Below are 57409 nucleotides of genomic sequence, written 5' to 3'. Positions count from 1 at the left end.
GCAAGTTCTGGCCGCTCAGCCCGAAAGCCTTGTTCAGTGATTTGCTGGCGGCGCTGCGGGGGAAGCTCGGTCACAGCGATTTGCGCCATTACAACATGGTGCAACGGGTGGCCTACCTGTTTGTGATGGTTGCCGGTGTGGTGATGGTGCTTTCTGGCCTGGTGTTGTGGAAGTCGGTGCAGTTTCCGTTGCTGCGCGAACTGCTCGGCGGTTATGAAGCGGCGCGTTATATCCACTTTTACGCCATGTCGGCGCTGGTGGGGTTTGTGGTGGTACACCTGGTGATGGTGGCGCTGGTGCCACGTACGCTGTTGGCCATGCTGCGTGGACGCTAAGGAGAACCCGATGAAATCAGATAAACACCTTATCAGTCTGAGCGAAGGCCGGGAGATTGTCAGGGAAGCGCAGCAGTTACTGGCACGCCAACTGACGTCCTCTTCACGCCGCCGTTTCCTGCGCAACGGACTGACGCTGGGCGGTATTGCGATGCTCACCGGCTGCGATATCAGCGACAACACCCATGTGGAGCAGGCGCTGAGTCGTATCTCGCGGTTTAACGATCGGGTGCAGGGCTGGCTGTTCAACGCGGATCATTTGGCACCGGTGTATGCCGAGTCGCTGATCACGCGGCCCTTTCCGTTCAACGCGTTTTACGCGGAAGAAGAGGCTCCGGATATCAATGGCGACGACTACCGGCTGGAGGTCAGCGGACTGGTGCTCAATAAGCAACCCTGGACGCTGGCGCAACTGCACAAGATGACGCAAATCAGCCAGGTGACGCGCCATATCTGCGTCGAGGGCTGGAGTGCGATTGGCAAGTGGGGCGGGGTGCCGTTTGCGGAGTTTCTGCAGGCGATTGGCGCGGACCTGAGCGCCAACTATGTCAGCTTTAAATGTGCCGATGACTACTACACCAGCATCGACATGGCCACGGCGTTGCATCCGCAAACCATAATGGCGCTGACCTATGATGGCCAGATTTTGCCACGTAAATATGGCTACCCGATGAAGTTACGTATGCCGACCAAGCTCGGCTACAAGAATCCGAAACATATTCAGGTCATCGAGATCACTAACCGTTTTCCCGGCGGTTACTGGGAAGATCAAGGTTACAACTGGTTTGGCGGCAGCTAACGGCGGCCGCACTGTTCCCGGCACTCAGGTGCTTTTTAAATGAGAGAAGGAAATACCATGAAAAAGTTATTCGCAGTGATGATGTGTAGCGCGTTGATGTTGGGTTCCATTGGTGCCAATGCCGCAGACAGCATGGGCAAAGACGCGATGAAAAAGGACGGCATGAGCCAGATGTCTCATGAGGGCATGGCCAAAGACGGCATGAAAAAAGACTGCATGAGCAAGGACTGCATGAAGAAAGACAGCATGGGTAAGGACGCCATGAAACATGACGGCATGAAGAAAGACAGCATGGCCAAAGACGGCATGAAAAAAGATGAAATGAAGAAAGACTCAATGGGGAAATAAGTGGCGCAGGGCGCTGAGAATTCCCTGACGAGTCCAGGTATAGATTGACACTTTTATGCCTGTAAAACGCCTGATGCACTGCATCGGGCGTTTTGTATTTCAGCGATTGATGGGGTGGCTCACCGTATCGTTTTAACAAATTCGACGATCCGGACATCATGAGCCCGTCGCTTACTGAGCCGTGCATTATGCTGATACTAGGCCTGCCGATTATATCCAAAGAATAGGTGGTTCCGGGTAATGAATTAAATAACAGGTACAACATTTCCTTGTTCATTTACCGTGTATTCAATGCCAGGTTCTATACCATCTTCTCCTGCGTAAACAGTCACGAAACGTTTTCGACTACCATCGTGATAAGCAATTACGGCTGCACCATTCTCTGCCAAAATGAATATTTCCGGACTGACGAAAGCCATCATTATACTATCTTGATAGGTAGTGCTACTGTCTTTCCCCGTTAGCATATCGATATAGCGACTTTTAGCAGTAAGCATGATCAGACTATCATTGCCTGCATTGTTAATCTTAACATCGTCTCCGGTCGAGATTAGTGTGCTATGGCTGCCTTGGCAATTAATTGTAGCCTGATAGCCAGCAGATAAAATGACAGATTCACTGACATAGTTTTCAACATTGATGGTGGTGTTATCCCCGAGACTGCAGGTGACAGGACGATTTAGACCAATTTCTTCTGTGTTTTCTGTGATGATATAACTTATTGTTATTGTTGATTCATAACCAAATGTACAGCTTTTTGATTCGTTACCTGGGAATAAACTTACTGAGTTCCCGAGGCATGATATTATAGCCCCTTGTCCTGGAGGACCGCTTTCATTAGATACTATATTATCGTATATAATCGCATTATCTCCAGTATGGGCGAATTTTATTGGACTTGATGATAAGTAAACGTTCTGACCGTTTTGTGTGCTCGCAATACCTCCATATAATGTTCCAGAAATCAACGTCGTGCCTTCTATTGGGGAGTTTGATATGCTCATCATAGTCTCCATTGGTGATTGTTAATTTAGGTTTTAGGGAGATTTAATTATATCGTAAAGTTATAGTTCAGCAATTAATTGCTTTGTTTTCACCTGACTGACAGGCAGGGTACGGTATCCACATGTTGACCCTAGCAGTGCTAATTAATCATAGATATATGAAAGGATTTTTCTAAAAGGCAGTGCAAAAGTTTCCTGACTGAAAGCTGTAATGTGATTTGAAAACGGATATATCATTGTTATAGCTGCTGCAGATGCAGCAGCTATCTGACTAATATTTCTTTTAATCTTGGTTAGTTACATATCCGGGAAGGTCAGGGTATTACCCGGAGCTTCACGGTGGATGTGCACAAAGTTCAGGTGTTTCTCGTACTGATCGAGGATATCGCCGATCACCTGCTCCTTGCTGTAATCCATCAGGTCATTGCCCTGGGTGCCTTCCATCAGGAAGGTTTCCAACCGGTAGTAGTGCGACTTACCGGAGCGGGCACGGTAGGTAAAGCCCGGCACGGAGTAACGCTGCGGCCAGATCTGGTAGGTAAAGTTCTGCTCTTCACCCAAATGCACCAGCAGCTCCAGATGGCTCAAACGCTCATCTTCGGTCGGCGGTACTTCGCTGAATTCCACTTTGGCGCCGCGCAGTTCCAGCTCACGCGCCACTTCTTGCATCGCCGGTCGGCAACGGGTATCCAGCATTTTCTGCGTGTATTGCGTGCCTGGGTAATTCATCACCCGCGACAGGCGCTGTTTCCAATTGAGCACGTCATTGCTGGATACCGGCATTGGCGCGGTGGTGTTCAGCGCACTGGCTTTGCGGTAATCCTCTACCCGTAGCGATTTATACAATCCGGCCATCACGAAGAAGATCACAAAGCTGAACGGCAGGCCCATGATCACCGTGGTTTTTTGCAGCGCGGGTACACCATCGGTCATCAGCATGCCGATGGTCAACAGACCAATCGCCACCGACCAGAAAATACGCAGCCAGTTGGGCGCATCGTTATTGATGTCGCTCAGGCGTGAGGTGAAGTTGCCCAGCACCAGCGAGCCTGAGTCCGCCGAGGTGACGTAGAACAGCAGGCCGGTGATGGTCGCCACCGAGGCGCTGAAGGTAAAGCCCGGGTACTGCGCCAGCAGGCTGTAGAAGCCGCGTTCCGGATACTGCATCACTTCCTGCGCGAAGGCGGCATTACCGTGAATGATCTGGTACAGCGCGCTGTTACCGAAGATCGACAACCACAGCAGGGTAAACACGAATGGAATAATCAGCGTACCGACCACAAACTGGCGGATGGTGCGGCCACGTGAAATTCGCGCCAGGAACAGGCCGACAAACGGCGCCCAGGCTACCCACCAGGCCCAGAAGAACAGGGTCCAGTTGTTCATCCACTCGACCGGACGGTCGAAGGCGAAGCTGTTAAGCGTCATTCCCATAAAGCGGTTGATGTAATCGCCGACGTTGAGCACCAGCGCGTTGAGCAGGAACTCGGTATCGCCGAAGAACAGCACAAACAGGATCAGACCCAGCGCCAACAGCACGTTGAGCTCGGACAGAATGCGGATGCCCTTGTTGACGCCGGAGGTGACCGAAATGGTGGCCATGATCACCGACAGCAGGATCAGTGCGGCCTGAACCGTCAGGTTTTCCGGGATGTGGAACAGCACTTTCAACCCGTAGTTCAACTGCACCACGCCAATGCCGAGCGTGGTGGCGATGCCGAAGATGGTGCCCAGTACCGCCGCAATGTCTACGCTGTGACCGATCGGGCCGTTGATGCGTTTGCCGAAGATCGGGTAGAGCGCCGAGCGAATGGTCAGCGGCAGGTTATAGCGGTAGCTGAAGTAGCCGAGGGCGATGCCCATCAGCGCATACATCGACCAGCCGGTCAGCCCGTAGTGGAACAGCGTCCACACCATGGCCTGGCGGGCGGCCTCCATCGTCTGGCCCTGACCCTCCGGCGGCATCATATATTGCGTCACCGGTTCGGCGACCGAGAAGAACATCAGATCGATGCCGATACCGGCGGCGAACAGCATTGCTGCCCAGCTCATCAGGCTGAATTCGGGTTTCGACTGTTCCGGCCCGAGCTTGATCGAACCGAAGCGCGAAGCGGCGATAAACACCACAAATACGATGTACAGGGTAGCGGCCAGCAGGTAGTACCAGCCAAAGGTGGTTGAAACCCAATTCAGGGTGCGGGTGATCCATCGCCCGGAGAAATCGGTAAAAAAGATGGTCATCAACGAGAAGGCCAGGATCAGCCCCGCCGAGGTAAAGAAAACCACCGGATTAAGACTATCCTGTTGTGGTTTTGAGGAGGTTTCGCGTGTTGTCATCGTCTTCCTCTGTTTTTTAACAACTGAGTAAAATCGTGCCCACACACCAGCCTGAACGACGCGTCAGCGCCGCCCGGAAAAGTGCGGATAAAAAGCCGCGGCAATCGCTATTCAGCTTGCCCAGGATCGCCGCTTTGCTTGTTAACGAAACGGGAAATCGTTTCGTGGTGGGAACCGCCTACAGACACTGATTTTGGTCAGATTCGTTAAATACCTCACAAAAATCAGCCAGTTCCACAACCGAAAAGTACATATTTGCAACCAAGCGGTAATAAAATATATGCAATTTTTATTGAACGTTCAATCAAAAAAAAGTTTAATAGTTAGCATGAAGACCAAGTTCAGCAGGCGGTAAGGTCGCGAAATTCCGCCGCTGAGACGAGGCCGAAGTCGGTTTTGTGAGAGTCGAATTATGCCAAAGGTAGGAATGCAGCCCATCAGAAGGCAGCAGTTGATTGATGCCACGCTGGCCGCGGTGAACGAAGTTGGAATGCATGACGCCACTATCGCGCAAATAGCGCGGCGGGCCGGGGTTTCCAACGGCATTATCAGCCATTACTTCAAGGATAAGAACGGCCTGCTGGAAGCCACGATGCGCTATTTGATTAGCCATTTGGGCGAGGCGGTGAAGCTGCGGTTGCAGGCATTGAGCGACCACAGCCCGGCATCACGGTTACAGGCGATCGTCGCAGGTAACTTTGACGACAGCCAGATCAACAGCGCGGCGATGAAAACCTGGCTGGCTTTTTGGGCCAGCAGCCTGCACCAACCGCAGCTTAACCGGCTGCAACAGGTGAACGGCCGTCGTCTGTATTCCAACCTGTGTGCTGAATTTAGCCGCGAACTGCCGAAGGTGCAGGCGCGACTGGCAGCCAAAGGGCTGGCGGCGCTGATCGACGGCCTGTGGTTACGCAGTGCGTTGCGAGGCGCAGCGTTCAATCAGGCGCAGGCGATCGCGCTCACGACCGATTACATTACGTTTCAACTCCGGGGGCAGACGCCACCCTGAGGATAACCCAAGGAGAACCTATGTCCCGTTTTGGCTTACAGAAGCTCTATATTAATGGTGCCTATGTAGACAGTACCGATGGAAAAACTTTCAACGCGGTGAACCCGGCGAATGGCGAAGTGCTTGCCGAGATCCAGTCTGCCAGCGCTGAAGACGTCAACCGTGCGGTGGCCAGTGCAGCCAGCGGACAGAAGGTGTGGGCGGCGATGACGGCGATGGAGCGTTCTCGTATTCTGCGTCGTGCGGTGGATATTCTGCGCGAACGCAACGACGAACTGGCCGCACTGGAAACGCTGGATACCGGCAAGGCGATGTCGGAAACCACGGCCGTGGATATCGTGACCGGCGCCGACGTGCTGGAATATTATGCGGGCCTGATCCCGGCGATCGAAGGTCAGCAAATCCCGTTGCGTGACAGCTCCTTTGTCTACACCCGTCGTGAACCGCTGGGCGTGGTGGCCGGTATCGGCGCCTGGAACTACCCGATCCAGATTGCCCTGTGGAAATCTGCTCCGGCGCTGGCGGCAGGTAATGCGATGATCTTCAAACCGAGTGAAGTGACCTCCCTGACGGCGCTGAAGCTGGCGGAGATCTACACCGAAGCCGGTCTGCCGGACGGTGTGTTCAACGTGGTCACCGGCAGCGGTGCAGAAGTCGGCCAGTACCTGACCGATCATCCCGGTATCGCCAAGGTGTCGTTCACCGGCGGGGTGAAAACCGGCAAAAAAGTGATGGCCAACGCCTCAGGGTCGACACTGAAAGAAGTCACCATGGAACTGGGCGGCAAATCACCGCTGATCATTTTCGACGACGCCTGCCTGGATCGCGCTGCCGATATCGCCATGATGGCCAACTTCTACAGCTCCGGCCAGGTGTGCACCAACGGAACCCGGGTATTTGTCCCTGCAGCGCTGCAGGCGCAGTTTGAAGCCAAAATCCTCGAACGCGTAAAACGCATCCGTCTGGGGGATCCTGCCGATCCGCAAACCAACTTTGGCCCGCTGGTCAGCTTCGCGCACATGGAATCGGTGTTGCGTTATATAGAAAGCGGCAAGAACAGCGGTGCACGCCTATTGTGTGGCGGTGAGCGTGTGACCGACGGCGAATACGCCAAGGGCGCTTACGTGGCACCGACGGTCTTTACCGACTGCCGTGACGAGATGGAAATCGTGCGCGAAGAGATCTTCGGGCCGGTCATGAGCATTCTCAGCTATCACAGCGAAGAAGAAGTGGTGCGCCGCGCGAATGACACCACTTTCGGCCTGGCTGCCGGTTTGGTGACCAATGATCTGACCCGCGCCCACCGGGTGATCCACCAGTTAGAGGCCGGCATTTGCTGGATCAATACCTGGGGTGAATCGGCACCGGAAATGCCGGTCGGCGGTTACAAGCAGTCTGGCGTCGGCCGTGAAAATGGCCTGAGCACGCTGGAACACTACACCCAAATTAAGTCGATTCAGGTCGAGCTGGGCGAATATATTTCCATCTTTTAAATATCCCCGTCGTCTTTCAAGCTACAGCGTTGTTGGCTGCGAACGCGGACCCCAGTCACTTACTTGAGTAAGCTCCTGGGGTTCCACGCCCTTGCCGCCTAGCTGTAACTCGAAATCCATAGGGGATAATCCTTTTTTGCATCCAAAACTGCCTTGATATATTCAGCATGCGATATTCAAGCCATTCGCATCATTCAGGCATACGAATATTTAGGAGTTAATCGATGGAATTCGATTACATTATTATCGGTGCCGGCTCAGCCGGTAACGTTTTAGCCACCCGTTTAACCGAAGACGCTGATGTCAGCGTGCTGCTGCTGGAAGCCGGCGGCCCGGATTATCGGATGGATTTTCGCACCCAGATGCCGGCCGCACTGGCCTTCCCGCTACAGGGCCGCCGCTACAACTGGGCGTATGAAACCGATCCTGAACCGCACATGAACAACCGCCGCATGGAGTGTGGCCGCGGTAAAGGGTTGGGCGGTTCGTCACTGATTAACGGCATGTGCTACATCCGTGGCAACGCGATGGACTTCGACAACTGGGCGAAAGCCCCTGGTCTGGAGGACTGGAGTTATCTGGACTGCCTGCCGTATTTCCGCAAGGCGGAAACCCGCGATATCGGGCCGAATGATTTTCACGGCGGCGAGGGACCGGTTAGCGTCACCACGCCGAAAGCCGGTAACAACGAACTGTTCCATGCGATGGTGGAAGCCGGTGTGCAGGCGGGTTACCCGCGTACCGATGACCTGAACGGCTACCAGCAGGAAGGCTTTGGCCCGATGGATCGTACCGTCACGCCGAAAGGCCGCCGCGCCAGCACCGCCCGGGGTTATCTGGATCAGGCGCGTTCCCGTTCAAACCTGAAGATTGTGACTCACGCGCTGACCGACCGCATCCGTTTTGAAGGCAAGCGTGCGGTGGGCGTTGACTACTTGCAGGGTGAAAGTAACCAAATCACCAGCGCCCGTGCGCGTCGGGAAGTGTTGCTGTGCGCCGGTGCGATTGCCTCACCACAGATCCTGCAGCGTTCCGGCGTTGGCCCGGCGTCGTTGCTGAACCGGCTGGATATTGACCTGGTGCACGATCTGCCCGGCGTGGGCGAGAACTTGCAGGACCATCTGGAAATGTACCTGCAATACGCCTGCAAAAAACCGGTATCGCTGTACCCGGCATTGCAATGGTTTAACCAACCGAAGATCGGCGCTGAATGGCTGTTCAACGGCACCGGTGTGGGCGCCAGCAATCAGTTTGAAGCCGGTGGCTTTATCCGCAGCCGCGAGGAGTTCGCCTGGCCGAACATTCAGTACCATTTCCTGCCGGTGGCGATTAACTACAACGGCAGCAACGCGGTGAAAGAACACGGTTTCCAGGCGCACGTCGGTTCGATGCGCTCCCCGAGCCGTGGCCGGGTGCAGGTAAAATCGAAGGATCCGCGTCAGCACCCGAGCATTCTGTTCAACTATATGGCGACCGAACAGGACTGGCAGGAGTTCCGCGATGCTATCCGCATTACGCGTGAAATCATGGCGCAGCCGGCGCTGGACGAGTATCGCGGCCGCGAAATAAGCCCGGGGCCGGAAGTTCAGACCGACGAGCAGTTGGACGCTTTCGTGCGTGAACATGCCGAAACCGCCTTCCATCCTTCTTGCTCATGCAAAATGGGCGAAGACGAGATGGCAGTGGTGGATGGACAAGGCCGGGTGCAGGGTATGGAAGGCCTGCGGGTGGTGGACGCGTCCATTATGCCGCTGATCATTACCGGCAACCTGAACGCCACCACCATTATGATCGCCGAAAAAATTGCCGATCGTATCCGCCAGCGTACACCGCTGCCGCGCAGCAGCGCCGACTATTACGTGGCCGGCGACGCTCCGGCACGTAAGCCGTAACCCATATGTCCTCTCGCCGCTGAGGGGGAGGGCCGCTGTAGCAAGCAACCCCCTCTCCAATGCTCTTCCCCGAGGCGAGGGGGCAATTCATCCCCGTTATATTTCAAGGCATAGGGTATTTAACCTATCGCTTAAGCCGGCAGGGCGATCGCCTGATCGAAACTGTTTGGCGTCGCCATGCGCCACATGCGCGCATAAAAATCGCTTTCGATCTCTTTTTCCAGCAGTGCGCCAGGTTCCAGATAATAGTAGATGTCGGCGTAGACCTTGATTTCGGTTGAGGTGATGCGACGCAGCATATGGTGCGAAGTCAGCTGCTCCGGGCGACTGACCCCCGCCGCCGCCAGCATTTCCGCCAACGCTTTCACCGTATTTTGGTGGAAATGGTAAACGCGCTCGGCCTTGTTTGGCACCACCAGGGCTTTCTGCCGCAGCGGATCCTGAGTCGCGACGCCGGTAGGGCAGTGATTGGTGTGGCAACTCTGCGACTGAATGCAGCCTACGGCGAACATAAAACCACGGGCGGAGTTCACCCAGTCGGCACCCAGCACCAATACGCTGGCGATATCGAAAGCGCTGATGATTTTGCCGCTGGCGCCAATTTTGATTTTGTCACGCAGCCCGCAGCCCACCAGGGTGTTGTGGACGAACAACAACCCCTCGCGCAACGGCATACCCATATAGTTGGACAGCTCAAGCGGTGCCGCACCGGTCCCGCCTTCTTTGCCGTCGACCACGATAAAGTCCGGCAATATCTGGGTTTGCAGCATGGCTTTGGCGATGGCGACAAATTCCCACGGGTGGCCGATGCAGAGTTTGAAGCCGACAGGCTTGCCGCCGGACAGTTCACGCAACTGCTCAATGAAATGCATCATTTCTACCGGGGTGCTGAAGGCGCTGTGCGAGGCTGGAGAAATACAGTCGACTCCCTCCGGCACACCGCGCGTTGCGGCGATTTCCGCATCCACTTTTTTCGCCGGCAGGATACCGCCATGCCCGGGTTTAGCCCCCTGACTGAGTTTGATTTCAATCATTCTTACCTGCGGGCTTTTCGCCTGCTCGGCGAAGCGCCGGGGATCAAAATGGCCGTCGGCGGTGCGGCAGCCGAAGTAGCCGCTGCCCAGTTCCCAGACCAGATCGCCGCCGTTTTCGCGGTGATAACGGCTGATGCTGCCTTCGCCGGTGTCGTGGTAGAAATTGCCCTTTGCCGCCCCTAGGTTGAGCGCGCGAATGGCGTTGGCCGACAGGGCGCCGAAACTCATGGCGGAGATGTTGAAGATTGAGGCGGAGTAGGGCTGGCTGCAGCCCGGGCCGCCAATCGTCACGCGGAAGCTGGTAGGGTCGGATACCTCCACCGGGCGCATGGAGTGCCCAATGCATTCATAGCCGGTTTGATAAACGTCCAACTGGGTGCCGAATGGCTTGTCGCCCATTTCGTTTTTGGCGCGCCGGTATACCAGCGTACGTTGGGTACGGGAAAACGGGATCTGCGCGTTGTCTTCTTCCAATAAATACTGGCGTATTTCCGGGCGGATAAATTCGAAGAAAAAACGCAGGCGACCGATGATTGGGTAGTTACGGCAAATAGCGTGGCGTTGTTGGGTAAGATCGTAAATACCCAAGGCGCTCAGGCCACCAAAAATTATCGTCGGTAGCCAAAACCAGGGCCTATGCGGCAGTAGCGCCAAAGACACCAGCGTCAGCAAAAGACTTAAAACAAGGCAGGTATAACGGCTGAATAATGATGACTTCATAACATCTCCAGATGTTTTTATTCGTCCAGATGACACGGCTCGCGGGAAAATCCCGTGGACAGATGCTAACCAATAGACAGGAGTGTTATGTGGCTGTTACTGCTTTATCGCTCATTGTTACATTAATTTAACGTAACGAGTAAGGTCGGGCCGCCAGAAGGCGGCCCGAAGGGGTTACTTGCCGGCGACGAAGATGCTGCTCATGCTGCGCAGACGCAGTTTTTTCATCGCACTGTATTTCTGAGAAAAGATAGTTTTCGGGTGGGTGCCGCGCTTTTGGGCTATGTGCAGCAAGCTGTCACCCCGTAACAGGTTGAAGATAACGTCACTTTCTGCCGGGCTAAGCTCGCGGGTTTTCTGCATTTTTATTCCGCCGGGCTCTTTGCTTTCCAACAGGTTTTGTATTTTTTCCTGCAGCGAATAAAGTGGAATGCGGGTAGACACCAGTTCAACGGAAATTCCCAGGATCGACAATAGCTTCACTACGCGCTCGTCGTCATAAAACACCAACAGGCGTGTTTTGGAGTTGTATTGCTGATGCAAAGACACCAGGCTTTCAATGACGTTGACGCTTTGTTCCAGATTTTGTGAGGTGAAAATCAGGGCGATGTCATGCTTAATTATTTTCTCCGCCTTGGCGCCACCGTGCATAAAATCTGAAAACAGTCTGATATCGTACTTGCCGTAATGTTTTTTCAGTAACACCGAAAGGCCGACATAGCTGTACTTACACTCACTAATAACAAGGACATTGTTTTTAGACATAATGGCAAACACCCATAATGAGTTAAAAGTATTCAGCTGTAAGAAGCGAGTTCAAATCCTTGATGTCGGATTCCTTCCACAGCTTTCCCTGCAGTGCGTAATATGGCATCTCATCCAGCCATTTTTTATGTTCGGGGGTTTCTACCCCTTCAATAATCACCTTGTAATGATTAAGGTAAAAAAAACGCAATAAAGCGCGCATTAAACCGTCACCGCCAGACTTTTTCATAAAGTCCCATAACAAAAAACGGTCGAGTTTAACGAAGCGGAACTGGCTGTTATACAACGCGGAAAACCCCGCATAACCAGAACCAAAATCATCAAGCCAAAATGAATAACTCTTCAGTGAGGGATCGCCATGAACGCGATCTTTAACCAGACGGGTTGAATTCTCACTGATTTCGAAATGAATACAGCGGGTGGCGCTAATTCTTTCTGCGAAATGGCTACTGGCTAAAGACCGAAGAGAATGATCATCCACATTCAAGGTGGCGATAACCTGATTATCCTGAAACCAGCGGTTATATTTCTCGATCAGACTGACCTGATCCAACAAAATCTCAATTCGGGTTTCGCTATCGGCAGAACGAAAGAACTGTTCAGGAGAGAAATGCGCATATTCACTATTAAAAGTGAATCTCGATAGGCACTCAACGGCCAGCAATTGTCCCGATTTTGCGAACATTGGCTGGAAAACATAATTAATTCCGTTATTTCTCTCTCTAAAAGAACTGCGCATTCCTCAATCCCTTGATTGATATACAACTGTATGTTTTATAACGAAAATAAATTAAATGTCAGGTCTTTTATAGGTAAATATCTTATTTAAGGCGACCGGGTTGTGGAATGTCGCTTGCAGACCATTAATCGCGCATTTAGTCGTGAAGTCCAAAGCGCCTGGAAAGTAACAAAATGTAAATATATGGAATAATGTGCTGTTAATCAGCCCTTAAGGCAAAATGTCCAACTACATGACTTTCCAAAACACAGATTATTCCTATTCGATTGAATCGTCAACATCGATCGATAGGTATTTGTTGATAGTTTATTCCTATCAAGAGGGGGTTATGAATGTTTTAAACGATTTAACAATAAGAATGCGCTTAGTCTATATTTCGTCCGGCAATGGGTTCATCGAGGCAACATTCCTTTTAAGCAAGGAGTGCTATCGCTGAGTGTATGCTCAGTGCCGGGGAACTATATATTCGTCTGTCACTGAATCGATTATTTTATTGTTTTTCTATGGAGCTGGAAATGAAAAAAGTATTATTGCCTTTGGCCGCACTGGTATTGTCTGCAACTGCTTATAACGCTACTGCTGCAAGCGGTAACGTAAAATTCACCGGTGAAATCGTACAGTCCACCTGTAAAGTTGTTGATAAAGACCAGAATAAAGAAGTTTACCTGGGTAAATATCCTACTACCGCATTCCCAACTTCTGGTTCTACCAGCGGTGCTAAAGCTTTCGATATTAGCCTGGAGAAATGTGAAGCCGGTAACTACACCCTGCGTTTCGACGGTAACACTCCTGCTGGCCACCCAGAACTGTTGGCTGTAACTGGCGGCGCTAACGGCGTTGGCGTTGAAATCCTGGATAACAACGGCGCAACTCTGCCAATCTCTCAGGAAGTTGCTACTCCAGCTACCGTTGCTGTTGCTGCTGATGGCGACAACCCAGGTTCTGCGACTTTCAACCTGCGCGCTCGTTATAAATCTTACCAGGATCTGGTAACTGCGGGTCAGGCAAACTCTAACGCTACCTTCACCATCGAATACAAATAAGTTAATTCGCTGGCAGGATAGATAGAGCTATTGGCCACGGACGGCTAAATTCTGAGAGTTGAGATATTCCGATGAAAAAAGTGCTTTCTTGTATTTTATTCGCGTTTTCCATGAATGCTTTTGCTGGCATTCAAGTTGATTCAACGCGTGTAATTTATAACAGCGGAAGTAAATCCGCATCGCTCTCAATCAGCAATGACAGCGACGACACCTATATGGTGCAAACCTGGCTGGATACTGGTGATTCAAGCCAGATGCCGAAGAATTTACCGATCGTGGTCACTCCACCTATTTTAAAACTGGCTGCCAAAAAAGACGCGATTCTGCGCTTTATTTATTCCGGCAGCGGGTTACCGCAGGACAGAGAAAGTCTGCTCTGGGTCAACGTACAGGAAATTCCGCCAACGCCGAAGCAAGACAACGTGCTGCAGGTGGCGATCCGTACCCGTATCAAATTGTTCTACCGTCCTGAAGCCTTGAAGGCCAACCTGCAGCAGCAGGCAGAAGCGCTGAAATGGCAGCGTCAGGGCGGCAATCTGGTGGTCACCAACAACGGCCCGCTGTTTGTGACGCTGGGTGTTTTGACGCTGAAAAGTGGTGGCAAGAGCTGGAAAGTGAATGCCGATATGGTGAAACCGCAAGATAGCCTGCGGATCAGCCTGCCACAGGGTGCGCAGTCGGCCAACAGCATGTCGTTCACATATATCAACGATTACGGCGGCCACACCGAGATTAAGAACGTTGCATTAAATTGATTTAAGCCCTTCAAGGAATGAACAAAAAATGGCACATAAAAGAATAACAACCCTCACGCCAAAACGTTTGGTCAGGCTAATTAATGGTGTAATTTATTTTTCTGCCGTGCCATTTTCATTCTCTCACATGGCCATGGCGGAGGAGCAGTTCAATACCTCCTTCATCCATGGCGATGACAACATTGCCCAGGTGGCCGCGTTGTCCAGCGGCGATGATATTCTGCCAGGTAAATATCCGTTTGATATTTACCTGAACGGACAGCGTATCGATCACCGCGAAATCGAATTCAAAAAAGACGCCAAAGACACACCGGTGATGCCCTGCCTGACCGCGCAGGATTACCAGGATTACGGCGTTAAATTGCCGGGCGATATGAAAACGGAAGGCGCTGCGCAGTGTTATGCCCTGCCACAGCAAATTTCGGGTGCCAAGCTGAGCTATGACGCCGCCGTGCAGCGTATGGATCTGGAAGTGCCGCAGGTGTTCCTGGAGCCGCGTCCGCAAGGGGCCATCTCGCCGAAGGTTTACGATCGCGGCATTAACGCCGGCTTCGTCAACTATAACTTCAGCGGCAACCATAATAATTACAGTAATAACACCAACGACAAAACGTCAGACTATTACTTTCTGAGCCTGAATAACGGCATCAACGTCGGTAATTGGCGTCTGCGCAACAACTCGACGCTGAACCAACAGTCGGGTGCCGGTACGCATTGGAATACCGTTTCGAGCTGGGCAGAAACTGACATCGTTTCCCTGCGCAGCCGCCTGGTGATTGGCCAGACCAACACCAATAACAACGTGTTCGACAGCATCCAGTTCCGCGGCGTGCAGATTTCCAGCGCCAACGATATGCTGCCGGAAAGCCAGCGTGGCTATGCGCCGGTAGTGCGCGGCGTGGCATCGACCAATGCCCGCGTCGAGATCCGTCAGAATGGTTACACCATTTACAGCACCAACGTGCCGCCGGGCCCGTTTGCGCTGACCGATATCTTCCCGAGTACCCTGAGCGGTAACCTGAACGTGACGGTTATTGAAGCCAACGGCTCAAGAACCACTTTCGTGGTGCCTTTTTCCTCCGTGCCGAACATGTTGCGCGAAGGGATCTGGGACTATCAGATGACTGCCGGTAAGTATCACGACGGCACGACCAAATACCAGCCTAAATTTGTGCAAGGCACCTTGTCCCATGGTATGGCGTATGACATTACGCCATACGGTGGCGTACTGGTGGCGGAAAACTACCGTTCGGCGGTGCTGGGTCTGGGTAAAAACATGGGTGTTTGGGGGGCGGTTTCTTTTGATATGTCCTACTCCGACACCAATCTGGTCAACGGTGACGACAAACAGGGGGAGAGCTTCCGCTTCCTGTACTCCAAGTCGCTCAATGACTGGGGCACCGAATTCCAGATCGCCGGCTACCGTTATTCGACTTCCGGTTACTACGACTTCTCTGATGCGGTTGCGGAACGCGATCGCTATGAAAACGGCTACTACCGTAACGATTACTACGATGAAAATGACCGCAATCTGGGCGTGCCGGACTGGGCTGAGTCACGTCGTCGTACCTATTACACCAGCCGCTTCAACAACAAACGCCAGCGCGTAGAGTTGTCGATCAACCAGCGTATCGCCGGTAACTCGACGTTGTACACCAATATCAGCAACCAGTCATATTGGGGCGGCTCTGGTCAGGATCGTACGGTACAAACCGGCTTTAACAGCAGCTATAAAAACATCAGTTACGGCGTGTTCTACCAGGACAGTCGCAGTAACTACGGTTATAAAGATCGCAGCATCAACATGACCGTCTCTATTCCGTTCAGCTTCTTCAGCCGAGATTCGTCTGACATGACGGCCAGCTTCAACGCCGGTCATAGCAAGCAGAGCGGCAATACCTACAGCGCCGGTCTGAGCGGGACCGCGCTGGACGATAACCGTCTGAACTACGCGGTGCAGAGTGGGCACGATCGTTATTCCGGCCAAACCAGCTCGGCTAACCTCGGCTATCAGGGCAGCATGGGTACGGTCAATGCCGGCTACAGCTACAGCAATGATTACCAGCAGTCTTCGCTGGGTGTCTCGGGTGGTATCGTGGCGCACTCCGGTGGCGTGACGTTGACCCAGCCGCTGCAAAATACCTTTGTGCTGGTCGAGGCCAAAGATGCCAAGGGCGTCCGCCTGGAAAACCAGCCGGGTGTGGCTATCGACCGCTTCGGTTATGCGGTGATGACTTCTGCTTCACCTTACCGCCACAACCGCGTGGCGCTGCGCACCGAAGATATCGGTAACGGTCTGGATATTCCGATGGCCGCCCGCGATGTGGTACCGACCTACGGCGCGATTACCCGCGTGAAATTTGAAACGCATACCGGTCAAAGCCTGCTGGTACACAGCAAACTGTTAGACGGCAGCGTACCGCCAATCGGCGCCAACGTGTTCAGCGCCGACGGCAAAAACAACGGTACCGTGGGTACCAATGGGGATATTTATATCTCCGGCGCATCCGCAGGGGATCGCCTGTTGGTTAAATGGGGCAGCGATGCCGGCGACAGCTGTTCGTTGGTGGTGCCGGCACTGAAATCGGCGACCGAACAGCTGATGGGCTATCAGGAACTTTCGCTGACCTGCGGAAAACCGTAAAAGGAATGAATATGTCTTCTTTGTTGTTAAAACCTAAAAACCTCGGGCTGGCCGCAGGGCTGCTGGTCACGCTGGGGACGTTCTCGCAGAGCAGCTATGCGCTGTCTTGCAAGCAGAACGGCAGTATTGTTCAGAACATCGTGCTGGATAAGGCGATTAAGGTATCAACGGCCAATACTGCCCCCGGGGCTTTGTTGTGGCGCTCACAGACCTTCACCTCTTCATTCCAGTGTGTGGATGACTGGAATAACCCTAAAGGGGAAAATGCATTCCTGTATTGGGATCCTCAGGCTCGCATGAGCCAGATCCATAACTCGATTGAAGTCGGCGTGACCTACAACGGCATTGATATCAAGCCAACCAAAGGTGCCAGGCAAGACGTGGGGCCGGGTACCGAGTGTCGTCGTTCTGGTTCACGTTGCCTTTCCCCCGCCAAGTCGTTGACCGTGACGGTGTCCTATGCCATTTACATCAAGGCGACGGGTAAGGCCCCACCGGCAGGCGGCAAGATCAATGACAATAAATCCTATTCTGTCTTCCAGGTGGATGGGGTTGGCGGTCTGAACGGCACGGCAAACAGCAACTTTAACGCCTATATTTCCGGGTTGGGCAATATTCAGTTTATCTCCTGCAACCCGAAAATCACCGTGGTGGCCAACAACGGTTCAACCGTGAATTTCGGCAGCATCCCGCGCCAAAATGCGGTGGTGGGCAAGATTGAAAAACAGATGCCGTTCTCGGTTACCGCCAATATGTCGGACCCGACTACCGGGCAGGATTGCCAGGGGGAAACGCTGCAGGCCAGCTTCAGCTCCACTTATCCGGTGCAGGACAACAGCGTTATTTTGCCTACGACCGACAGCGGCTTTGGCATTTTGATTTCGCAGGCATCGGCGCCAAACACACCGATCATGATGAATTCCCCGGTCGATCTCGGCCTGGTCAACGGCACCATTGTTGAAAAGAACTTTTTGGCCAGCCTGAAATGGCTGAGCACCAACCCGAAAGTGGGGCCGTTCAACGCTTCGGCGAATATTGACGTCACCTTCAAATAAAGTCCTGGCAGTCAAAAAAGGGGTTCAGCGCAGGCTGAACCCCTTTTTTAATGCGTTTATTTCTCAGTGCTGACCCACCCAGTTAGTGCAAACGCCATCCAGACATTTACCCGCATACCAAAGATGCACACCAGGCGACTCGTGGCGATGCCCGTTCAGTGGTGCTATCTGTTGCGGATGCATCTCAGCGACGTCCCAGCGGGTAGTGCGACGATAAACGGCCGGCGTTTTGCCGAACTGTTTCTTAAACGCGCGGGAAAAGGACGGTTGAGAATCAAAATGGAACTGCAGGGCGATATCGAGGATCGGGCGTGGGGTCGAACGCAGCGCTTGTGCGGCCTGCGACAGGCGACGCTCACGGATATAACTGCCCAGAGCATGACCGGTGGTGCTGCGGAACATTCTTTGCAGGTGCCACTTGGAGTAGCCTGACTTCGCGGCTACGTTGTCTAACAGTAACGGCTGATCCAAATGAGTTTCAATCCAGTCCAGCAAATCGTGAATGATATTGACGCGATCCATTGTTTAAGTTCTCCCGCGGGTACGACATTCAGGTCACAGTAGGTAAGAGTAATTATCCAAGTTAGTTCTTTGATAATAGGCGGTGAAATTGGGTTACGCAAGTGTTAACTGGGGGAAGAAAGGTGGCTAAATGTGCTCTTGCCGCCGCAGGGAAATAAAAAGGCCGCTTGGAGCGGCCTCAGATTGCTGACAAAGTCCTCTGTACATAAACGTTATCTGTACTAACAAAAACAAAGGATTATGTCTCAGGTTTACCCCAAACATCCGAAAACCACGTTTTTCGGGTGTTTGTCATCAGAATAAGGCCGCACGGGGCGGCCTTGAGGAAAGGGGGGGAGAATAGGGATCAGTTAGTTTCCGGCTTCACTTCGATATAGTCCAACTGCAAGACGCTGCTGGTGTAGCCGCGGATCTTGTTGGTCATTTCGATATCGCCGTTCAGCTTGTGGCCGTAGGACGGAATGATCTCTTTCAGTTTGCTCTGCCATTCCGGCGTCGCCACTTTATCTTTGAACACTTTTTCCATCAGGTGCAGCATGATCGGTGCCGCAGTAGATGCACCCGGTGATGCGCCCAACAGAGCTGCCAGGCTGCCATCTTCGGAGCTGACCACTTCGGTGCCGAACTGCAGCACGCCGCCTTTATCTGCATCTTTCTTGATGATCTGCACGCGTTGGCCGGCGGTCCACAGTTTCCAGTCGGCCTGTTTGGCTTGCGGGAAGTATTCTTTCAGCGCGGCGAAACGATCGTCGTCGTTCATCATCAGCTGGCCCACCAGGTATTTCACCAGGTCGAAGTTATCCAGCCCGACGTGGGTCATCGGCATCAGGTTGGACGTGCTCAGCGAGTGCAGCAGATCGAACAGTGAACCGTTTTTCAGGAACTTGCTGGAGAAGGTGGCGAACGGCCCAAACAGCACAACGCGCTTGCCGTCCAGCATACGGGTATCCAGGTGCGGAACCGACATCGGTGGCGAACCTACGCTGGCCAGACCGTAAACCTTGGCCAGGTGCTGGTTGGCGACTTCTGGGTTGGTGGTGACCAGGAATTGGCCGCCGACCGGGAAACCGCCGTAGCCGTCAGCTTCAGGAATGCCGGACTTCTGCAGCAGCGTCAGGGACGCACCGCCCGCACCGATAAACACGAACTTGGCGTTAACGGTGGTTTCTTTACCGTCACGGTTCAGATCGGCCACGGTCACGCGCCAGGTGTTGTCGGCGTTGCGCTTGATGTCGCGCACTTCATGGCTCAGGTTCAGCTTGAAGTTCGGGGATTTGGTCAGCGTATCGACCAGTTGGTGGGTGATCACGCCAAAGTTAACGTCGGTGCCCAGCGGCATGCGGGTCGCCGCAATTTTCTGTGCCGGGTCACGGCCGTCCATCACCAGCGGTGCCCACTGTTTAATCTGGTTGGCGTCTTCGGAGTACTCCATACCACGGAACAGGGTGCTGTGCTGCAGCGCCGCGTAGCGTTTGCGCAGGAAGTTGACGTTATCGTCACCCCAGACAAAGCTCATGTGCGGTACGCTGTTAATAAAGGATTTTGGATCTTTCAGGACGTTATTTTTAACCTGATAAGACCAGAATTGACGAGAGATTTCAAAAGACTCGTTAACCACCACGGCTTTACTGATGTCGATGGTGCCGTCTTTTTTTTCTGGAGTGTAGTTCATCTCGGCAAAGGCGGAGTGACCGGTACCGGCGTTATTCCAGCCGTTGGAGCTTTCTTCCGCTACGCCGTTCATGCGTTCATACATGTCGATGGACCAGTTCGGCTCCAGCTCATGCAGGTAAGTTCCCAGCGTGGCGCTCATGATGCCACCCCCGATCAGAACCACATCAACGGACTTAGTCTCTTCCGCTGCCGCCTGTTGCGTGACACCAAACAGGTTCAGACAGAAGATCAGGACGAGTAATTTTCTCATTGAATCAAATCTCTTGTGTGTAAATTCTACTCATTGCAGGTGAAAGAATTTATTGGGAGCTACCCTGAAAATAAGTAAAACTAACCCGCCCGGCAAAGCCGAGTGACAGTGATAATGTCTTTTTGTTAATCGTTTTTCTTAACGAAAAGTGAATTATTACAGGCTGTCTGGGGACAGGTTGTTCAACTCTGGTTACTGCGGGGATATTATTGTTTGCAATATTGTTAAAAACTACTTTTGTAACTAAAAAAAGTCCAATATAAGCAGGAATAATTCATTTTTATTTCTATTTAAATATAACCGCTAAATTAACAGGGTTTAATTGCCGCCGAATTAAACGATATTCCACTATCACACAATATTTATCGAACAATGGCAAATATCAGTCGGTAACAAAAAGAAAATGGCCGTCATACACAGCAGGCGGCCTCTGACCGATTAACGGGGTTGCCAAACGCCACTGGTGGCGGTGTCGGCGATGTAGGCGCTGAAATCGCGCGGTGCTCGTCCCAGGCTGCGCCGAACGCCGTCTGTCAGTGACGCGTTGCGCCCATCCAGCACCGTGCTGAACAGATACTCCAGCAGGGTGATCATTTCCGTCGGCAGTTGCGCCTCGCGCAGATAACCGACGTAATCCGCGACCGGTACCTGATGATAGTGGATCTCTCGTCCACTGGCGGCGGCGATCTCGCTAATGGCCTGTTCGAAGGTCATCAGGCGCGGGCCGGTCAATTCATACAGCGTCTTGCTGTGGCCCGGCTGGGTGAGGGCGGCCACCGCCACTTCGGCAATATCTTCCGCATCAATAAAAGGTTCGGGGATCTCGCCCGGCGGCAGATAGACACTGCCTTTGAGCAGGTCATCAAGAATAAAACTCTCGCTGAAGTTCTGCATAAACCAGCTGGCGCGCAATATCGTCCAGTCCGCGCCGCTGCGTTCAACCACTTGCTCTGCCTGACGGGCTTCGTCCTCACCGCGCCCGCTGAGCAGGACGATCTTTTGCACGCCGCTATTGACCGCCTGCCGACAAAAACGTTCTACGGTCTCAATGGCACCCGGCACCGCCAGATCGGGCTGAAAACTGAGATACAGTTTTGTCACCTGCTGTAAGGCCGGTTGCCAGGTGGTGCTGTCTTGCCAGTCGAAGGGAACGGCGGCGCTGCGATGTCCGGCGCGTACCGAAATACCCTGCTGTTGCAAACGTGCCGCTACACGGCTGCCGGTTTTCCCGGTAGCGCCTAAAACCAGAATGGGTGAGGCTTGTTCGCTGCTGTTCATGATGTTGCTCCTAACGTGAGTGTTACTCATGTTTTGTAAATATGAGAAACCCTCGTATTATTGTCAAGGCTGTTTTTTGTTCAAAGGACGAAGCGCGATGAATGATAAGCAAAAAAATTTATCCCCACTGCGGCGTAAACCCAGTCAAACGCGGAGCCGCGAGAAGGTGGAGCTGATCCTGGCCTGTGCGACCGCGTTGATCGCCCAGCAGGGCAGCGATGCGATGCGCATGAGTGAAGTGGCGCAAAATGCCGGCATTTCGATTGGCGCGCTGTACCAGTACTTTCCGGACAAAACCGCGATAGTGCGTGTTTTGGCGCAGCGCTATAACCAGGAAGCGCGGGAATGTATCGAACAAGGTTTGGCTCAGGTGCAGTCGTTACCTCAGTTGATCGAGGCTTTTAATCGCCTGATCGACGAATATTACGCCCTGTTTATGGCTGAACCCGTGATGCGGGATATTTGGGCGGCGACGCAGGCCAATAAAACGCTGCGTGAGGAAGAAGTCACGGAAAGCCGGCTGAACGGCGCGTTGCTGGCGGCGGCGATAGGTCGGTTGCGCTCGCAGGCGGATCCCGTTGCGGTGGAGAACGCGGCTTTCTTGCTGATGCATTTAGGGGAGGCCACCATGCGGCTGGCGGTCAGCACCGGCCCTGATGAGGGCCGGGAACTGGTGGCGAGTTATAAACAAATGGCGGCCAGGATGCTGGCTGACGCTTAGCGGCGCTCCGGTGCCGAAGCCTGACGATCGCTTTACTTAATCGCCATGGCGTCGCGCATGGTATAGAACAGATCCGTCTGATCGGTTAACCCAACCACGTTGGCGGCATGCGGACCGTAGGCGGCAACGCGCAGTTGGGTACCGGTATGTCCCTGCGAATCCTCTTCCGAATTACCGTAACTGAGGGTCATCGGCGCGCCGTCTTTGGTGGTCAGCGTTTGCGTCAGGCCCGGAGCTTTGGCGTCGGCGGCGATAATCTGGCTCGAATGAGCATGGTCAGCGGTGACAATCACCAGGGTGTTGCCGTCGGCGCGGGCGAATTCCAGCGCTTTCTGCACCGCTTCATCCAGATCGACAGTTTCACCAAACTGGCCGCACGGATTGGCGGCGTGATCCTGTTTGTCGATCGACGCCCCTTCAACCTGCAGGAAGAAACCGTTTTGATGGGTTTTCAGCAGATCGATAGCCTTTTCGGTCATGGCCGCCAGCGTTGGGATATCGGCGGTACGCGCCGGGTTGTTCTCGCAGGTTACCGCCGGCTGGTCGATATTGCCGTGGTAGCTGGCTTTTGGCCCCAGCCAGCGCACCGGCATATTGCCGGCGGCAAACAACCCCAGCAGCGGTTGTTGTTGGTTGGCAACATTGACGGCGTTCAGGGCTGCAAGATTTTCCACCCACTGATAGCCCTGTGCTGCGGCCTGTTCCTTCAACGATTTTCCCTGCCATTCGCCGCTTTTAGCCAACTGATTAAAGGATTTTGCTCCGCCGCCTAAGGTGACGTCGGCACGGGTTTTGAGCAACTGCTCGCTGATGGAACCGCGGCCGCCATTTTCCAGCGCGTTGGTGGCGCATTTTTCGCTGGTTTCTTCCGGGCCGTAACATTTACGCGAAGTGACATGGGAAATTTGTGCCGCCGGGGTGGCATCTTGCAGCTCGGCGCTGGAGACGTTGCCGGTGGCTTTACCCGCCGCTTTGGCGATTTCCAGCAGCGTCGGCTGGTCTTTGCCGTTGACGTCGACACCCAGTGCGCCGTTATAGGTTTTTACGCCGCTTGACCAGGCGGTCGCCGAGGCGGCGGAATCAGTGACGTAATTCGGCTTGTGGGTTTTCTTATCCAGCGAGTAATGGGTGTATTGGCCGGTCAACGGCAGGGCATCGATGCCTTTAAAATAGCCGCCCGCGCCTTCGGCGTAGTTGCGCGCCGAGGTAATTTCCGAATCACCCATGCCATCGCCGATCAGCAAAATTACATTTTTGACCGTTTTGTCAGACAACGAAGCTTTCAGTGCGGCGGTTTGATCGCCACTCAGGCGACGTGCGCCACCCGGTTCAACGATGTTACCGCGTGCCGCGCGCTCGGTAAGGCCAGCGGGGTTGGCCGGCGTATCATCGGCAAGGGCGGTGGAACAAAATAAGGCGGATAACACGGCACCGGCGATCAGGGATAGGGGCTGCAGCATGGGGGAAAGCTCCTTGTCGTAATAAATAAATATAAACAGCATCAATTTGTTACGCAGGGAGAGTAGAGCAGGGGTGTGACACTTTTATGACGATGGCCGTTGCGAAGATGGGATAGCCGGGCGACTATCCCAGGTAATAAATTATTCGCTACGGGCTGGAATGTTGAGGCCGCGTTGTACCGCCGGACGTGCCAGGCCGCGCTCCAACCATTGTCCTACGCGAGGGAAACTGTCGAAATCCACCAGCTCACGCGCTTCGTAGAAGCCGATCAGATTACGTACCCAACCCAACAGTGAAATGTCGGCGATGGTGTAATCCTGGCCCATGATCCAGTCGCGGCCTTCAAGCCGACTTTCCAGTACGCCAAGCAAGCGTTTTGACTCATTTTTATAGCGCTCCAACGGGCGTTTATCTTCGTATTCACGACCGGCGAAACGGTGGAAGAAGCCAAGCTGGCCGAACATCGGGCCAACCGCCGCCATCTGGAAAAACACCCACTGGATGGTTTCATAGCGCAGGGCCGGATCCTGCGGCAGGAACTTGCCGCTTTTCTCTGCCAGATACAGCAGGATGGCGCCGGATTCAAACAGGGGCAAAGGTTTGCCGCCGGGACCGTCGGGATCGATAATGGACGGGATCTTGCCGTTCGGGTTCAGCGACAGAAACTCTGGCGTCCAGGTTTCGTTGTTGCCGATGTCGATCAGGTGCGCCTCATACGGCAGACCGATCTCCTCCAGCATGATGGACACTTTTACCCCGTTAGGTGTGGGCAGTGAGTACAACTGCAGCCGTTCCGGGTGCTGTGCCGGCCACAGTTTGGTGATTGGGAATTGGGTTTGGCTGAGCATGGTGAGTCCTCGGGTTGACGGTTTGTCTATTGAGTATTGCACCAAAACTACCCTGTTGCGGGGTTAAACCGTGAGGTCAAAATGTGCTTTCAGTGCTTTTTTCCCGCTGGCGGTGAGCTGCAGTTCACGACTCTCCAACTGGCGTTTTATCCAGCCACGACGGATAAATGCGGTAAGCATCGCGGCACCTAATGCACCACCCAGATGGGCCTTGCGCTCGCTCCAGTCCAGGCAGCCGCACGCGAAGCGCCTTCGTGAGGGCGCAGGAGAACAGTCGACGCCCAACCGAGTGAGTGCAGCGTGGCCGGCCTCGCTTAACCGATAGTCTTCTTCACCTTCTAACCAGGTTAGCTGATGCAGGCGTTGGTGCAGTTTTACCGCCACTTCACCGGCCAGATGGTCATAACAGGTACGAGCGAACTGCAGTGACGTCGGAGTAGTGCTTTTCACCACGGGCTTTTCGACACCGGCCAGTGCCATTAGCGTTTCCAGCGCGGCGGCGACTTCCGGCCCCGCCAGTCGGAAATAGCGGTAACGCCCTTGCTTGACGCAGGCGATCAGTCGTTGTTCCTGCAGGCGTGCCAGATGGCCGCTGGCGGTAGAGGCGCCAACGTCCACCGCGGCGCTGAGTTCGGTGGCGGTATAAGCGCGGCCGTCCATCAACAGGCACAGCATGCGCGCCCGGGTGCGGTCGGCAATGGCACCGCTCAGTGCCGCCAGACGATCTTCAATATCGATGTTATTCATACTTCGAGATTAGGCGAAGTATGGCTGTGCGTCCACCGTTAGGATGAGTTCACACCGGCCAAGCCTACTGGAGAACTTCATGGCAACCTGCCCTTATTCCCGCGCCATTGCTGCCGTCACGGCCGATGATCCTCGGGCCAGTTATATGCAATTGGAACCCATGCAGTTTCAGCCGCATCTGCACGTCTGGGTCGCCGCTGCACCTTGGGTGGCGCGGGAGGTTTTGCACAATATCGACTTTGGGGTACGTCCCGCTCATGAGCCGATCCCGATAGCCCTACTGAATACGGCGGCGCAGCCTATCTTCGGCGATCTGGTACGTATGCAAGATGGCGAGGGGCATCTCAGGCTCAAAACGGCCATTTTGCAGACGTTAGCCGCTGTTGACCTCAACCTGTTCCAACAAACCGCCAGGGCGACGGCGCTAGCATTGATGCCCTCTTTGCCGGATGCGAACCAGATCACGCGTTTTAACTATGCGCTGCCAGTGTGCGTTATTGCGGCACTCTTGGGTGTCCCGGAGGTGGAATGGGCGGCATTGGTTGATGAAATACTGGATTTTTCCCGTTGCCTTGCCCCTGGTGGCAGTGAGCCGCAGGTGGCCCGGGGGATCCTGGCGGTGGAGCGCATTTCGGCTCATCTGGAAAATTGTGGCGGTCCTTTATGGCTGCAATTGCAGATGGCCTGCGCGAGGCAAGGTATCGAGCCTCAGGCCGTAATGGCTAACGCCATTGGCCTGATGTTTCAAGCCTGTGAGGGTACAGCCGGCTTGATCGGCCAGGCGCTGTTGTTGATGTGTGACGACGCGGGGAGTGAACAGGAACGGCTCGAAAAGGTACTGGCTGATACCCCTTCGATTCAAAATACTCGTCGCTTTGCTTTGCAGGATACACAGGTTGCCGGCTGTCCGGTGTCGGCCGGGCAATCGGTCTTGGTGTTGCTGTGCGCGGGAGGCGAAAGTTTGGCTTTCGGCGCAGGGGCGCATCGTTGCCCTGGGGAGGCGTGGGCGAAAATTATCGCACAGTGCGGCATTCAGCATTTATCCGCATTGGGTGTGGATAGGCCGGCGTTGAACAAGGTTCGGTGGCGGGTTTCGCAAAATGCGCGCGTGCCTGAATTTTATCTCTGACAGGAGTTTTATATGATTGCCGTGATTTTTGAATTGCAGGCCGCCGATGGCCAGCGTGAAACCTATCTTGATTTGGCCGCCGATCTGAAGCCGCTACTGGCAGAAATTGACGGTTTTATTTCCATTGAACGTTTTCAAAGCCTGGCCGATCCGCAGCGGCTGCTGTCACTGTCCTTTTGGCGTGATGAGACGGCGGTACAGCAGTGGCGAAATGTCGAGCAGCACCGAGCCGCACAGAAACGGGGCCGCCATGGCGTGCTGGCACAGTATCGCCTGCGGGTGGCTGAGGTGGTGCGGGACTATGGTCTGGATCAGCGAGAACAGACCCCGCATGACAGCCGTGGCTATCACGCAGGGTAAAGTGCGCGGCCAGTATCAGTTATGACTCTGTGAGGCACAGCGTTGTTGACAATATTTGGGGATTTGCCTTATTGATAATGTATGAGCATAAACAAGGTTTCATTCGCGCAGATTATTATCACCATTCTCGGAGTGGTGGGATAGCGCGTCTCTGTCATGCTAAAACCCGCCGGTAAGGCGGGTCATCTTTTCCTCCTGCCGGTACTCACCTTCAGGAGAATGCTATGAATAATTCCTCCCACGCCGTTTTACATTTGATGTGCGGCAAAGCCGGCTCCGGCAAATCAACCTTGGCAAATCGACTGGCGCAGCAGCCCCATACGCTGCTGATCGTTGAAGATAGCTGGTTGGCGACGTTGTATGACCAGCAGATGAAAACCCTACAGGACTACGTTCGTTATTCCGCCAACCTGCGGCAGGTGCTGAGCGAGCATTTGGTACAACTGCTGCGGCATGGTCTGTCGGTGGTGCTGGATTTTCCGATGAATACGCCGGATCGGCGCTTATGGGCCAGACAACTGGCGGAGGAGGCCGGTGTGGCGCACTGCCTGCATTTTCTGGACGTCAGCAATGCGCAGTGCAAGAGCAGAATAAAACACAGAAATGAGCAAGGTGAACATCCCTTTGTGCTCAGTGAAGAGACCTTCGATCTGCTCACGCAATATTTTGTCGCCCCTACCGAGGAAGAACGCTTGAGCCTTATCAGATACGGTGAATAGATGGGGTGAAGCGCAGAGACTGCGGAGAAAAGCATCCGATACCGGCGACGGTAAAGTCGCCGGTATCCTCAGGATCAGAAAGGTTTGGTTGGCAGGTATTTCCCATCCAGCGTGATCACCGCACGTTCGCCACCGTCCGGATCCGGCACTTTTTTGATATCCAGCTTGAAGTTAATCGCGCTGATAATGCCGTCGCCAAACTGTTCGTGCACCAAGGCTTTCAGCGTGGAACCGTAAATTTGCACCATTTCATAAAAGCGATAAATGGTGGGGTCGGTCGGGACGCCACCGGGAATGCTGCCGCGCAGCGGAATGGTCTGCAGCAGACGGATGGCGTCTTCATCCAGATCCAGTTTCTCGGCGACCACGCGCGCAGCCTGTTCCGGCAATGGATGCTGGCCCAGCAGGGCGGCGGTAACGAAAGCCAGACTCAGCCCGGTACCCTGGTTAATGGCTTCGAAGGTCAGGTTTTTGCGGATCTTGGCGGCCATAATGGTGTCGGTCAAGGCTTCGCGTGGGGCTGAGTAATGCAGTGACTGTGTCATGTTATCTCCTTATTGAGATTAAAAACGGGATACGGCAGAGGTAGCCGTGACATTGGGATTAGTGGCCAGTGGAATAAAGCGGCGGGTTTCGCCATCCAGCGCTTCAATACAGCCGCTGGCAATGTCATAGACCCAACCGTGCAGCTTCAACCGGCCCTGCTCAAGCGCCAGTGCCACGGAAGGGTGGGTTTTGATGTTGGTCAGTTGCGCAATGACGTTTTCACGCACCATCGAACTGACGCGTTCGCCTTCAGAGGGATGCGGGTAAGCCTGATTGACGGCCTTGGCGGAGTCTGCATAGCGCAACCAGTTCGCCACGGTGGGCATGTGATCCAGACACTGACAGGTGGCGATGGCGGTCATCGCACCGCAATCGGAATGCCCGCAGATCACGATATCTTCCACGCCGAGCGCGGCGACGGCATATTCCACCGAAGCGGATACGCCACCCGGTTCCGGGCCAAACGAGGGCACGATATTGCCGGCATTGCGGATCACGAACAGGTCACCCGGCTCACGCTGGGTGATCAGTTCCGGCACCAGACGGCTGTCGGAACAGGAGATAAACAGGGTGCGCGGGTTCTGCTGCGTAGCCAGCCGCTGGAACAATGCCGTACGTTCAACAAACGCCTCGCGCTGGAACTTGAGAAAACCTTCGATAACCTCTTTCATACTGCCTCCATCTGGTTGCTGTTAAGCGATGGATGCATGATGCGCCGCTCTGGCTATAGGGTCTAAGACCCATTTATAATGGTTGTCATAGGAATTACTAATAATAGAGGCGTTATGCTGCTGCGACACATCCGTTATTTTCTTGCCGTTGCCGAGCAGGGGAACTTCACCCGCGCGGCCGAAACGCTGCACGTCTCACAACCCACACTGTCTCAGCAAATCAAACAGTTGGAGGAAACGCTGGACACACCGTTGTTTGATCGTTCTGGGCGTACAGTGCGCCTGACCGACGCCGGTGTGGCCTGGATGCGTTATGCCCAACTGGCGTTACAGGATCTGGACGCCGGTACGCGGGCAATCCATGACGTGGCGACGCTGGAGCGCGGTAACCTGCGGCTGGCGATGACGCCAACCTTCACCGCCTATCTGGTTGGGCCGGTTATCGACGCGTTTTATCGGTGTTATCCGGGCGTTTCGGTCAGTATTCATGAAATGACGCAGGACAGAATGGAGGCACTTCTGGCGGAAGATAGGCTGGATCTGGGAATTGCTTTCAGTCAGGCACAGTCGACGGATATCGAGGCCGAGGACTTGTTTCGCGAATCGCTGAATATGATGGTTGGGGAGCCTCACCCGCTGGCTCAACAGCGCGAGCCTTTGACTGCGCAGGCGTTCGAGCAGCAGCCGCTGGTGTTGCTGAGTGAGGATTTCGCTACTCGCCAGTTTATCGACGATTATTGCCGGCAGCAGGGTATCCGTCCGCGGGTGGCGATGGAAGCCAACGCGATTGGCGCCATCATTGAAATTGTGCGCCGTGGCCAGTTGGCTACCGTGCTGCCGACCGCGATCGCATGGGAAAACCCGCAGTTGCGGCCGGTATTGCTTACTCACGCCATGCCAGCCCGCCGGGCGGTGCTGCTGCAACGCAAAGACGCCTACCGTAGCGCGGCGTCACGGGCGTTTATCGAGGTCTTGCATCGACAGGAATTAATCTCGGCACCCTCCAGCCCGGTATAAATCCGGCTGAATACCGTGGTAGTCTGGCGCAGAGAGCGGGTCCGACAGTTATTTCATTCCTGGCTGAGAGGGAGGTTTTTATGAAAAGGATCTTGAGCGTTATTACTTTGGTTGTTGTTGCTTTCTTTTCCCTCGACGGCTACGCCGCTGAGCAACGCCGTGAAGTGACAGAAAATAATTTATCCAGGGTGACTCATTTCTCTTTGGGCATGAATGGGTTTGTTGGTATTGGCAGTGCTGGCGAGACCGATGTAATAGAAATCCTGACCTACGAGGATGCGGACGCCGTTTTCTTGCGTATTGCCAATAATCCGCAGGCAACCCCGGAAGCTAAACTTTATGCTGCCTGTGGCTTAAAAAAGCTCAATAACAAAACCGGCGAACCCATTTTCACCCAAGTATGGGATAAGCCGGTTTCGGTATTGAAAGGGGATGTTTTAAGGAAAGAAAAATTCAGGGATGTTTATTTCAGTATTTTAAAACAAGGGTGTTGGTAAACCCACGCATTAAACCCCGCAGGCCGAGAAGTTCTCCCCGCCTGGCCTGCCACCGCACCTTTGCTCAAATTGTCACCGAAACTTCCCGCGATCTCTGTTTCCCGTTATGGCATAATGCGCGCCAAATCACATTCCCAATGATATGAAGAGCGAGCGCTGTGTTAAGCACTAACAACATCACTATGCAGTTTGGCAGTAAGCCGCTGTTTGAAAACATCTCCGTTAAGTTTGGCGGCGGTAACCGCTATGGTTTGATCGGGGCTAACGGCTGCGGCAAATCCACCTTTATGAAAATCCTGGGCGGCGATCTGGTTCCGAGCGGCGGCAACGTGTTCCTCGATCCGAACGAGCGTCTGGGTAAACTGCGTCAGGATCAGTTCGCCTTCGAGCAATACAGCGTGCTGGACACCGTTATCATGGGCCACCATGAACTGTGGGCGGTGAAGGAAGAGCGCGACCGCATTTACGCTATGGCCGAAATGAGCGAAGAAGACGGCTATAAAGTGGCCGATCTGGAAGTGGCTTACGGCGAGATGGACGGTTACACCGCCGAAGCGCGCGCCGGCGAACTGCTGCTTGGCGTAGGTATTCCGGTTGAGCAGCATTATGGCCCGATGAGCGAAATCGCACCGGGCTTCAAACTGCGTGTGTTGCTGGCGCAGGCGCTGTTCTCCGATCCGGAAATTCTGCTGCTCGACGAACCGACGAACAACCTGGACATCGACACCATTCGCTGGCTGGAGCAGGTGCTCAACGATCGTAACAGCACCATGGTTATCATTTCGCACGACCGTCACTTCCTGAACATGGTATGTACGCACATGGCGGATTTGGACTACGGCGAATTGCGTGTGTATCCGGGCAACTACGACGAATATATGACGGCGGCGACTCAGGCGCGTGAACGTCTGGTTGCAGATAACGCCAAGAAGAAGGCACAGATTAACGAACTGCAGTCGTTCGTGAGCCGCTTCAGCGCCAACGCCTCCAAATCCAAGCAGGCGACCTCGCGTGCCCGCCAGATCGACAAGATCCAGCTGGAAGAAGTGAAGGCTTCAAGCCGTCAGAACCCGTTCATCCGTTTCGAACAGGACAAGAAACTGTTCCGTAACGCGCTGGAAGTGGAAGCGCTGAGCAAAGGTTTCGACAACGGTCCACTGTTCAGCAAGTTCAACCTGATGGTTGAAGTCGGCGAGAAAGTGGCGGTGCTGGGGCCGAACGGTATCGGTAAATCTACCCTGCTGAAAACGCTGGTGGGCGATACGCAACCGGACAGCGGTACCGTGAAATGGTCTGAAAATGCCAAGATCGGTTACTACGCTCAGGATCACGAATACGAATTCGATGACACCCTGACGGTGTTCGACTGGATGAGCCAGTGGAAGCAGGAAAAAGACGACGAGCAGGCAGTGCGCAGCGTACTGGGCCGCTTGTTGTTCAGCCAGGACGACATCAAGAAGAAAGTGAAGGTGTTGTCGGGTGGTGAAAAGGGCCGCATGCTGTTCGGCAAGCTGATGATGCAGCGTCCTAACATCCTGATCATGGATGAACCGACTAACCACCTGGATATGGAATCCATCGAGTCGCTGAACATGGCGTTGGAAATGTACGAAGGGACGTTGATCTTCGTTTCCCACGACCGTGAGTTCGTGAGCTCGCTGGCGACCCGTGTACTGGAAATGACGCCGACCAAGGTGATCGACTTTACCGGCAACTACGAAGACTATCTGCGTAGCCAGGGTATCGTGTAACTCATCGGTAGGGGCGCAGCATGCTGCGCCCGTAGATCGAACCAGTGACGGATTTGTCATTTATTTAAGGCGGGAGCATTCCCGCCTTTTTTGTTCCCGCTATTCCCCGCCGCAAACCTCGCACTGTGGATCCTTCGGCAGCTTCATCTCGCGAAACTGCATCGTCATGGCATCAAACATCAGCAATTTTCCGGTCAGCGGCTGGCCGTACTGCGCCAACAGTTTGATGGCTTCCATCGCTTGCAGAGTGCCGATGGTGCCCACCAGCGGTGCCATTACCCCGGCCTCGACGCAGGTCAGGGCGTTGTCACCGAATAATCGGCTCAGGCAGCGATAGCAAGGTTCGCCAGGCTGGTAGGTGAAGACGCTGAGCTGCCCCTCCATGCGGATAGCCGCACCGGACACCAGGGGTTTACGCTGTGTATGGCACAGGCGGTTCAGCAGATCTCGCGTCGCCACATTGTCGGTGCAGTCCAGCACCAGATCGCTGGCGGCAATCTGCGCCGCCATCTGTTCGTCGTTCAGTTGCCCATCAACGGCGTCAATGCGGATATGCGGGTTGATGGCGCTCAGCTCGATGCGCGCCGATTCGACCTTCGCCATACCGATGCGCGCGTCGCGGTGCAGGATTTGGCGTTGCAGGTTGGAGAGCGAAACGGTGTCGAAATCAACCAGCGTCAGGTGGCCAACGCCCGCGGCCGCCAAATAGGGGGCCGCGGCGCAACCCAATCCGCCGAGGCCGACAATCAGCACCCGGGCGGCTTTCAGCCTTTCCTGGCCGTCGAAGTCAAAGCCGCGCAGAATAATCTGGCGGTTATAGCGCAGCGTTTCGGCATCGGTTAATTCCGGCAACATGTTCAGCTCCTCAGCAGCGCGTTGAAGGGCTCAATTTCCACCTTCTCACCGACCGCCACGGAGCCGCGTTCGCGTTCCAGTACGATAAAGCAGTTCCCCTGGCTGAATGAGCTGAATACGTGCGAGCCCTGATGGCCGGTGGTGCTCACTTCCAGCTCGCCCTGAGCATTGCGGGTAAACACGCCGCGCTGAAAATCGAGGCGACCCGGCGCTTTCTTCAAGGGTGTCACAGCACGTGCCTGCAAGCGCGGGGGTAAATGCCAGTCGCTGTGGCCCGCCAGTTTCGCCAACAGCGGCTGCACCAGTTGGTAGAAGGTCAGCGCTGCGGAAACCGGGTTGCCCGGCAGGCCGCAGAACCAGGCCTGTTTGAGTTTACCGAAGGCAAAGGGCTTGCCGGGTTTGATTGCCAGCTTCCAGAAGCTGACTTCGCCCAACTCGTCGAGCATCTGTTTGGTGTAGTCGGCTTCACCGACCGAGACACCGCCGCTGCTGATCACCACGTCGGCCTGACCGTCCGCCTGTTCAAAGGCAGCGCGCAGGGCGTTTTGATCATCACGGATAATCCCCAGATCCAGAACCTCGCACCCCAGTTGCTCCAGCATCAGGCGCACGGCAAAGCGGTTGGTGTCATAGATTTGGCCTGCCTGCAGTGGCTGCCCGACCGGTTGAAGTTCGTCACCGGTAGAGAACACGGCGACTTTCAGTTTACGCACCACCAGCACCTCGGCGACGCCGAGCGAGGCCAACAGTGGCAACTGCGCAGCGCCCAGTCTGATACCTGCAGGTAAAACCCCGGCCCCCTGACGAATATCTTCCCCCGCCAGACGAATATTTTGCCCGGCTTGTACTGCTGCCGTGAAGCGCACGCCGGCATCGCTGACCTCGGCCTGTTCCTGCATGATCACCGCCTCGGTTCCGGCAGGGATCGGGGCCCCGGTCATGATGCGTATGCAGGTACGGGCCGGCCAGTCGCCGTCGAACGGGGCACCGGCAAAGGCTTTGCCCGCCACCGGCAACGGCGCGTTGGCCTGCAGGTCGGCGAGGCGTACGGCATAACCGTCCATGGCCGAATTGGCGAAGGGTGGCACATCAATCGGCGAAATGACCGGTGCGGCGGTAATACGGCCGGCGGCGGCGGTCAGGGCAATGGATTCGGTCTGTTGCAGGGGAGTGATCTGGCTGAGCATCTTCTCCAGCGCCTGCTCCAGGGAAATGAGATCGGAAGTATGGCAATGATCCATAAAGGCAACTCCGTAATCAGGGTGCGCGAAAATAGCGACAAAGTGGGGGTATTATGAAGGATGCTATGCTGATGTAAACAACGGGAGGCAGTGATGCACAGACAAGTATTAGACTTTTGGTTCGACGAAATCGAACCGGCAATGTGGTTCAAAAAGGACGATGATTTTGATCGCCTGTTGCATACGCGTTTTGGCCAAATCTGGCAGGCCGCTGCGGCCGGCGAGCTGGCGCACTGGCGAGAAACCATTGAAGGGCGGTTGGCGGAGGTGATCGTGCTCGATCAGTTCAGCCGTAACCTGTTCCGCGGCACACCTCGTTCATTTGCCAGCGACTGCATGGCGTTGGTGCTGGCGCAGGAAGCGGTTCGCAGTGGGCAGTGCGAACGGCTCAGTCCAGAGCAACGGGGCTTTCTCTATTTGCCGTTTATGCACTCGGAATCGGCATTGATCCATCAACAGGCGTTGGCACTGTATAGCGAATTGGGCAATGCCGATCAGCTGGAGTTTGAATTGCGGCACAAAGCCATTATTGACCGTTTTGGCCGTTACCCGCACCGTAATGCGATATTAGGGCGAATCTCCACCCCGGAGGAAGAAGCCTTTTTGCTGTTGCCAGGTTCGGGGTTCTGAATATTGATCATCTGCGTTCAGCCGGCCAAAAAACAGCAGGTTGAACGCACAGCGGCTAAATATTTAGAGAGATCGGTTATTTCTGCAGGTAATGGCGGTGTGTCTCTTATGGGTTTTTACCAAAAATCCCAGCCGTTATTCAGGGTGATTCAGACACTTTATAACCCTCTGTTTTTATTCCATTAAGCTATTTCAATGTGCGAAATAATCTAAGCGGGCTACGCTAAAAGTTGGGCGGAGACTTTATGCTTTACTTCGATTGCGCGGCTAAATATAGTCGGGAAAAGACCCAATAATAATGATACCCGTCCCTTGTTGGTTGCCGCGTTTCCGGCGGCCGCCAAGGTGAATATATTTCCCCTTCAATGACGGGGATGCGGGATTGGCAGGATTAACACAGGGTGTCAGGCAAATGAGCAAACCAGTGATTGCCATTCATGGCGGCGCAGGCGCAATTACCCGTGCGGCGCTGAGTGCTGAAAAGGAACAAGAGTATATTCAGGCGCTGTCCGATATCGTCGTTACCGGTCAGCAGATCCTGGCCCGGGGCGGCAGCGCCCTGGATGCGGTCACCGAAGCAGTGAGGCTGCTGGAAGAGTGCCCGCTGTTTAATGCCGGCAAAGGGTCGGTGTTCACCCATCAGGGCACCCATGAGCTGGATGCCTGCGTGATGGATGGACGCACCTGCGATGCCGGTGCCGTGGCCGGCGTCAGCCGAATACGTAACCCGGTGCTGGCTGCGCGTGCGGTACTGGAAAACAGCCAGCATGTGCTGTTCGCCGGAGAGGGGGCCGAGAAATTTGCCGCCGCCCACGATCTTGAAATGGTCGCTCCCGATTTCTTCTTTACCCAGGCCCGTTTTGACCAACTGCACCGCGCTCAGGCGGAGCAGGGACGTGTGCTGCTCGATCACGACGGTGCTGCGCAGAGTAGTGAACCTATCGATCCCGATCGCAAATTCGGTACCGTCGGCGCGGTGGCGCTGGATGCGCTGGGTAACCTGGCTGCGGCAACCTCGACCGGTGGCATGACCAACAAACAAGCCGGGCGGGTGGGGGATACCCCCATTATCGGCGCCGGATGTTATGCCAACAATGCCACGGTGGCGGTGTCCAGCACCGGCACCGGGGAAATCTTCATGCGCGGCGTGTCGGCCTATGACGTTTCCGCGTTGATGGAGTACGCGGGACTCAGCCTGCAGCAGGCCACCGACCGGGTGGTGATGGAAAAATTGCTGGCGATGGGCGGCAGTGGCGGCATGATTGCCATCGACAGTCACGGCAATGTGGCGCTGCCTTTCAACAGTGAAGGCATGTACCGCGGTTTCGGTTATGTCGGCGATGCGCCGTCCGTAGGGATTTACCGCTAACCGATCACCAGGAGGGTGCATGACCGATACCTTAATGCCGCCGGTGGCCGACACCGGGCTGTTATTGCCGCCGCAGCGCGTGCTGTCGGTGCGTGATCTGAGCATCCAATTCCAACAACAGGGCGACACCCTTGATGCGGTGCGTCACCTGTCATTCGATCTCGATCGTGGTGAAACGCTGGCGATCGTCGGCGAATCCGGCTCGGGTAAATCCGTGACCTCTCTGGCTTTGATGCGGTTGGTCGAACAGGGCGGCGGCAACATCGTCAGCGGTGCAATGCCATTTCGTCGACGTAACGGCGAGGTGCTCGATCTGGCCCGCGCGCGCCCGAGTACATTACGTACGGTGCGCGGTGCCGATATGGCGATGATCTTCCAGGAACCGATGACCTCGCTGAACCCGGTGTTCCCGGTAGGGGAACAGATAGCCGAATCCCTGCGCCTGCATCAGGCGATGGACCACCGTGCGGCGAGACAAGCCGCTTTGCAGATGCTCGATCTGGTGCGCATTCCCGAAGCCAAAGACGTGCTTAATCGCTACCCACATCAGCTTTCCGGCGGCATGCGCCAGCGGGTGATGATCGCCATGGCGCTGTCTTGCAAACCGGCGTTATTGATTGCCGATGAACCGACTACCGCGCTGGACGTCACCATTCAGGCGCAAATCTTGCAGCTTATTCGCGTGCTGCAGCAGGAAATGCAGATGGGGGTCATTTTCATCACCCACGACATGGGCGTGGTGGCGGAGATTGCCGACCGGGTGCTGGTGATGCGTCAGGGGGAGCAAGTGGAACAAGGGCCGGTGCGTGAGCTGTTTGCCGCGCCGCAACAGCCCTACACTCAGGCGCTGCTGGCCGCGGTGCCCAAATTGGGGTCGATGGCGGACCAGGACTTTCCGGCTAAATTTCCGCTGCCGGATGGCACTGACAACGGCGGGCCGCAAGATACCGTGCCGCCCGGTTCATCGCCGATCCTGCGGGTGGAAAATCTGGTCACACGCTTTGATCTGCGCAGCGGCATTTTGAACCGCGTTACCCGCAAGGTACATGCGGTGGAAAACGTCAGTTTTGATCTCTATCCCGGCGAAACGCTGGGGCTGGTGGGGGAGTCCGGCTGCGGCAAATCCACCACCGGTCGTTCGTTGCTGAAGCTGGTGGACAGCCAGCACGGCACCATTACCTTTGACGGTCGCCAGATTAATCAGTTGAAAGGCCCGGCGTTGCAGCATTTGCGGCGGGATATCCAGTTTATCTTTCAGGATCCTTACGCCTCGCTCGATCCGCGTCTGACCGTTGGGTTCTCGATCATGGAACCGCTGTTGGTGCATAACGTGGCGCGTGGCAAAGCCGCGCAGGAACGAGTGGCCTGGCTGCTGGAGCGCGTGGGGCTGAAACCGGAACATGCACGTCGCTATCCGCATGAGTTTTCCGGCGGCCAGCGGCAGCGTATCTGTATTGCGCGCGCGCTGGCGCTGAATCCCAAGGTGGTGATCGCCGATGAATCGGTGTCGGCGCTCGACGTGTCGATTCAGGCGCAGATTGTCAACCTGTTGCTCGATTTACAGCGCGAGTTCGGCATTGCCTTTCTGTTTATCTCGCATGATATGGCGGTAGTGGAGCGCATCAGTCACCGCGTTGCGGTGATGTACCTGGGACAAATCGTCGAAATTGGTCCACGCCGGGCGGTATTTGAAAATCCGCAGCATGCTTACACCCGCAAGCTGATGGCGGCGGTACCGGTGGCCGATCCCGCTCATGCCAATAAACGCCAGCCGCTGCTGGTCGATGAAATCCCCAGCCCGATCCGCGCGCTGGGTGATGAACCCGTTACCGCACCGCTAGTGCAGGTTGGGCCGGGGCATTTTGTCGCCCGCCACCCGATCGCCGGTGCCTTTTAGTGACCTCAGGAGAGACAAGCACCATGAAGCACACATTCAAACGTAAGGCATTAGCGGGCGCCGTACTGCTGGCGGCAGTGGTCGCCGGCCCAGCCTGGGCGGCGAAAGAGGCGGTGATCGCCGTCGCGTCCAACTTCACCACGCTTGATCCCTATGATGCCAACGACACGCTGTCGCAGGCGGTGGCCAAATCCTTCTATCAGGGCCTGTTCGGTTTCGATAAGGACATGAAGCTGGTGAACGTGCTGGCGGACAGCTACGAGGTGAGCAAGGACGGCCTGACCTACACCGTCAAGCTGCATCCGGGAGTGAAATTCCATGACGGCACCGAATTTAACGCCGAAGCGGTGAAGGTGAACCTGGATCGCGCCAGCAACCCGGACAACCACCTCAAGCGCTACAACCTGTTCAAGATGATCGACAAAACCGAGGTGGTGGACGCCACCACGGTGAAGATCGTGCTGAAGGCGCCATTCTCGGCGTTTATCAACAACCTGGCACACCCGGCGGCGGTGATCATCTCACCGGCGGCGCTGAAACAGTACGGCAAAGAGATCGGTTTCCATCCGGTCGGCACCGGCCCGTATCAGTTCGTGACCTGGAACCAGACCGATTTCGTCAAGGTGAAAAAGTTTGACGGTTACTGGAAGCCGGGGCTGCCGAAGCTCGACAGCATCACCTGGCGTCCGATAGTGGACAACAATACCCGTGCCGCCATGCTGCAAACCGGCGAAGCGACCTTTGCCTTCCCGATCCCTTATGAGCAGGCCAAGGTGCTGGAAGGCAATGCCAAACTCGATCTGGTGGCCGCGCCGTCGATCCTGCAGCGTTACATCAGCCTGAACGTTACGCAAAAGCCATTCGATAACCTGAAGGTGCGTCAGGCACTGAACTACGCCATCAACAAAGACGCGCTGATCAAAGTGGCGTTCTCCGGCTACGCGGTTCCGGCGGAAGGCCCGGTGCCGCCGGCGATTGATTTCGCCACCCGTTACCAGCCGTGGCCGTACGATCCGGCCAAGGCCCGCGAACTGCTTAAAGAGGCCGGTTACCCTAACGGTTTCACCACCACTCTGTGGTCGTCCCATAACCACAGCACCGCGCAGAAAGTGTTGCAGTTTGCCCAGCAGCAGTTGGCGCAGGTCGGGGTGAAAGTGAAGGTGACCGCCATGGATGCCGGCCAGCGTGCGGCGCAGGTGGAAAGCGTTGGGGTGAAAGACACCGGCGTGCGCATGTTCTATACCGGCTGGTCAGCATCGACCGGTGAAGCGGATTGGGCGTTGTCGCCGCTGTTCGCCACCCAGGCCGCGCCACCGAAGCAGTTCAATACGGCGTTTTACAGTAACCCGCAGGTAGATCAGGATCTGACCGGCGCGCTGGCGACCACCGATCGCGCCGAGAAGCAAAAACTGTACAAGGACGCGCAGGATCGCATTTGGGCTGATGCGCCGTGGATCTTCCTGGCGACCGAGCGCTTGCTGTCGGCCAATAACAAACAGCTGAGCGGCTTCTACGTGATGCCGGATACCTCGTTCAACTTTGATAATGCCGACCTTAAATAAGGCACCGATCCCCGCTCTCCTTGAGGGCGGGGTGAGGGAACGGATCCGAGATGCTTAATTATTTTCTGAAACGACTGCTGGGCCTGATCCCGACGCTGCTGATTGTCGCGGTATTGGTGTTTCTGTTCGTCCATATGCTGCCCGGCGATCCGGCACGGCTAGCGGCGGGGCCAGAGGCCGACGAAGCGGTGGTTCAACTGGTGCGTAAGGATTTGGGGCTGGACAAGCCACTGCCGCAACAGTTCGTGCACTTTTTTGTCAATGCGTTGCAGGGGGACTTCGGCACTTCGATGATCTCCAAGCGCCCGGTGAGCGAAGAGATCGGCTCGCGCTTTCTGCCGACCCTGTGGCTGACCTTGAGCAGCATGCTGTGGGCGGTGATTTTCGGTATGGGCATCGGTATGGTGTCTGCGGTGTGGCGTAACCGCTGGCCGGACCGCCTCGGTATGGCATTGGCGGTCTCCGGGATTTCGTTTCCCGCTTTTGCGCTTGGCATGCTGCTGATGCAGGTATTTTCCGTCAGTCTCGGCTGGTTGCCGACGGTGGGCGCCGACAGTTGGCGGCACTATATCCTGCCTTCGATCACGCTTGGTGCCGCGGTGGCGGCGGTGATGGCGCGCTTTACCCGCGCTTCGTTCGTTGAGGTGCTGCAGGAAGATTACATGCGCACCGCGCGCGCAAAGGGCGTACGGGAAACCATGGTGGTGGTGAAACACGGGCTGCGTAACGCGATGATCCCGGTGGTCACCATGATGGGGTTGCAGTTTGGCTTTTTGCTCGGCGGATCGATCGTCGTGGAGAAGGTCTTCAACTGGCCGGGGCTGGGCAGGCTGCTGGTCGACTCGGTGGAGATGCGCGATTACCCGGTGATCCAGGCCGAAGTCTTGCTGTTTTCACTGGAGTTCATTTTGATTAACCTGTTGGTGGACCTGCTGTATGCGGCAATTAACCCGGCGATACGTTACAAATGAGGGCGCTGCATGATTAAGCATTGGCGACGCAACGCTGCACTGAAGGCGATGCCGACGATCAACCCGAACGCGGTACGCACGCCGTGGCATGAGTTCTGGCGGCGTTTCCGCCAACAACGTCTGGCGCTGGCCGCCGGGGTATTGGTGCTGCTGTTGGTGATTGCCGCGCTGATGGCACCTTATTGGGTGCCGTTCGACGCGGAAAATTACTTTGATTACGACCGCCTGAACGAAGGGCCTTCGCTCATGCATTGGCTGGGCGTGGATTCGCTTGGACGGGATATTTTCAGTCGCATTCTGATGGGGACCCGTATTTCGCTGGCTGCCGGGGTATTCTCGGTGCTGGTCGGTGGGCTGATCGGCACGTTGCTGGGGCTGCTGGCCGGTTATTACGAAGGCTGGTGGGATCGCATCACCATGCGTATCTGCGATGTGCTGTTCGCCTTTCCCGGTATTTTGCTGGCGATCGGCGTGGTGGCGATTATGGGCAGCGGCATGGCCAATGTGATCATCGCCGTGGCCATTTTCAGCATTCCGGCATTTGCCCGGTTGGTGCGGGGCAACACGCTGGTATTGAAGCATCTGACCTATATCGAGTCGGCGCGCAGCATTGGCGCGTCAGACTGGACCATCATCATGCGGCATATTCTGCCGGGGACAATTTCGTCGATTGTGGTGTATTTTACCCTGCGCATCGGCACTTCAATCATCACCGCCGCCAGCCTGTCATTTCTCGGCCTGGGTGCACAACCGCCTACGCCGGAGTGGGGCGCGATGCTCAATGAAGCACGGGCGGATATGGTGATTGCGCCGCACGTGGCGATTTTCCCCAGTCTGGCGATATTCATCACGGTATTGGCGTTTAACCTGCTGGGTGATGGCTTGCGCGATGCGTTGGATCCGAAGTTGAAGGGATAACTGTATTTAGTCCAAAGGAGCTGGCTATGGGCAATATCAGTAAAAAGGGAATTACAAGCACGTTGATTACCATCATCACCTATTGGGGAGGATCCTGTCTGGTGAAAAAATCGTCGCTTCTGATGACATACCCCAATATCAGCTATGTGGATGTGATTGTTGGTTTGTTGGTGTTTTTTGGTATCTGGAAGGTCTGTAACCTGGCGCAAGCCTTTTACCGCTGGTACAACGGCATCGAGAATGTTTCTTAACGTTCCATTTAAGCGGTGGTTATAAATATTGTTGAAGGTAAAAGAGCCTAAATAGTAATACGTGAAACCCTTAATTGATTAATTTAAAAATGTATTTTAGCTTAATCAGTAAGTCAGCGTAATACGCCGATTAATTTATTATCTTCGTCACATTTATTGCTAATAATGATTTGCGTTTTGTTCGCATGGTTATATTGTGGCAGTGGCAGGCTAGTGTTTTTATTTATGAGCGTAATAAGTTTAATTCATGGAGTGAATAATATGGCTATTCGGGAGTTAACAACACAGGAACTTGATTTAATTTCGGGCGGTAACGCTGACTCTGGTTATGAAGGTCGGGGGGATGGCCGCGGTCACTATGGCGGGGTACCTAATACCTGTGCGAATAAAGTGGGTGCCAGTCTCATTACCGGTGTGATTGAAGGCGTGGTTATCGGTGCTATTCTTAGAGCTGGCCATCCGGCAGCTATGATTGCTGGTGCTGTGTTTGGGGGAATACAAGCCGGAATATCATGTGCGGATGAGGGGCCTAGCAGAGGGGGACGACAGGATGCGCTGGGAGGTAATAATAGCCGTAATAGTGTGAATGGCCAGTGTCGTTGGTAATTCATATTTCATCAATGGAATATAAGATGAAAGCTTGCATTATTATTGCACTATGGACATCAATATTTTACCCTTTGATTAATCACTCTTCACTGGCCATTATGAAACCTCATAATAGCTATGTGGATATCGCAGTGGCGGTTTTCGCCTTTTTTGGCGTGAAAACGGTACTGACTTCATTTGAGAATTTTTATTATTGGTTTAACGGAAGAGAATAAGCTGTACCCGTAATAAGTGCTTGCGATAGCTATTATCGCAAGCACTGTTACGGTTCTATGATCAGCGGAACAGATGTTCGGCGTGGAAGCGCAGGTGGTCTTCGATAAAACTGGCGATGGTGAAGTAGCTGTGATCGTAACCCGGCTGAATGCGCAGGGTTAGCGGCCAGTCACGTTGGCGTGCCAGTTCGGCCAGTTTCGCCGGTTGCAGTTGATCCGCCAGGAACTGATCGTCATCCCCCTGATCCACCAGCACCGGCATTTTTTCCGCACCGTTGGCCAGCAGATGGCAACTGTCATACTGCAACCACTGGCTTTCGTCGTTGCCCAAATAGGCGGCAAAGGCTCTACGCCCCCAGGGGACCTGGCACGGGTTCACGATCGGCGCGAACGCCGACACCGAGCGGAAACGCTGAGGATTGCGGAACGCCATCATCAGTGCACCGTGGCCGCCCATGGAGTGGCCGAAGATCGACTGACGATCGCTGACGCTGAAATGCTGATTGATTAACTCTGGCAGCTCGTCGCTGATGTAGTCGTACATGCGAAAGTGCTTGTCCCACGGTGCCTGGGTGGCATTCAAATAGAAACCAGCCCCCTGACCCAGATCGTAGCCTTCATCATTCGGCACATCGTCACCGCGCGGGCTGGTATCGGCCATCACCAGCACCAACCCCAGTTCGGCGGCGATACGTTGCGCACCGGCCTTCAGCGTGAAGTTTTCATCATTGCAGGTCAGCCCCGACAGCCAGTACAGCACCGGCGGCGGGTTATCATCGCGCGGTGGCGGCAGATAGATGCTGAAAGTCATGTTGCAATTCAGGCTCTGCGCCGCATGGCGGTAACGCTGTTGCCAGCCGCCAAACATGCGGTGCTCTTCGAGAAGTTCTAATGACAAGGTCATCTCTGCCTCCTGGCTTATTTTTTGTCGAAGTGAATAACGGAACGAATGGATTTGCCTTCGTGCATCAAATCGAACGCCTCGTTAATCTGCTCCAAACCCATGGTGTGGGTAATAAAGTCGTTCAGCGCGAATTCACCGTCCATATAACGCTGGACGATGCCTGGCAGTTGCGAACGGCCCTTCACGCCACCAAAGGCGGATCCGCGCCAGACGCGACCTGTCACCAGTTGGAACGGACGGGTAGAGATTTCCTGGCCCGCGCCGGCGACACCGATAATCACGGATTCGCCCCAGCCTTTATGGCAGCATTCCAGGGCTGAACGCATCACGTTGACATTGCCGATACACTCGAAGGAGAAATCAACGCCGCCGTCGGTCAGTTCGACGATCACGTCCTGAATAGGTTTATCGTAGTCTTGCGGGTTGATCAGGTCGGTAGCGCCCAGTTTGCGTGCCAGATCGAACTTGCTGGTATTGATATCGATACCGATGATACGGCCCGCGCCGGCCATCTGTGCGCCGATAATGGCCGACAGACCGATGCCGCCAAGGCCGAAGATGGCAACGGTATCGCCTTTTTGTACTTTAGCGGTGTTGATCACCGCACCCATGCCGGTGGTGACGCCGCAGCCGAGCAGACAGACTTCTTCCAGCGGCGCTTCTTTACTGATTTTCGCCAGGGAGATTTCCGGTACCACGGTGTATTCGGAGAAGGTTGAAGTGCCCATGTAGTGGAAGATAGGCTTGCCGTCTTTGAAGAAGCGGGTGGTGCCGTCCGGCATCAAACCCTTGCCCTGGGTGGCGCGGATCGCCTGGCACAGGTTGGTTTTACCGGATTTACAGAATTTGCACTCGCCGCATTCCGGGGTGTACAGCGGGATCACGTGATCGCCGACCGCCACGCTGGTCACGCCTTCGCCGATGGCTTCCACCACGCCGCCGCCTTCATGGCCGAGGATCGCCGGGAACACGCCTTCCGGATCGGCGCCGGAGAGGGTATAGGCGTCGGTGTGGCAGACGCCGGTGGCGACGATCCGCACCAGCACTTCGCCTTTTTGCGGTGGCATCAGATCGACTTCTTCGATCTTCAGCGGCTGGTTCGGTCCCCAGGCAACGGCGGCACGGGTTTTGATCATTTCCATCATAGTCTCCAGTGGTCTATTTTTTAAATCAGGCTATGTCGATAGCATCGGGTAAGTCGTAGGCAGTATTTTCAACCGCGACGGTTTCTGCCTGCTCAATAATTAATTCTTTCAGAGCGCGTACGTTCGGGCCAAAGGCATCGCGTCGCCACAACAGCCAGGTGGCGGTTTGGGCGATGTCATCCGGTAGGGCATGCACTTTCACCCGCTCATGGCCCGGCAGCAGGCTGAGAACCGAATGCGGGATCATCGCCAGCCCGGCGCCGCTGGCAACGCAGGCCAGCATGGCATGGTAGGACTGAATTTCCATAATCTGGCCCGGCAGCGCGCCTTCGCGCTTGAACCAGGACTCCAGCCGCAGGCGGTAAGAGCAGCTTGCGCGGAAGGCAAACAGGGTTTCGCCCTTGGCGTCTTTGGCGTTATGGATCGGCAGGTGATCGAGGCAGGAGATCACCACCATGTGTTCGGGGAAGGCGATGCAGCCGTTGAGTTCGTCATATTGCACCGGTCCGTCGACCAGAGCCGCCGCCAGCGTACCGGCGCGTACCCGTTCGGTGATCTCGCCGGAGGTGCCGGTGGTCAGCGACAGCGACACCTGCGAGAAGCGCTGGTGATACGCCGCCAACAGGGTGGGCAAACGGGTCGCGGCAGTGCTTTCCATCGAGCCGATGGCGAAGTTACCGGCGGGTTCGCCGGCATGGGTGATGCTCATGGCTTCTTCGCTCAGCGCCAGAATACGGTGGGCGTAGCAGAGGAAGTTATGGCCCATCGGCGAAAGGCGCAGGCGCTGTTTTTCGCGGATGAACAGATCGGTGCCCAACTCCTGTTCGAGCTGACGCAGGCGTGTGGTCAGGTTCGAGGGGACGCGGTGCAGTTGCTCGGCGGCACGGGCGACGGAGCCGGTTTCGGCGACGCTGCAAAACATGCGGAGCTGGGTCAGATCCATTATCTTCTCTTTTCGTGATGAACTTGGTGAGTATTATTCAGTTTTTGTGAGTGTAATACTGCGGCATGATACTCGCAACTTTCTTTTAACAGTATGGATAACTCTACATGGCCTTAAGAATTGCCCTGAGCGGTTTTATTGCGTTGATCGTTGCCATGGGGATCGGTCGTTTTGCCTTTACCCCGCAGGTGCCGCTGATGATTGCCGAGCATCAGTTCACTCTGACCGGTGCCGGGCTGGTGGCGGCCATTAATTATCTGGGTTATCTGTGCGGCGCTTATGACGCCATGCGTGCCAGCCGGCATGTTGAACGGCGGCTGTGGTTGGGTGTGTGGGGAGCGGTGGTCTTGACGTTGCTTTCCGCCTGGGTACAGGGCGAATGGTGGCACGGCGCGGTGCGCTTCCTCATCGGTTGGGCCAGCGGTTGGTCGATGGTGCTGGTGGCGGCCTGGACCAATGAGCGGTTGGCGCACTATGGCCGACCGGCACTCAGCGCGGCGGTATTCGCCGGCCCGGGGGCCGGGATTTTCATCAGCGGCATGCTGGCGGTGGGGATCCACAGCCTGGCGTTGACGGCGTCGCAGGCCTGGATGGTCTACGGCGTGCTGGCGCTGGTATTGATTGGCGCGATCAGCATGAACTTGCCAAAGGCCGGTGAATTGCATCGTCCTGATGTGGCACCGGAGCCGCTGCTGCTGACTCCGGCGCTGAAGCGCCTGGTGTGGAGCTACAGTTTGGCGGGTTTTGGCTATATTCTGCCGGCCACCTTCCTGTCGCAAATGGCGGCGGCGCGTTTTCCCGGTAGCCTGTTCGGGCAATTTGTCTGGCCGATCTTCGGCGGGGCGGCAGTGCTGGGGATTGTCATCGGTATTCTGACCCGTCATCGCCTGACCACCCAGACCCGTCTGGCGATGACTCTGTGGGTACAGGCGTTGGGGGTGTTGAGCGCGGAAATCGTGCCGGGGGTCGCCGGGCTGGCGCTGGGGGCGTTGTTGACCGGCGGTGGTTTCCTCAGCGTGGTGCAGCTCTCGATCCAGCACGGCCGCGAACTGGCGCCCAACCATGCCCGCTATATGGCGGGGCTGTTGACCACCGGTTATGCGATTGGCCAACTGGTCGGCCCGACGCTGTCGGCACTGTCAACCGCATTGACCCACAGGTTGGAACCGGCATTGTATGTGGCGGTGGCGGCGCTGATCGTGGCCGGTCTGCTGGTGGTAAATACGTCGGCACGTGAGCTGGCGCGAAAATCGACGGCGCAGTGATTAAATTCCGTACAAAAAACGTGGAATAGCCGCAGCCGGCCTGATTGTGCTAAATGCGGATATTTCACCTGCGGATGAAACACAATCACTGGATAATCCCCTCACTCTCATCTAGAGTGGGGTCAAAATCTTGACTGGGTTCACGTTATTAACTACGGAAACTTCTGTCGTCAGGAGAGTATGCAATTCACCCTCTGCTCGGTAAAACAGCCGGAGCGGTGAGTTCAAGTCCGTTGGAGAGAAGAAATGACATCATTAAGTAAAGAAGCTGCATTGGTTCACGCGGCGCTCGAAGAGCGTGGTCTGGAAACCCCGTTACGCGGCGAAGTGCTGGATCGCGAGACGCGTAAACGTCGTATTAAAGAGCACATGACGGAAATCATGCAGCTGCTTAATCTCGATCTGTCCGACGACAGCCTGGCGGAAACCCCACACCGTATCGCCAAAATGTATGTCGATGAGATTTTCTCCGGCCTGGACTACGCCAATTTCCCGAAAATCACCGTCATCGAAAACAAGATGAAGGTGGATGAAATGGTCACGGTGCGTGATATCACCCTGACCAGCACCTGCGAACACCATTTTGTCACCATCGATGGCAAGGCTACCGTGGCCTACATTCCCAAGGATGCGGTGATCGGCCTGTCGAAAATCAACCGTATCGTGCAGTTCTTCTCCCAGCGCCCGCAGGTGCAGGAGCGTTTAACTCAGCAGATCCTGGTGGCATTGCAAACCCTGCTGGGCACCAATAATGTGGCGGTATCGATCGATGCGGTCCATTATTGTGTTAAGGCGCGCGGTATCCGCGACGCAACCAGCGCCACCACCACGACCTCTCTGGGCGGGCTGTTCAAGTCCAGCCAGAACACCCGTCAGGAATTCCTGCGCGCGGTGCGCCATCACCAGGCGTGATGGGTCGACAGAAGAGTAACAGGGCGCCTGCGGGCGCCTTTTTAATGTGCGGAAGACAGCGATAAACTCATGAACACTAGCTCAACGGCTCCTTTGCCGCGCATCGCCACGCTGGACTGCGTGCGCGGTATCGCCATCCTTGGCATTCTGCTGCTAAATATCAGCGCCTTCGGGTTGCCTAAGGCCGCCTACCTCAATCCCGCCTATCTGGGGTTACCGTCATCGCGTGATGCCTGGACCTGGGCGTTGCTGGACATTTTCGCGCAGGCCAAGTTCCTGGCGATGTTCGCCCTGCTGTTTGGTGCCGGTTTGCAGATGCTGCTGCGTCGCGGCAAGGGCTGGATACGCGCACGGCTGTCGTGGCTGGTGCTGTTCGGTCTGGGGCACGCCATTTTCCTCTGGGACGGCGATATCCTGCTGGCCTATGGGCTGATCGGGCTGGTGTGCTGGCGGATGATCCGCGAAGCGAAAGAGACCTACCAATTATTGAAAACCGGTGTGGTGCTGTATCTGATTGGCGTCGGGGTGCTGCTGCTGTTGGGCTTCATTTCACACGGCGAACCCGGTGGTTTCTGGCAACCCGGTGTGGCAGAGCTGCAGTATGAGAAGTTTTGGAAGCTGCAGGGTGGGATGGAGGCCTGGCGCAGCCGCACCGATCTTCTCTCTTCCAGCCTGCTGGCGATTGGTGCGCAATACGGTTGGGAATTGGCGGGGCTGATGCTGTTCGGTGCCGGTTTGATGCGCAGTGGTTGGCTGCGCGGCACGTATTCGCCGGGTTACTATCGCCGTCAGGCGGCATGGCTGATACCGCTTTCATTGCTGATCCAACTGCCGGCAGTGGCGTTGCAGTGGCATCTTCATTGGGATTACCGCTGGAGCGGTTTTTTATTGCAGGTGCCGCGCGAGCTGGGTGCGCCGCTGCAGGCGATGGGCTATCTGGCGCTGTGCTACGGTTTTTGGCCGACGCTGTCGCGTCTGCGCATTGGGCATTGGTTGACGCAGGTTGGGCGCATGGCGCTGAGCAATTACCTGCTGCAAACGCTGATCTGCACCACGCTGTTCTATCGTTTCGGCCTGTATCAACAGTTTGACCGTTTGCAGCTATTGGCGTTTGTGCCGCTGGTCTGGCTGGCTAACCTGTTGTTTTCCAACCTGTGGCTGCGTTATTTCACGCAGGGGCCGGTGGAGTGGATATGGCGTAAATTGACCGCCCTGGCCACCGGCAAGGTGGAGCCCAAGGTACTGAATTGAGATCTGGCGCAGGTAGGTTAAAAAAATGTATGTAAACGTTTTCTTTCCTGTGACGTAATTCACGCAGAGGAGGATGACAAACGGGGTAGGATAGCGCCACTGTCAACTACCCCGACCTCAGGATCTTTCATGACCTCTGTTCACCCAACCACCATTCGCGACGTGGCGAAGCGTGCGGGCGTGTCTGTGGCGACCGTCTCCCGCGTGCTGAACCACAGCGCCCTGACCAGCAAAGAGACGCGCGAACAGGTGTTGAAGGCGGTGGCTGAACTGGGCTATCGCCCCAATGCCAATGCGCAAGCGTTGGCCACCCAGAGCAGCGATACCCTCGGGGTGGTGGTAATGGACGTCTCCGATCCCTTCTTCGGCGCGCTGGTGAAAGCGGTAGACACCGTGGCGCAGCAACATCACAAATACCTGTTGATCGGCAACAGCTACCACCAGGCTGATAAAGAGCGTCACGCCATTGAGGTGCTGCTGCGTCAGCGCTGCAACGCCTTGATTGTTCATGCGAAAACCCTGTGTGATGACGAGCTGATCGCTTTTCTCGATCAGGTGCCGGGCATGGTGCTGATCAACAGGATCATCGCCGGCTATGAGCACCGCTGCGTCGGGCTGGATAACGTCAGCGGGGCGGAGATGGCGATGCGCTTGCTGTTGTCGCAGGGCCATCAGCGTATCGGTTATTTGGGCTCTAACCACCCGATCGAGGACGGGCCGCTGCGTCAGCAGGGCTATGTGCAGGCGATGAGCGCGGCTGGGCTGGTCACGCCGGACAATTGGCGCGCCTACGGTTCGCCGGATCTGCAGGGCGGTGAAGAAGCGATGATCGAGCTGCTCGGGCGCAACCTGCATCTTAGCGCGGTGTTCGCCTACAACGATGCCATGGCCGCCGGCGCCATGGCGGTGCTGAAAGAAAACGGTATCACAGTACCGCAACATTTCTCGCTGGTGGGGTTCGACGATATCCCCATCGCCCGCTACACCAGCCCCAAGCTCACCACGGTGCGTTACCCGATTGTCACCATGGCGACGCTGGCTACCGAACTGGCCTTGCTGGGCGCAGCAGGCAAGCTGGAGCCACAGGCCCGCCATTTGTTTATGCCTACCCTGGTTCGCCGCCATTCTGTAGCCCCTTGGCAAAGTGAGGCGGCGGTCACTCTCTGAACATTTAATCTTGTGTAACCGTTTTCAATCTGTGAGAAAATTCACAGATTATTAACATCACGCCGTCTATGCTCTAGGCGTTTTCCAGCGTAAAGGCACTTGCCGCTGCTGTTTTTTATCTCACGCTGGCGCCACATTTTTCAGGAATAACATGATTCACGGATGACAGGGAAACTGCCAGGCCCGGTCGTGCATTCACCGCCGGTTACCCTTGGCCTAATACCGAGCAAGACCCTACATAAACCGGAGACACACAATGAATAAGAAGGTTTTCACCCTGGCCGCGACGGCCGCAGCCATGATGTTTGGCGCCGCAGCTCACGCAGATACCCGTATTGGCGTCACTATTTATAAATACGACGACAACTTTATGTCGGTGGTACGCAAGGCCATCGAGAAAGACGCCAAGGCCTCTCCGGATGTCACCCTGCTGATGAATGATTCGCAGAACGACCAATCCAAACAGAACGACCAGATCGACGTGCTGATCGCCAAAGGCGTTAAAGCGCTGGCAATCAACCTGGTGGATCCAGCGGCCGCTCCGGTGGTAATTGATAAGGCGCGCGCAAACGATATCCCGATTGTGTTCTACAACAAAGAGCCTTCCCGCAAAGCGCTGGACAGCTATGACAAAGCCTATTACGTGGGCACCGACTCTAAAGAGTCCGGCGTCATTCAGGGCCAACTGATCGAGAAACACTGGAAGGCCAACCCGAACTGGGATCTGAACAAAGACGGCCAGATCCAGTACGTGCTGCTGAAAGGCGAACCGGGCCATCCGGATGCCGAAGCGCGCACCACCTACGTAGTGAAAACCTTGAATGAGGACGGTATCAAAACTCAGTCACTGCAGATGGATACCGCGATGTGGGACACCGCACAGGCGAAAGACAAGATGGATGCCTGGTTGTCCGGCCCTAACGCCAACAAAATCGAAGTGGTTATCGCCAACAACGATGCGATGGCAATGGGGGCCGTCGAAGCGCTGAAAGCGCACAACAAATCCAGCATCCCGGTATTCGGTGTCGATGCCTTGCCAGAAGCTTTGGCGATGGTGAAATCCGGCGCGATGGCGGGGACGGTGCTGAACGACGCCGACAACCAGGCTAAAGCCACCTTCGAGTTGGCGAAAAACCTGGCTGCGGGCAAACCTGCCGCCGACGGCACCCAATATAAAATCGACAATAAAGTGGTGCGCATTCCTTACGTTGGCGTAGATAAAGACAATTTGTCTAAATTTGTTAAGTAAGTTCTGAATGACCCCGTCGGCGGTGCGCTACCCAGCGCCAACACCAGGAAAGCCGCCGGCGGGGACATTTATTCTTAAAATCACAGCCTATATCCGTTGAATTTCAGGTTGCAGCTAACAGCGCTGCGGCTTGAAAGGTGGCGGGTAACATAGCCAGGTGTATTTATGGCCGACAGCCCACGCGAATTTTTGCTGGAAATGACCGATATCAGTAAATCATTTCCCGGCGTCAAGGCATTGGATAATGTGAATCTACGCGTTCGTCCGCACTCCATTCATGCATTAATGGGGGAGAATGGCGCGGGGAAATCGACATTATTAAAATGCCTGTTCGGCATTTATAAAAAAGATGCCGGCAGTATTATTTTTCAGGGCCAGGAAATTGATTTCAAAAGCTCTAAAGAAGCGCTGGAGCACGGCGTTTCCATGGTGCATCAGGAATTGAACCTGGTTTTGCAGCGTACCGTGATGGACAACATGTGGCTGGGGCGCTACCCGACCAAGGGCATGTTTGTCGATCAGGACAAGATGTTGAAAGATACCCAGGCGATATTCGACGAGCTGGATATTGATATTAACCCACGGGATAAAGTGGGCACGCTATCGGTATCGCAAATGCAGATGATCGAGATCGCCAAGGCTTTCTCCTATGACGCCAAGATTGTCATTATGGATGAGCCGACGTCATCACTGACGGAAAAAGAGGTGAACCACCTGTTCACCATTATCCGCAAGCTGAAAGAGCGCGGCTGCGGCATCGTCTATATCTCGCACAAGATGGAGGAAATCTTCCAGCTGTGCGACGAAATCACCATCCTGCGCGACGGCCAGTGGATCGCCACCCAGCCGCTGGAAGGGCTGGATATGGACAAGATCATTTCGATGATGGTGGGCCGTTCGCTCAGCCAGCGTTTCCCCGATCGGCAGAATACGCCGGGCGAGGTGATCCTGGAGGTGAAGAACCTGACGTCATTGCGTCAGCCATCGATTCGCGATGTCTCCTTCGATCTGCATCAGGGCGAGATCCTCGGCATTGCCGGGCTGGTGGGCGCCAAGCGTACCGACATTGTGGAAACCCTGTTCGGCATCCGCGAAAAAGTTGCGGGCACCATCAAACTGCACGGTAAGGCCATCAACAACCACAGCGCCAACGAAGCGATTAACCACGGCTTCGCGCTGGTAACGGAAGAACGCCGTTCCACCGGGATTTATGCCTATCTGGACGTGGGCTTTAACTCGCTGATCTCCAATATTCGCAACTACAAAAATAAAATCGGCCTGCTGGATAACGCCCGAATGAAAAGCGACACCCAGTGGGTGATTGATGCCATGCGGGTCAAGACCCCGGGGCATCACACCCACATCGGTTCGCTGTCCGGCGGCAATCAGCAGAAGGTGATCATCGGTCGTTGGCTGCTGACCCAACCGGAAATATTAATGCTGGATGAACCGACGCGTGGCATTGACGTTGGCGCCAAATTCGAAATTTATCAGTTGATGACCGAACTGGCGAAGAAGGGCAAGGGGATCATTATTGTCTCGTCTGAAATGCCGGAGCTTTTGGGAATTACCGACAGAATACTGGTGATGAGTAATGGTCAGGTTGCGGGCATCGTTAACACCAAACAGACCTCGCAAAATGAAATTTTACGCCTCGCATCCCTGCACCTTTAAGGATCAGAATTATGAACGCGCTGAATAAGAAAACTTTGTTCACCTATTTCAAGGAAGGTGGCATTTACGTGGTGTTGCTGGTGCTGCTGGCAATTATTATTATCCAGGATCCGACCTTTCTCAGTTTAATGAACCTGAGTAACATCCTGACTCAGTCTTCGGTGCGCATCATTATTGCACTGGGCGTGGCGGGGTTGATTGTCACCCAGGGGACCGACCTGTCCGCCGGGCGTCAGGTTGGCCTGGCGGCGGTGGTCGCGGCGACGTTGTTGCAGTCGATGGACAACGTGAACAAGGTATTCCCGCACATGGAAACCTGGTCGATCCCGCTGGTGATCCTGCTGGTGTGCGCCGTTGGCGCGGTGATCGGCCTAGTGAACGGTTTGATCATCGCTTACCTCAATGTGACGCCGTTTATTACCACATTGGGCACCATGATCATCGTTTACGGCATCAACTCGCTGTATTACGACTCGGTCGGTGCATCGCCAGTGGCAGGCTTTGATCCCAAGTTCTCCACCTTTGCCCAAGGGTTCCTGCGCTTTGGCGACTTTAAGCTGTCGTACATTACCTTCTACGCCATCATTGCGATTATTTTTGTCTGGATCCTGTGGAATAAAACCCGCTTCGGCAAAAATATCTTCGCCATTGGCGGCAACCCTGAGGCAGCCAAAGTCTCCGGCGTGAACGTGCCGCTGAACCTGATCATGATTTATGCATTGTCCGGGGTGTTTTATGCCTTCGGCGGTTTACTGGAAGCGGGCCGTATCGGCAGCGCCACCAACAACCTCGGTTTTATGTATGAGCTGGACGCCATTGCGGCGTGCGTGGTGGGCGGGGTGTCCTTTGCCGGCGGTGTCGGGACGGTGTTGGGGGTGGTGACCGGGGTGATTATCTTTACGGTTATCAACTACGGCCTGACCTACATTGGTGTTAACCCCTACTGGCAGTACATCATCAAGGGCGGCATTATCATCTTTGCCGTGGCGTTGGACTCATTGAAATACGCCAAGAAAAAATAGTTGTGTTTCAGTTATGAAAACGGCCAGCAGATGCTGGCCGTTTCTATTTCAATGGTGGGGAAGCTAAGGCTGTTTGGCTTTTTGCTTTTCCGCCGCCAGCTTGTGCTCCAGCTCGACCAATTGCTCTGGCGATACCGCCGGGTAACCCTGGGCATCTTCCGGTACGGTGTGCATGGCGGAAATGGGGATCAGCGGGCCGAGGAAGCGCGGTTCGCGTTTGAGGATGTACAAGTCGGTCAGCGCCCCAAGGCGTGCGAAGATCTCGCGTGCCCTTACCGTCATCATATCTTTTGGCGAAGGCACCGCATAACACTGCGCCTGGATGCCCATATGCAGCGCGATAAACAGCGCACGCTCGCAGTGGAAGCGCTGAGTGATAATGATAAAGTCGTTGGTGTCGAACACTTTACGGGTGCGTACGATGGAGTCCAGGGTACGGAACCCGGCGTAATCCAGCACGATGTCGCTGGGCGCCACGCCGGCGGCGATCAAATCGCGGCGCATGGTCATCGGCTCGTTGTAGCTTTGCTGGGCATTGTCGCCGCTCAGCAGCAGGTATTTCACTTTGCCGCTGTTATAGGCGTTAATCGCGCCCTGAATGCGGTAGCGATAGTATTGGTTGATCACGCCGGTGCGGTAATATTTGGCGGTACCCAGCACCACGCCGACCTGGCGATGGGGCAGGCCTTGCAGTTCGTCATAGACGTAAGGCGCGGTTTTCCAGCTGATCCAACGATCGAGCGCGAGAGCCGAGAGCATCAGCAGCGCAGTGATGATGAACAGGCTGATTATCAGGCGTTTCCACATGTTATTGCCTTACGCGCACAGGGGTCAAAAAAGATGGCTCAAGGCTACTTTACCTGACAGGCCGACGCAAGCTTGTCCCCCCATCAAGCACGCATTGCACCGCATTTTTAGGCGCTTTTGAGCATAAAAAAAGCCCGGCGAACCGGGCCTGATGTTTTAGCTGCACAAATCAGAAAGAGGTGCGCTTGTAGCTGCGGTATTGCGGGCGCCAGAAGTTGTGTTCGATGCCTTTCGACAGCGCCTCTTCCGAGGTAACCACCGCCACGCCTTGCAACTGTGCCGCTTTGCCCACTTCCATGGCGATGCACTTGGATACGCCTTGAATATCGTCGATATTCGGCAGCAGTGCGCCATGTCCGTCAGTGGCCAGAGGCGAGCAGTCGGCCAGCGCACGGCTGGCGGCCATCAGCATGGCGTCGGTCACGCGGGTTGCACCGGAAGCCAGCACACCCAGACCAATACCCGGGAAGATATAGGAGTTATTGCACTGGGCGATCGGGATCAACTGGTCTTTATAGCTTACCGGCGCAAACGGGCTGCCGGTAGCCACTAATGCAGCACCTTCGGTCCAGTTGATGATGTCTTCCGGGCGGGCTTCCACACGGGAGGTTGGGTTGGACAATGGCATCACGATCGGACGTGGGCAATGCTTGTGCATTTCGCGGATCAGCTCTTCGGTAAACAGACCCGGCTGACCGGATACGCCGATCAAAATGGTTGGCTTGGCGTTACGGACGACGTCCAGCAGGGAAATGGCATCGCTTTCCGTCTGCCATGCGGCCAGATTTTGGCTCTTTTGCACCAGCTTGCTCTGGAAATCGAGCAGGTTAGGCAGCTTGTCGGTCAGCAGGCCGAAACGGTCGACCATGAAGACGCGTGCACGGGCTTCTTCTTCGCTCAGGCCTTCGGATTTCATCTGCGCGATAATTTGCTCGGCAATGCCGCAACCGGCGGAGCCTGCGCCCAGGAAGGTGACGGTTTGATCGCGCAGTTGGCTGCCTGCGGCGCGACTGGCGGCGATCAGGCTGCCCAGAGTGACCGCTGCCGTGCCCTGAATATCGTCGTTGAAGCAGCAGATTTCGTCACGGTAGCGGTTCAGCAGTGGCGTCGCATTGTTCTGGGCAAAATCCTCGAACTGCAACAGCACGTTCGGCCAGCGACGTTTTACCGCCTGAATAAACTCTTCAACGAACGCGTGGTATTCGTCACCGGAAATACGGGGATGGCGCCAGCCCATGTACAGCGGATCGTTCAGGCGCTGCGGGTTGTTGGTGCCGACGTCGAGCACTACCGGCAGGGTATAGGCCGGGCTGATCCCCCCGCAGGCGGTGTACAGCGACAGTTTACCGATTGGAATGCCCATGCCGCCGATGCCTTGGTCACCGAGGCCCAGAATGCGCTCACCGTCGGTGACGACGATCACCTTAACGTTTTGCTTGGTGGCGTTTTGCAGCATGTCGTCAATGCGGTCGCGGTTCGGGTAGGAGATAAACAGCCCACGCGCCCGGCGGTAAATATCGGAGAAGTGCTCACAAGCCTCACCCACCGTCGGCGTGTAGATGATGGGCATCATCTCGCTCAGGTGAGCATCCAGCAGGCGATAGAACAGGGTTTCGTTGGTGTCCTGGATGTTACGCAGGTAAATGTGCTTATCGCTGTCGTTTTTGAAATCCTGGTACTGACGGTAGGCACGTTCCGCCTGCTCTTCGATGGTTTCTACCGCTTCAGGCAGTAAACCGTGCAGGTTGAAATGGCTGCGTTCATCCTCGGTGAAAGCGCTGCCTTTATTCAGCAGCGGAAATTCCAGCAGAATAGGGCCGGCATAAGGGATGTAGAGAGGGCGTTTGCTTTCGTATTCAAGTTCCATGGCTTTTGCTCTTCAACGTATCGGATAACTTTATGGGCTAGATCCTAAAAGATCGGGAAGATATGTACAGCAATTGTTATCGGATCATGAGGTAAATTGATGTAATTATCGACGATCAAGTCCTAATTTAACTAAAGAAAGTGTTTTAAGACGTGAATGCCATTGTAATCGGCGGGCGGGGCTGGTAACAGCGGTGCCGGGTGGCACCGCGAGGGGAACACTTAGAAAGTGATGCGACTGACATTTTGGCAACCCAGCGCGGCCAAGGTGGCGCGGGTGGCATCCCATTGGGTGAGAATGGCACTGTCGGGTTCGGCCAGCACGGCACGCACCACTTTTTGGCAGTCGCCGCCGGAGACGTTCATCAGGACCAGTGCGGCCTGCAGTGGCGGCAAGCTCGGGTTGAAGGCGGCATTTTCCGCATAGCGGCCGGTGTAAAGGGTACCGTCTTCGGCTTCCAGCGCGACGCCGCTATGGGCGTTACTGTAAGGGGCGTGGCTCTGGTTGGCCGCGGCCAGTGCC

The 57409-nt window shown here is 55.2% G+C and carries 53 protein-coding genes (2 of these 53 only partly in view); 32 read left to right on the top strand and 21 right to left on the bottom strand.

Annotated features, from left to right (window positions below; all coding sequences use genetic code 11):
- The 3 genes in view from ACGS9J_RS09710 to ACGS9J_RS09700 are tightly spaced (at most 57 nt apart) and all read left to right on the top strand, a layout consistent with a single transcriptional unit that may run on beyond the window.
- A protein-coding gene (locus ACGS9J_RS09710; protein WP_442230719.1) for a cytochrome b/b6 domain-containing protein crosses the window boundary here: on the top strand, positions 1-335 show its 3' portion. Its footprint begins 277 nt before the window's first position; 335 of the gene's 612 nt are visible here — the last part of the coding sequence; the start codon falls outside the window, past its left edge; the stop codon is at positions 333-335.
- A 10-nt stretch (positions 336-345) separates the two neighbouring features.
- A complete protein-coding gene (locus ACGS9J_RS09705) occupies positions 346-1134 on the top strand; it encodes a molybdopterin-dependent oxidoreductase (protein ID WP_442230718.1) in 789 nt (262 codons plus the stop codon).
- Positions 1135-1191: 57 nt separating this feature from the next.
- Positions 1192-1482 (top strand): pentapeptide MXKDX repeat protein, encoded by a 291-nt coding sequence (locus ACGS9J_RS09700; protein ID WP_442230717.1) that lies wholly within the window; start codon positions 1192-1194, stop codon positions 1480-1482.
- 245 nt (positions 1483-1727) lie between these two features.
- Here the strand turns inward: ACGS9J_RS09700 and ACGS9J_RS09695 are convergent, their stop codons facing one another.
- Together ACGS9J_RS09695 and ACGS9J_RS09690 are read right to left on the bottom strand one after the other, a co-directional pair.
- On the bottom strand, positions 1728-2486 hold the full coding sequence (locus ACGS9J_RS09695; RefSeq protein ID WP_442230716.1) for a hypothetical protein: 759 nt from the start codon (positions 2484-2486) through the stop codon (positions 1728-1730).
- Between the two features lie 297 nt (positions 2487-2783).
- Positions 2784-4823: a choline transporter gene (locus ACGS9J_RS09690; protein ID WP_442230715.1), complete on the bottom strand. Its 2040-nt coding sequence runs from the start codon at positions 4821-4823 to the stop codon at positions 2784-2786.
- A gap of 412 nt (positions 4824-5235) precedes the next feature.
- On the opposite strand from ACGS9J_RS09690, the gene betI reads away from it, so the two are divergent.
- The 3 genes from betI to betA all read left to right on the top strand — a co-directional run bounded on the left by betI (position 5236) and on the right by betA (position 9217).
- Positions 5236-5832 carry a transcriptional regulator BetI gene (gene betI, locus ACGS9J_RS09685; protein ID WP_442230714.1) on the top strand — a complete coding sequence of 199 codons (597 nt, stop codon included), beginning with the start codon at positions 5236-5238 and terminating at the stop codon, positions 5830-5832.
- 20 nt (positions 5833-5852) lie between these two features.
- Positions 5853-7325 (top strand): betaine-aldehyde dehydrogenase, encoded by a 1473-nt coding sequence (gene betB, locus ACGS9J_RS09680; protein WP_442230713.1) that lies wholly within the window; start codon positions 5853-5855, stop codon positions 7323-7325.
- A 224-nt stretch (positions 7326-7549) separates the two neighbouring features.
- Positions 7550-9217 (top strand): choline dehydrogenase, encoded by a 1668-nt coding sequence (gene betA / locus ACGS9J_RS09675; RefSeq protein WP_442230712.1) that lies wholly within the window; start codon positions 7550-7552, stop codon positions 9215-9217.
- A 131-nt stretch (positions 9218-9348) separates the two neighbouring features.
- On the opposite strand, the gene ACGS9J_RS09670 is transcribed toward betA, so the two are convergent.
- The 3 genes from ACGS9J_RS09670 to ACGS9J_RS09660 form a co-directional block, all read right to left on the bottom strand.
- A complete protein-coding gene (locus ACGS9J_RS09670; RefSeq protein WP_442230711.1) occupies positions 9349-10971 on the bottom strand; it encodes an FMN-binding glutamate synthase family protein in 1623 nt (540 codons plus the stop codon).
- Between the two features lie 174 nt (positions 10972-11145).
- Positions 11146-11736, bottom strand: a complete 591-nt coding sequence (locus ACGS9J_RS09665) for a helix-turn-helix transcriptional regulator (protein WP_442230710.1) — start codon at positions 11734-11736, stop codon at positions 11146-11148.
- 22 nt (positions 11737-11758) lie between these two features.
- Positions 11759-12475: an EAL domain-containing protein gene (locus tag ACGS9J_RS09660; protein WP_442230709.1), complete on the bottom strand. Its 717-nt coding sequence runs from the start codon at positions 12473-12475 to the stop codon at positions 11759-11761.
- Between the two features lie 515 nt (positions 12476-12990).
- Here ACGS9J_RS09660 and ACGS9J_RS09655 point away from each other — a divergent pair.
- From ACGS9J_RS09655 to ACGS9J_RS09640, 4 genes are all read left to right on the top strand, one after another.
- Positions 12991-13518 (top strand): fimbrial protein, encoded by a 528-nt coding sequence (locus tag ACGS9J_RS09655; RefSeq protein ID WP_442230708.1) that lies wholly within the window; start codon positions 12991-12993, stop codon positions 13516-13518.
- 71 nt (positions 13519-13589) lie between these two features.
- Complete coding sequence (locus ACGS9J_RS09650) at positions 13590-14273, top strand: fimbrial biogenesis chaperone (RefSeq protein WP_442230707.1); 684 nt, start codon at positions 13590-13592, stop codon at positions 14271-14273.
- Positions 14274-14301: 28 nt separating this feature from the next.
- Positions 14302-16917, top strand: coding sequence for a fimbria/pilus outer membrane usher protein (locus ACGS9J_RS09645; RefSeq protein WP_442230706.1), 2616 nt, complete (start codon positions 14302-14304; stop codon positions 16915-16917).
- A gap of 11 nt (positions 16918-16928) precedes the next feature.
- Entirely contained in the window at positions 16929-17972 is a 1044-nt protein-coding gene (locus ACGS9J_RS09640; RefSeq protein ID WP_442230705.1) for a fimbrial protein, read from the top strand.
- A 63-nt stretch (positions 17973-18035) separates the two neighbouring features.
- Here the strand turns inward: ACGS9J_RS09640 and ACGS9J_RS09635 are convergent, their stop codons facing one another.
- The 3 genes from ACGS9J_RS09635 to ACGS9J_RS09625 all read right to left on the bottom strand — a co-directional run bounded on the left by ACGS9J_RS09635 (position 18036) and on the right by ACGS9J_RS09625 (position 21696).
- Positions 18036-18494, bottom strand: coding sequence for a helix-turn-helix domain-containing protein (locus tag ACGS9J_RS09635; RefSeq protein ID WP_442230704.1), 459 nt, complete (start codon positions 18492-18494; stop codon positions 18036-18038).
- Between the two features lie 346 nt (positions 18495-18840).
- A complete protein-coding gene (locus ACGS9J_RS09630) occupies positions 18841-20418 on the bottom strand; it encodes a malate:quinone oxidoreductase (RefSeq protein ID WP_442230703.1) in 1578 nt (525 codons plus the stop codon).
- 438 nt (positions 20419-20856) lie between these two features.
- Complete coding sequence (locus ACGS9J_RS09625) at positions 20857-21696, bottom strand: NmrA family NAD(P)-binding protein (protein ID WP_442230702.1); 840 nt, start codon at positions 21694-21696, stop codon at positions 20857-20859.
- A gap of 97 nt (positions 21697-21793) precedes the next feature.
- Between ACGS9J_RS09625 and ACGS9J_RS09620 the strand changes: the two genes are divergently transcribed.
- Entirely contained in the window at positions 21794-22417 is a 624-nt protein-coding gene (locus ACGS9J_RS09620; RefSeq protein ID WP_442230701.1) for a TetR/AcrR family transcriptional regulator, read from the top strand.
- A gap of 32 nt (positions 22418-22449) precedes the next feature.
- Here ACGS9J_RS09620 and phoA read toward each other — a convergent pair whose 3' ends face one another.
- The 3 genes from phoA to ACGS9J_RS09605 form a co-directional block, all read right to left on the bottom strand.
- Positions 22450-23877, bottom strand: a complete 1428-nt coding sequence (phoA, locus tag ACGS9J_RS09615) for an alkaline phosphatase (protein WP_442230700.1) — start codon at positions 23875-23877, stop codon at positions 22450-22452.
- 141 nt (positions 23878-24018) lie between these two features.
- Complete coding sequence (locus ACGS9J_RS09610; protein WP_442230699.1) at positions 24019-24726, bottom strand: glutathione S-transferase N-terminal domain-containing protein; 708 nt, start codon at positions 24724-24726, stop codon at positions 24019-24021.
- Between the two features lie 63 nt (positions 24727-24789).
- Entirely contained in the window at positions 24790-25473 is a 684-nt protein-coding gene (locus tag ACGS9J_RS09605) for an ArsR/SmtB family transcription factor (RefSeq protein WP_442230698.1), read from the bottom strand.
- Positions 25474-25552: 79 nt separating this feature from the next.
- Between ACGS9J_RS09605 and ACGS9J_RS09600 the strand changes: the two genes are divergently transcribed.
- The 3 genes from ACGS9J_RS09600 (at position 25553) to ACGS9J_RS09590 (ending at position 27681) form a co-directional block, all read left to right on the top strand.
- Positions 25553-26602 (top strand): cytochrome P450, encoded by a 1050-nt coding sequence (locus ACGS9J_RS09600; protein ID WP_442230697.1) that lies wholly within the window; start codon positions 25553-25555, stop codon positions 26600-26602.
- 12 nt (positions 26603-26614) lie between these two features.
- Positions 26615-26962 (top strand): antibiotic biosynthesis monooxygenase family protein, encoded by a 348-nt coding sequence (locus ACGS9J_RS09595; RefSeq protein ID WP_442230696.1) that lies wholly within the window; start codon positions 26615-26617, stop codon positions 26960-26962.
- Positions 26963-27186: 224 nt separating this feature from the next.
- Positions 27187-27681, top strand: coding sequence for an AAA family ATPase (locus ACGS9J_RS09590; protein ID WP_046374090.1), 495 nt, complete (start codon positions 27187-27189; stop codon positions 27679-27681).
- Between the two features lie 74 nt (positions 27682-27755).
- Here ACGS9J_RS09590 and cynS read toward each other — a convergent pair whose 3' ends face one another.
- Positions 27756-28226, bottom strand: coding sequence for a cyanase (cynS, locus tag ACGS9J_RS09585; RefSeq protein ID WP_442230695.1), 471 nt, complete (start codon positions 28224-28226; stop codon positions 27756-27758).
- Positions 28227-28244: 18 nt separating this feature from the next.
- Positions 28245-28898 (bottom strand): carbonic anhydrase, encoded by a 654-nt coding sequence (locus ACGS9J_RS09580; protein ID WP_442230694.1) that lies wholly within the window; start codon positions 28896-28898, stop codon positions 28245-28247.
- 114 nt (positions 28899-29012) lie between these two features.
- Between ACGS9J_RS09580 and cynR the strand changes: the two genes are divergently transcribed.
- The 3 genes from cynR (at position 29013) to ACGS9J_RS09565 (ending at position 32163) form a co-directional block, all read left to right on the top strand.
- Entirely contained in the window at positions 29013-29915 is a 903-nt protein-coding gene (gene cynR, locus ACGS9J_RS09575) for a transcriptional regulator CynR (RefSeq protein ID WP_442230693.1), read from the top strand.
- Positions 29916-29995: 80 nt separating this feature from the next.
- Positions 29996-30412, top strand: a complete 417-nt coding sequence (mchS3, locus tag ACGS9J_RS09570) for an MchS3 family protein (RefSeq protein WP_442230692.1) — start codon at positions 29996-29998, stop codon at positions 30410-30412.
- Between the two features lie 158 nt (positions 30413-30570).
- A complete protein-coding gene (locus ACGS9J_RS09565) occupies positions 30571-32163 on the top strand; it encodes an ABC-F family ATPase (protein WP_442230691.1) in 1593 nt (530 codons plus the stop codon).
- Between the two features lie 99 nt (positions 32164-32262).
- Here ACGS9J_RS09565 and moeB read toward each other — a convergent pair whose 3' ends face one another.
- Positions 32263-33018, bottom strand: coding sequence for a molybdopterin-synthase adenylyltransferase MoeB (gene moeB / locus ACGS9J_RS09560; RefSeq protein WP_442230690.1), 756 nt, complete (start codon positions 33016-33018; stop codon positions 32263-32265).
- Between the two features lie 2 nt (positions 33019-33020).
- Positions 33021-34259: a molybdopterin molybdotransferase MoeA gene (moeA, locus tag ACGS9J_RS09555; RefSeq protein ID WP_442230689.1), complete on the bottom strand. Its 1239-nt coding sequence runs from the start codon at positions 34257-34259 to the stop codon at positions 33021-33023.
- A gap of 93 nt (positions 34260-34352) precedes the next feature.
- On the opposite strand from moeA, the gene ACGS9J_RS09550 reads away from it, so the two are divergent.
- From ACGS9J_RS09550 to ACGS9J_RS09515, 8 genes are all read left to right on the top strand, one after another.
- Positions 34353-34889: a DUF924 family protein gene (locus ACGS9J_RS09550; protein WP_442230688.1), complete on the top strand. Its 537-nt coding sequence runs from the start codon at positions 34353-34355 to the stop codon at positions 34887-34889.
- 412 nt (positions 34890-35301) lie between these two features.
- Positions 35302-36258, top strand: a complete 957-nt coding sequence (locus ACGS9J_RS09545; RefSeq protein WP_442230687.1) for an isoaspartyl peptidase/L-asparaginase family protein — start codon at positions 35302-35304, stop codon at positions 36256-36258.
- Positions 36259-36277: 19 nt separating this feature from the next.
- Positions 36278-38155 carry a dipeptide ABC transporter ATP-binding protein gene (locus ACGS9J_RS09540; RefSeq protein WP_442230686.1) on the top strand — a complete coding sequence of 626 codons (1878 nt, stop codon included), beginning with the start codon at positions 36278-36280 and terminating at the stop codon, positions 38153-38155.
- Between the two features lie 23 nt (positions 38156-38178).
- Positions 38179-39717 (top strand): glutathione ABC transporter substrate-binding protein GsiB, encoded by a 1539-nt coding sequence (gene gsiB, locus ACGS9J_RS09535; RefSeq protein ID WP_442230685.1) that lies wholly within the window; start codon positions 38179-38181, stop codon positions 39715-39717.
- A gap of 50 nt (positions 39718-39767) precedes the next feature.
- On the top strand, positions 39768-40688 hold the full coding sequence (gene gsiC, locus ACGS9J_RS09530) for a glutathione ABC transporter permease GsiC (RefSeq protein WP_442230684.1): 921 nt from the start codon (positions 39768-39770) through the stop codon (positions 40686-40688).
- A 9-nt stretch (positions 40689-40697) separates the two neighbouring features.
- Complete coding sequence (gsiD, locus tag ACGS9J_RS09525) at positions 40698-41606, top strand: glutathione ABC transporter permease GsiD (RefSeq protein ID WP_442230683.1); 909 nt, start codon at positions 40698-40700, stop codon at positions 41604-41606.
- 26 nt (positions 41607-41632) lie between these two features.
- Positions 41633-41857, top strand: coding sequence for a hypothetical protein (locus ACGS9J_RS09520; RefSeq protein ID WP_442230682.1), 225 nt, complete (start codon positions 41633-41635; stop codon positions 41855-41857).
- 632 nt (positions 41858-42489) lie between these two features.
- Positions 42490-42681, top strand: coding sequence for a hypothetical protein (locus ACGS9J_RS09515; RefSeq protein ID WP_442230681.1), 192 nt, complete (start codon positions 42490-42492; stop codon positions 42679-42681).
- A gap of 61 nt (positions 42682-42742) precedes the next feature.
- On the opposite strand, the gene fghA is transcribed toward ACGS9J_RS09515, so the two are convergent.
- From fghA to ptrR, 3 genes are read right to left on the bottom strand one after another with little or no spacing between them, the layout of a single operon-like run.
- Positions 42743-43585, bottom strand: a complete 843-nt coding sequence (gene fghA / locus ACGS9J_RS09510; protein WP_442230680.1) for an S-formylglutathione hydrolase — start codon at positions 43583-43585, stop codon at positions 42743-42745.
- 14 nt (positions 43586-43599) lie between these two features.
- Complete coding sequence (locus ACGS9J_RS09505) at positions 43600-44727, bottom strand: S-(hydroxymethyl)glutathione dehydrogenase/class III alcohol dehydrogenase (RefSeq protein WP_442230679.1); 1128 nt, start codon at positions 44725-44727, stop codon at positions 43600-43602.
- Between the two features lie 28 nt (positions 44728-44755).
- Entirely contained in the window at positions 44756-45673 is a 918-nt protein-coding gene (gene ptrR / locus ACGS9J_RS09500) for a putrescine utilization regulator PtrR (protein WP_442230678.1), read from the bottom strand.
- Between the two features lie 107 nt (positions 45674-45780).
- On the opposite strand from ptrR, the gene ACGS9J_RS09495 reads away from it, so the two are divergent.
- The 7 genes from ACGS9J_RS09495 (at position 45781) to mglC (ending at position 54213) form a co-directional block, all read left to right on the top strand.
- Positions 45781-46938 (top strand): YbfB/YjiJ family MFS transporter, encoded by a 1158-nt coding sequence (locus ACGS9J_RS09495; RefSeq protein ID WP_442230677.1) that lies wholly within the window; start codon positions 45781-45783, stop codon positions 46936-46938.
- 246 nt (positions 46939-47184) lie between these two features.
- Positions 47185-47850, top strand: coding sequence for a GTP cyclohydrolase I FolE (gene folE / locus ACGS9J_RS09490; protein WP_442230676.1), 666 nt, complete (start codon positions 47185-47187; stop codon positions 47848-47850).
- 69 nt (positions 47851-47919) lie between these two features.
- Positions 47920-49101, top strand: coding sequence for a DUF418 domain-containing protein YeiB (gene yeiB, locus ACGS9J_RS09485; RefSeq protein WP_442230675.1), 1182 nt, complete (start codon positions 47920-47922; stop codon positions 49099-49101).
- Between the two features lie 129 nt (positions 49102-49230).
- Positions 49231-50268, top strand: a complete 1038-nt coding sequence (gene galS, locus ACGS9J_RS09480) for an HTH-type transcriptional regulator GalS (protein WP_442230674.1) — start codon at positions 49231-49233, stop codon at positions 50266-50268.
- A 256-nt stretch (positions 50269-50524) separates the two neighbouring features.
- Entirely contained in the window at positions 50525-51517 is a 993-nt protein-coding gene (mglB, locus tag ACGS9J_RS09475; RefSeq protein WP_442230673.1) for a galactose/glucose ABC transporter substrate-binding protein MglB, read from the top strand.
- 165 nt (positions 51518-51682) lie between these two features.
- Positions 51683-53191 carry a galactose/methyl galactoside ABC transporter ATP-binding protein MglA gene (mglA, locus tag ACGS9J_RS09470; RefSeq protein ID WP_442230672.1) on the top strand — a complete coding sequence of 503 codons (1509 nt, stop codon included), beginning with the start codon at positions 51683-51685 and terminating at the stop codon, positions 53189-53191.
- Between the two features lie 11 nt (positions 53192-53202).
- A complete protein-coding gene (gene mglC / locus ACGS9J_RS09465; protein WP_006322189.1) occupies positions 53203-54213 on the top strand; it encodes a galactose/methyl galactoside ABC transporter permease MglC in 1011 nt (336 codons plus the stop codon).
- 63 nt (positions 54214-54276) lie between these two features.
- On the opposite strand, the gene sanA is transcribed toward mglC, so the two are convergent.
- The 3 genes from sanA to cdd all read right to left on the bottom strand — a co-directional run.
- Positions 54277-55020 carry an outer membrane permeability protein SanA gene (gene sanA, locus ACGS9J_RS09460; RefSeq protein ID WP_442230671.1) on the bottom strand — a complete coding sequence of 248 codons (744 nt, stop codon included), beginning with the start codon at positions 55018-55020 and terminating at the stop codon, positions 54277-54279.
- 169 nt (positions 55021-55189) lie between these two features.
- A complete protein-coding gene (locus tag ACGS9J_RS09455; protein WP_442230670.1) occupies positions 55190-56887 on the bottom strand; it encodes an NAD-dependent malic enzyme in 1698 nt (565 codons plus the stop codon).
- 221 nt (positions 56888-57108) lie between these two features.
- Positions 57109-57409 carry the 3' portion of a cytidine deaminase gene (gene cdd, locus ACGS9J_RS09450; protein WP_442230669.1) on the bottom strand. 584 nt of this gene lie beyond the right edge of the window, so 301 of the gene's 885 nt are visible here — the last part of the coding sequence; its start codon lies off the right edge, out of view — the gene reads right to left on this strand; it ends in the stop codon at positions 57109-57111.

The organism is Serratia quinivorans, assembly GCF_052113645.1.
Lineage (GTDB): Bacteria > Pseudomonadota > Gammaproteobacteria > Enterobacterales > Enterobacteriaceae > Serratia > Serratia quinivorans_B.
The sequence above is the reverse complement of the archived record's forward strand: the minus strand, read 5'-3'. Positions and strand labels throughout refer to the sequence as shown.

Coding starts and splice junctions, on each gene's coding strand:
- ACGS9J_RS09545 (WP_442230687.1), top strand. CDS start 35,302: ATGAGCAAACCAGTGATTGCCATTCATGGCGGCGCAGGCGCAATTACC.
- ACGS9J_RS09590 (WP_046374090.1), top strand. CDS start 27,187: ATGAATAATTCCTCCCACGCCGTTTTACATTTGATGTGCGGCAAAGCC.
- ACGS9J_RS09620 (WP_442230701.1), top strand. CDS start 21,794: ATGAATGATAAGCAAAAAAATTTATCCCCACTGCGGCGTAAACCCAGT.
- ACGS9J_RS09505 (WP_442230679.1), bottom strand. CDS start 44,727: ATGGAAATGATCAAAACCCGTGCCGCCGTTGCCTGGGGACCGAACCAG.
- ACGS9J_RS09705 (WP_442230718.1), top strand. CDS start 346: ATGAAATCAGATAAACACCTTATCAGTCTGAGCGAAGGCCGGGAGATT.
- ACGS9J_RS09495 (WP_442230677.1), top strand. CDS start 45,781: ATGGCCTTAAGAATTGCCCTGAGCGGTTTTATTGCGTTGATCGTTGCC.
- ACGS9J_RS09650 (WP_442230707.1), top strand. CDS start 13,590: ATGAAAAAAGTGCTTTCTTGTATTTTATTCGCGTTTTCCATGAATGCT.
- ACGS9J_RS09520 (WP_442230682.1), top strand. CDS start 41,633: ATGGGCAATATCAGTAAAAAGGGAATTACAAGCACGTTGATTACCATC.
- betI (WP_442230714.1), top strand. CDS start 5,236: ATGCCAAAGGTAGGAATGCAGCCCATCAGAAGGCAGCAGTTGATTGAT.
- ACGS9J_RS09625 (WP_442230702.1), bottom strand. CDS start 21,696: ATGAACAGCAGCGAACAAGCCTCACCCATTCTGGTTTTAGGCGCTACC.
- ACGS9J_RS09580 (WP_442230694.1), bottom strand. CDS start 28,898: ATGAAAGAGGTTATCGAAGGTTTTCTCAAGTTCCAGCGCGAGGCGTTT.
- ACGS9J_RS09550 (WP_442230688.1), top strand. CDS start 34,353: ATGCACAGACAAGTATTAGACTTTTGGTTCGACGAAATCGAACCGGCA.
- ACGS9J_RS09645 (WP_442230706.1), top strand. CDS start 14,302: ATGGCACATAAAAGAATAACAACCCTCACGCCAAAACGTTTGGTCAGG.
- cynS (WP_442230695.1), bottom strand. CDS start 28,226: ATGACACAGTCACTGCATTACTCAGCCCCACGCGAAGCCTTGACCGAC.
- yeiB (WP_442230675.1), top strand. CDS start 47,920: ATGAACACTAGCTCAACGGCTCCTTTGCCGCGCATCGCCACGCTGGAC.
- ACGS9J_RS09630 (WP_442230703.1), bottom strand. CDS start 20,418: ATGAGAAAATTACTCGTCCTGATCTTCTGTCTGAACCTGTTTGGTGTC.
- ACGS9J_RS09655 (WP_442230708.1), top strand. CDS start 12,991: ATGAAAAAAGTATTATTGCCTTTGGCCGCACTGGTATTGTCTGCAACT.
- gsiB (WP_442230685.1), top strand. CDS start 38,179: ATGAAGCACACATTCAAACGTAAGGCATTAGCGGGCGCCGTACTGCTG.
- ACGS9J_RS09515 (WP_442230681.1), top strand. CDS start 42,490: ATGAAAGCTTGCATTATTATTGCACTATGGACATCAATATTTTACCCT.
- phoA (WP_442230700.1), bottom strand. CDS start 23,877: ATGCTGCAGCCCCTATCCCTGATCGCCGGTGCCGTGTTATCCGCCTTA.
- gsiC (WP_442230684.1), top strand. CDS start 39,768: ATGCTTAATTATTTTCTGAAACGACTGCTGGGCCTGATCCCGACGCTG.
- sanA (WP_442230671.1), bottom strand. CDS start 55,020: ATGTGGAAACGCCTGATAATCAGCCTGTTCATCATCACTGCGCTGCTG.
- mglA (WP_442230672.1), top strand. CDS start 51,683: ATGGCCGACAGCCCACGCGAATTTTTGCTGGAAATGACCGATATCAGT.
- ACGS9J_RS09635 (WP_442230704.1), bottom strand. CDS start 18,494: ATGGATCGCGTCAATATCATTCACGATTTGCTGGACTGGATTGAAACT.
- ACGS9J_RS09640 (WP_442230705.1), top strand. CDS start 16,929: ATGTCTTCTTTGTTGTTAAAACCTAAAAACCTCGGGCTGGCCGCAGGG.
- mglB (WP_442230673.1), top strand. CDS start 50,525: ATGAATAAGAAGGTTTTCACCCTGGCCGCGACGGCCGCAGCCATGATG.
- gsiD (WP_442230683.1), top strand. CDS start 40,698: ATGATTAAGCATTGGCGACGCAACGCTGCACTGAAGGCGATGCCGACG.
- ACGS9J_RS09540 (WP_442230686.1), top strand. CDS start 36,278: ATGACCGATACCTTAATGCCGCCGGTGGCCGACACCGGGCTGTTATTG.
- folE (WP_442230676.1), top strand. CDS start 47,185: ATGACATCATTAAGTAAAGAAGCTGCATTGGTTCACGCGGCGCTCGAA.
- ACGS9J_RS09605 (WP_442230698.1), bottom strand. CDS start 25,473: ATGAATAACATCGATATTGAAGATCGTCTGGCGGCACTGAGCGGTGCC.
- moeB (WP_442230690.1), bottom strand. CDS start 33,018: ATGTTGCCGGAATTAACCGATGCCGAAACGCTGCGCTATAACCGCCAG.
- ACGS9J_RS09455 (WP_442230670.1), bottom strand. CDS start 56,887: ATGGAACTTGAATACGAAAGCAAACGCCCTCTCTACATCCCTTATGCC.
- ACGS9J_RS09695 (WP_442230716.1), bottom strand. CDS start 2,486: ATGAGCATATCAAACTCCCCAATAGAAGGCACGACGTTGATTTCTGGA.
- mglC (WP_006322189.1), top strand. CDS start 53,203: ATGAACGCGCTGAATAAGAAAACTTTGTTCACCTATTTCAAGGAAGGT.
- ACGS9J_RS09670 (WP_442230711.1), bottom strand. CDS start 10,971: ATGAAGTCATCATTATTCAGCCGTTATACCTGCCTTGTTTTAAGTCTT.
- ACGS9J_RS09595 (WP_442230696.1), top strand. CDS start 26,615: ATGATTGCCGTGATTTTTGAATTGCAGGCCGCCGATGGCCAGCGTGAA.
- betA (WP_442230712.1), top strand. CDS start 7,550: ATGGAATTCGATTACATTATTATCGGTGCCGGCTCAGCCGGTAACGTT.
- ACGS9J_RS09690 (WP_442230715.1), bottom strand. CDS start 4,823: ATGACAACACGCGAAACCTCCTCAAAACCACAACAGGATAGTCTTAAT.
- ptrR (WP_442230678.1), bottom strand. CDS start 45,673: ATGGATCTGACCCAGCTCCGCATGTTTTGCAGCGTCGCCGAAACCGGC.
- ACGS9J_RS09660 (WP_442230709.1), bottom strand. CDS start 12,475: ATGCGCAGTTCTTTTAGAGAGAGAAATAACGGAATTAATTATGTTTTC.
- ACGS9J_RS09600 (WP_442230697.1), top strand. CDS start 25,553: ATGGCAACCTGCCCTTATTCCCGCGCCATTGCTGCCGTCACGGCCGAT.
- cynR (WP_442230693.1), top strand. CDS start 29,013: ATGCTGCTGCGACACATCCGTTATTTTCTTGCCGTTGCCGAGCAGGGG.
- mchS3 (WP_442230692.1), top strand. CDS start 29,996: ATGAAAAGGATCTTGAGCGTTATTACTTTGGTTGTTGTTGCTTTCTTT.
- galS (WP_442230674.1), top strand. CDS start 49,231: ATGACCTCTGTTCACCCAACCACCATTCGCGACGTGGCGAAGCGTGCG.
- ACGS9J_RS09665 (WP_442230710.1), bottom strand. CDS start 11,736: ATGTCTAAAAACAATGTCCTTGTTATTAGTGAGTGTAAGTACAGCTAT.
- ACGS9J_RS09700 (WP_442230717.1), top strand. CDS start 1,192: ATGAAAAAGTTATTCGCAGTGATGATGTGTAGCGCGTTGATGTTGGGT.
- ACGS9J_RS09610 (WP_442230699.1), bottom strand. CDS start 24,726: ATGCTCAGCCAAACCCAATTCCCAATCACCAAACTGTGGCCGGCACAG.
- betB (WP_442230713.1), top strand. CDS start 5,853: ATGTCCCGTTTTGGCTTACAGAAGCTCTATATTAATGGTGCCTATGTA.
- moeA (WP_442230689.1), bottom strand. CDS start 34,259: ATGGATCATTGCCATACTTCCGATCTCATTTCCCTGGAGCAGGCGCTG.
- fghA (WP_442230680.1), bottom strand. CDS start 43,585: ATGACCTTGTCATTAGAACTTCTCGAAGAGCACCGCATGTTTGGCGGC.